Source organism: Micromonospora sp. NPDC048868, assembly GCF_043198195.1.
GTDB classification, from domain to species: domain Bacteria; phylum Actinomycetota; class Actinomycetes; order Mycobacteriales; family Micromonosporaceae; genus Micromonospora; species Micromonospora reichwaldensis.
Genome location: NZ_JBICUN010000030.1, coordinates 1 through 47,397 on the forward strand (window position 1 = coordinate 1; position 47,397 = coordinate 47,397).

General features: G+C 73.0%; 43 protein-coding genes. 36 read left to right on the forward strand and 7 right to left on the reverse strand.

The genetic code is table 11. The features are described 5' to 3' along the window. A partial coding sequence (gene folP, locus ACGFNF_RS29230) for a dihydropteroate synthase (protein WP_393172087.1) occupies nucleotides 1-595 on the forward strand: 595 nt, incomplete at its 5' end. A gap of 9 nt (nucleotides 596-604) precedes the next feature. Here the strand turns inward: folP and ndhC are convergent. Next, nucleotides 605-982: an NADH-quinone oxidoreductase subunit A gene (gene ndhC / locus ACGFNF_RS29235; RefSeq protein WP_121396759.1), complete on the reverse strand. Its 378-nt coding sequence runs from the start codon at nucleotides 980-982 to the stop codon at nucleotides 605-607. 182 nt (nucleotides 983-1,164) lie between these two features. Between ndhC and ACGFNF_RS29240 the strand changes: the two genes are divergently transcribed. The 3 genes from ACGFNF_RS29240 (at nucleotide 1,165) to ACGFNF_RS29250 (ending at nucleotide 5,711) form a co-directional block, all read left to right on the forward strand. After that, the gene (locus tag ACGFNF_RS29240) at nucleotides 1,165-2,523 is read left to right on the forward strand and encodes a hypothetical protein (RefSeq protein WP_393172089.1); all 1,359 of its coding nucleotides are present in this window, start codon (nucleotides 1,165-1,167) and stop codon (nucleotides 2,521-2,523) included. Between the two features lie 313 nt (nucleotides 2,524-2,836). Beyond that, the gene (locus ACGFNF_RS29245; protein ID WP_357576619.1) at nucleotides 2,837-4,684 is read left to right on the forward strand and encodes a 2-oxoacid:acceptor oxidoreductase subunit alpha; all 1,848 of its coding nucleotides are present in this window, start codon (nucleotides 2,837-2,839) and stop codon (nucleotides 4,682-4,684) included. After that, the gene (locus tag ACGFNF_RS29250; RefSeq protein WP_089002176.1) at nucleotides 4,677-5,711 is read left to right on the forward strand and encodes a 2-oxoacid:ferredoxin oxidoreductase subunit beta; all 1,035 of its coding nucleotides are present in this window, start codon (nucleotides 4,677-4,679) and stop codon (nucleotides 5,709-5,711) included. The genes ACGFNF_RS29245 and ACGFNF_RS29250 overlap by 8 nt, the downstream gene beginning before the upstream one ends. 631 nt (nucleotides 5,712-6,342) lie before the next feature. On the opposite strand, the gene ACGFNF_RS29255 is transcribed toward ACGFNF_RS29250, so the two are convergent. Next, nucleotides 6,343-7,356 carry a TrkA family potassium uptake protein gene (locus tag ACGFNF_RS29255; RefSeq protein WP_121396762.1) on the reverse strand — a complete coding sequence of 338 codons (1,014 nt, stop codon included), beginning with the start codon at nucleotides 7,354-7,356 and terminating at the stop codon, nucleotides 6,343-6,345. A gap of 206 nt (nucleotides 7,357-7,562) precedes the next feature. Here ACGFNF_RS29255 and ACGFNF_RS29260 point away from each other — a divergent pair, with 206 nt between their 5' ends. The 3 genes from ACGFNF_RS29260 (at nucleotide 7,563) to ACGFNF_RS29270 (ending at nucleotide 9,707) form a co-directional block, all read left to right on the forward strand. Next, nucleotides 7,563-8,060 (forward strand): helix-turn-helix transcriptional regulator, encoded by a 498-nt coding sequence (locus tag ACGFNF_RS29260; protein ID WP_311410627.1) that lies wholly within the window; start codon nucleotides 7,563-7,565, stop codon nucleotides 8,058-8,060. A 138-nt stretch (nucleotides 8,061-8,198) separates the two neighbouring features. Further along, entirely contained in the window at nucleotides 8,199-8,798 is a 600-nt protein-coding gene (locus tag ACGFNF_RS29265; protein WP_132231676.1) for a ClpP family protease, read from the forward strand. 246 nt (nucleotides 8,799-9,044) lie between these two features. Further along, the gene (locus ACGFNF_RS29270; RefSeq protein WP_393172094.1) at nucleotides 9,045-9,707 is read left to right on the forward strand and encodes a class I SAM-dependent DNA methyltransferase; all 663 of its coding nucleotides are present in this window, start codon (nucleotides 9,045-9,047) and stop codon (nucleotides 9,705-9,707) included. Between the two features lie 9 nt (nucleotides 9,708-9,716). On the opposite strand, the gene ACGFNF_RS29275 is transcribed toward ACGFNF_RS29270, so the two are convergent. Then, entirely contained in the window at nucleotides 9,717-10,694 is a 978-nt protein-coding gene (locus tag ACGFNF_RS29275; RefSeq protein ID WP_393172096.1) for a zinc-binding dehydrogenase, read from the reverse strand. A 236-nt stretch (nucleotides 10,695-10,930) separates the two neighbouring features. On the opposite strand from ACGFNF_RS29275, the gene ACGFNF_RS29280 reads away from it, so the two are divergent. Beyond that, the gene (locus ACGFNF_RS29280; RefSeq protein ID WP_151455537.1) at nucleotides 10,931-11,326 is read left to right on the forward strand and encodes a RidA family protein; all 396 of its coding nucleotides are present in this window, start codon (nucleotides 10,931-10,933) and stop codon (nucleotides 11,324-11,326) included. Nucleotides 11,327-11,406: 80 nt separating this feature from the next. Here ACGFNF_RS29280 and ACGFNF_RS29285 read toward each other — a convergent pair whose 3' ends face one another. Genes ACGFNF_RS29285 through ACGFNF_RS29295 form a run of 3 tightly spaced genes read right to left on the reverse strand, consistent with a single transcriptional unit; the run spans nucleotide 11,407 to nucleotide 16,228 of the window. Continuing rightward, nucleotides 11,407-13,281 (reverse strand): BTAD domain-containing putative transcriptional regulator, encoded by a 1,875-nt coding sequence (locus tag ACGFNF_RS29285; protein ID WP_393172098.1) that lies wholly within the window; start codon nucleotides 13,279-13,281, stop codon nucleotides 11,407-11,409. A gap of 41 nt (nucleotides 13,282-13,322) precedes the next feature. Next, nucleotides 13,323-14,873: an amino acid adenylation domain-containing protein gene (locus tag ACGFNF_RS29290; RefSeq protein ID WP_393172100.1), complete on the reverse strand. Its 1,551-nt coding sequence runs from the start codon at nucleotides 14,871-14,873 to the stop codon at nucleotides 13,323-13,325. Next, entirely contained in the window at nucleotides 14,870-16,228 is a 1,359-nt protein-coding gene (locus ACGFNF_RS29295; RefSeq protein ID WP_357576626.1) for an MFS transporter, read from the reverse strand. The genes ACGFNF_RS29290 and ACGFNF_RS29295 overlap by 4 nt, the downstream gene beginning before the upstream one ends. A gap of 769 nt (nucleotides 16,229-16,997) precedes the next feature. Here ACGFNF_RS29295 and ACGFNF_RS29300 point away from each other — a divergent pair. The 27 genes from ACGFNF_RS29300 to ACGFNF_RS29430 all read left to right on the forward strand — a co-directional run bounded on the left by ACGFNF_RS29300 (nucleotide 16,998) and on the right by ACGFNF_RS29430 (nucleotide 45,556). After that, complete coding sequence (locus ACGFNF_RS29300) at nucleotides 16,998-17,246, forward strand: phosphopantetheine-binding protein (protein WP_151453764.1); 249 nt, start codon at nucleotides 16,998-17,000, stop codon at nucleotides 17,244-17,246. Continuing rightward, the gene (locus tag ACGFNF_RS29305) at nucleotides 17,243-20,437 is read left to right on the forward strand and encodes an amino acid adenylation domain-containing protein (RefSeq protein WP_393172103.1); all 3,195 of its coding nucleotides are present in this window, start codon (nucleotides 17,243-17,245) and stop codon (nucleotides 20,435-20,437) included. Before ACGFNF_RS29300 ends, ACGFNF_RS29305 begins: the two co-directional genes overlap by 4 nt. Next, entirely contained in the window at nucleotides 20,434-21,159 is a 726-nt protein-coding gene (locus ACGFNF_RS29310; RefSeq protein WP_393172105.1) for an alpha/beta fold hydrolase, read from the forward strand. The genes ACGFNF_RS29305 and ACGFNF_RS29310 overlap by 4 nt, the downstream gene beginning before the upstream one ends. After that, nucleotides 21,156-21,896: an SDR family NAD(P)-dependent oxidoreductase gene (locus ACGFNF_RS29315; protein WP_393172107.1), complete on the forward strand. Its 741-nt coding sequence runs from the start codon at nucleotides 21,156-21,158 to the stop codon at nucleotides 21,894-21,896. Before ACGFNF_RS29310 ends, ACGFNF_RS29315 begins: the two co-directional genes overlap by 4 nt. Continuing rightward, the gene (locus ACGFNF_RS29320) at nucleotides 21,893-23,173 is read left to right on the forward strand and encodes a glutamate-5-semialdehyde dehydrogenase (protein WP_393172109.1); all 1,281 of its coding nucleotides are present in this window, start codon (nucleotides 21,893-21,895) and stop codon (nucleotides 23,171-23,173) included. The genes ACGFNF_RS29315 and ACGFNF_RS29320 overlap by 4 nt, the downstream gene beginning before the upstream one ends. After that, the gene (locus ACGFNF_RS29325) at nucleotides 23,170-23,439 is read left to right on the forward strand and encodes a phosphopantetheine-binding protein (protein WP_357576631.1); all 270 of its coding nucleotides are present in this window, start codon (nucleotides 23,170-23,172) and stop codon (nucleotides 23,437-23,439) included. Before ACGFNF_RS29320 ends, ACGFNF_RS29325 begins: the two co-directional genes overlap by 4 nt. After that, complete coding sequence (locus ACGFNF_RS29330; protein WP_393172111.1) at nucleotides 23,436-24,767, forward strand: TrpB-like pyridoxal phosphate-dependent enzyme; 1,332 nt, start codon at nucleotides 23,436-23,438, stop codon at nucleotides 24,765-24,767. The genes ACGFNF_RS29325 and ACGFNF_RS29330 overlap by 4 nt, the downstream gene beginning before the upstream one ends. 10 nt (nucleotides 24,768-24,777) lie before the next feature. Beyond that, nucleotides 24,778-26,016, forward strand: coding sequence for a phosphopantetheine-binding protein (locus ACGFNF_RS29335; RefSeq protein ID WP_393172113.1), 1,239 nt, complete (start codon nucleotides 24,778-24,780; stop codon nucleotides 26,014-26,016). Beyond that, the gene (locus ACGFNF_RS29340; protein ID WP_393172115.1) at nucleotides 26,013-27,512 is read left to right on the forward strand and encodes a class I adenylate-forming enzyme family protein; all 1,500 of its coding nucleotides are present in this window, start codon (nucleotides 26,013-26,015) and stop codon (nucleotides 27,510-27,512) included. The genes ACGFNF_RS29335 and ACGFNF_RS29340 overlap by 4 nt, the downstream gene beginning before the upstream one ends. Next, nucleotides 27,505-28,755: a type III PLP-dependent enzyme gene (locus tag ACGFNF_RS29345; protein WP_393172117.1), complete on the forward strand. Its 1,251-nt coding sequence runs from the start codon at nucleotides 27,505-27,507 to the stop codon at nucleotides 28,753-28,755. Before ACGFNF_RS29340 ends, ACGFNF_RS29345 begins: the two co-directional genes overlap by 8 nt. A 7-nt stretch (nucleotides 28,756-28,762) precedes the next feature. Continuing rightward, on the forward strand, nucleotides 28,763-29,005 hold the full coding sequence (locus tag ACGFNF_RS29350) for a phosphopantetheine-binding protein (protein WP_089002193.1): 243 nt from the start codon (nucleotides 28,763-28,765) through the stop codon (nucleotides 29,003-29,005). After that, on the forward strand, nucleotides 29,002-30,159 hold the full coding sequence (locus ACGFNF_RS29355; protein ID WP_393172119.1) for an acyl-CoA dehydrogenase family protein: 1,158 nt from the start codon (nucleotides 29,002-29,004) through the stop codon (nucleotides 30,157-30,159). Before ACGFNF_RS29350 ends, ACGFNF_RS29355 begins: the two co-directional genes overlap by 4 nt. 1 nt (nucleotide 30,160) lies before the next feature. After that, nucleotides 30,161-31,297: an acyl-CoA dehydrogenase family protein gene (locus tag ACGFNF_RS29360; RefSeq protein ID WP_393172145.1), complete on the forward strand. Its 1,137-nt coding sequence runs from the start codon at nucleotides 30,161-30,163 to the stop codon at nucleotides 31,295-31,297. Further along, nucleotides 31,291-31,986, forward strand: coding sequence for a 4'-phosphopantetheinyl transferase family protein (locus ACGFNF_RS29365; RefSeq protein ID WP_393172121.1), 696 nt, complete (start codon nucleotides 31,291-31,293; stop codon nucleotides 31,984-31,986). The genes ACGFNF_RS29360 and ACGFNF_RS29365 overlap by 7 nt, the downstream gene beginning before the upstream one ends. Continuing rightward, on the forward strand, nucleotides 31,983-32,924 hold the full coding sequence (locus ACGFNF_RS29370) for a hypothetical protein (RefSeq protein WP_393172123.1): 942 nt from the start codon (nucleotides 31,983-31,985) through the stop codon (nucleotides 32,922-32,924). The genes ACGFNF_RS29365 and ACGFNF_RS29370 overlap by 4 nt, the downstream gene beginning before the upstream one ends. Nucleotides 32,925-32,934: 10 nt before the next feature. After that, nucleotides 32,935-34,500, forward strand: a complete 1,566-nt coding sequence (locus ACGFNF_RS29375) for an amino acid adenylation domain-containing protein (protein ID WP_393172125.1) — start codon at nucleotides 32,935-32,937, stop codon at nucleotides 34,498-34,500. Continuing rightward, a complete protein-coding gene (locus ACGFNF_RS29380) occupies nucleotides 34,493-36,922 on the forward strand; it encodes a condensation domain-containing protein (RefSeq protein ID WP_393172127.1) in 2,430 nt (809 codons plus the stop codon). The genes ACGFNF_RS29375 and ACGFNF_RS29380 overlap by 8 nt, the downstream gene beginning before the upstream one ends. A 13-nt stretch (nucleotides 36,923-36,935) precedes the next feature. Beyond that, nucleotides 36,936-37,694 carry a hypothetical protein gene (locus tag ACGFNF_RS29385; protein ID WP_393172128.1) on the forward strand — a complete coding sequence of 253 codons (759 nt, stop codon included), beginning with the start codon at nucleotides 36,936-36,938 and terminating at the stop codon, nucleotides 37,692-37,694. Nucleotides 37,695-37,699: 5 nt separating this feature from the next. Beyond that, nucleotides 37,700-38,926 (forward strand): argininosuccinate synthase, encoded by a 1,227-nt coding sequence (locus ACGFNF_RS29390; RefSeq protein WP_151453748.1) that lies wholly within the window; start codon nucleotides 37,700-37,702, stop codon nucleotides 38,924-38,926. Next, on the forward strand, nucleotides 38,923-39,843 hold the full coding sequence (locus tag ACGFNF_RS29395) for a methionyl-tRNA formyltransferase (protein ID WP_393172130.1): 921 nt from the start codon (nucleotides 38,923-38,925) through the stop codon (nucleotides 39,841-39,843). Before ACGFNF_RS29390 ends, ACGFNF_RS29395 begins: the two co-directional genes overlap by 4 nt. Before the next feature lie 55 nt (nucleotides 39,844-39,898). Further along, complete coding sequence (locus tag ACGFNF_RS29400) at nucleotides 39,899-40,270, forward strand: VOC family protein (protein ID WP_132231726.1); 372 nt, start codon at nucleotides 39,899-39,901, stop codon at nucleotides 40,268-40,270. A gap of 4 nt (nucleotides 40,271-40,274) precedes the next feature. After that, nucleotides 40,275-40,799: a flavin reductase family protein gene (locus tag ACGFNF_RS29405; RefSeq protein WP_132231728.1), complete on the forward strand. Its 525-nt coding sequence runs from the start codon at nucleotides 40,275-40,277 to the stop codon at nucleotides 40,797-40,799. Between the two features lie 983 nt (nucleotides 40,800-41,782). Then, entirely contained in the window at nucleotides 41,783-42,091 is a 309-nt protein-coding gene (locus ACGFNF_RS29410) for a hypothetical protein (protein WP_393172133.1), read from the forward strand. Between the two features lie 249 nt (nucleotides 42,092-42,340). Continuing rightward, nucleotides 42,341-42,889 carry a contact-dependent growth inhibition system immunity protein gene (locus ACGFNF_RS29415; protein WP_393172147.1) on the forward strand — a complete coding sequence of 183 codons (549 nt, stop codon included), beginning with the start codon at nucleotides 42,341-42,343 and terminating at the stop codon, nucleotides 42,887-42,889. A 2-nt stretch (nucleotides 42,890-42,891) separates the two neighbouring features. Next, entirely contained in the window at nucleotides 42,892-43,329 is a 438-nt protein-coding gene (locus ACGFNF_RS29420) for a DUF4259 domain-containing protein (protein ID WP_393172135.1), read from the forward strand. A gap of 317 nt (nucleotides 43,330-43,646) precedes the next feature. Next, complete coding sequence (locus ACGFNF_RS29425; protein WP_393172137.1) at nucleotides 43,647-44,147, forward strand: SigE family RNA polymerase sigma factor; 501 nt, start codon at nucleotides 43,647-43,649, stop codon at nucleotides 44,145-44,147. Continuing rightward, the gene (locus tag ACGFNF_RS29430; protein ID WP_393172139.1) at nucleotides 44,144-45,556 is read left to right on the forward strand and encodes a TolB family protein; all 1,413 of its coding nucleotides are present in this window, start codon (nucleotides 44,144-44,146) and stop codon (nucleotides 45,554-45,556) included. Before ACGFNF_RS29425 ends, ACGFNF_RS29430 begins: the two co-directional genes overlap by 4 nt. A gap of 312 nt (nucleotides 45,557-45,868) precedes the next feature. Here the strand turns inward: ACGFNF_RS29430 and ACGFNF_RS29435 are convergent, their stop codons facing one another. Further along, complete coding sequence (locus tag ACGFNF_RS29435) at nucleotides 45,869-46,279, reverse strand: hypothetical protein (protein ID WP_393172141.1); 411 nt, start codon at nucleotides 46,277-46,279, stop codon at nucleotides 45,869-45,871. Between the two features lie 439 nt (nucleotides 46,280-46,718). Between ACGFNF_RS29435 and ACGFNF_RS29440 the strand changes: the two genes are divergently transcribed. Then, the gene (locus tag ACGFNF_RS29440) at nucleotides 46,719-47,045 is read left to right on the forward strand and encodes a hypothetical protein (protein ID WP_393172143.1); all 327 of its coding nucleotides are present in this window, start codon (nucleotides 46,719-46,721) and stop codon (nucleotides 47,043-47,045) included. The last annotated feature ends 352 nt before the right edge of the window (nucleotides 47,046-47,397 follow it).

The window sequence follows — 47,397 nt, forward strand, 5'->3', positions numbered from 1 at the left end:
CGTGGTGATCTCGATCGACACCTGGCGGGCCGAGGTGGCGGTGGAGGCGGTGGCGGCGGGCGCCGACCTGCTCAACGACACCTGGTCCGGCGCCGACCCGGCCCTGGCCCAGGTGGCGGCGCAGACGGGCGCCGGCCTGGTCTGCTCGCACGCCGGCGGCCTGGCGCCCCGGACCCGCCCGCACCGCGCGGCCTTCGCCGACGTGGTCGCCGACGTGCTCACGACGGTGACCGGGCTCGCCGACCGCGCGGTCGCGCTGGGCGTACGCGCCGACGGGATCCTGATCGACCCGGCGCACGACTTCGGCAAGAACACCCGACACTCCCTGGAGATCACCCGCCGGCTCGGCGAGCTCTCCGGCACCGGCTGGCCACTGCTGGTGGCCCTGTCGAACAAGGACTTCATCGGCGAGACGCTGGACCTGCCGGTGGCCGAACGGCTGGAGGGAACGCTCGCGGCCACGGCGGTCTCGGCCTGGCTGGGCGCCCGGGTGTTCCGCGCGCACCAGGTCCGCCCCACCCGGCGGGTGCTCGACATGGTCGCCTCGATCCGGGGCGACCGTCCGCCGACGCTGACCCGGCGCGGCCTCGCCTGACCGTCGAGGTCAGGACCAGCGCAGGATGTTCTTGCGCCAGGCGTAGAGGATGCCGAGCGCCAGCACCGCGACGAAGACCGCCATCTCCACGACCGTGACCATGCCGAACCCCGGCCGGTCGAAGACGACCGCCCAGGGGAAGAGGAACACCGACTCCACGGCGAACAACACGTAGAGGTACGCGTACACGTAGTAACGGATCTGCATCTGCGCCCAGTCGGCGCCGACGGGGTCGAGGCCGCACTCGTAGCTGGTGCGCTTGCCGAAGGGATCCGCCGGACGGGCAGGGCGTAACACCCGGTTGGCCGAGAACGCCGTAACGAAGAAGAGGACGCTGGCGAGCAGCAGCAGCCCGAGCGTCGCGTACGAGCCCAGGTAACCGGTCACGGTCGCTGAGCCTACCGCTCCTCGTCGCGGCTCGGGTCGAACCCGTTACGGATTCGTTTCCCGGCGGGACTAGTGCCCTCTGGCAACAATTGTCGAATATTGGGATCTCACTCATCGTCACCGGAGGACAGATGGCTCGCGTGGACGTACGGCCTAGCCGGCGGGCGCGTGACCGACGCGTCGTGCCCCTGTTGGCGATCGGCCTCGCGGTCGGACTGACCGTCGCCGCGGTGCCCGGCTGGGCGACCGCCGCACCGACCGCCGCCCGGGCCGCCTCCATCGCGACCGAGCCGGCCGGCGAGCCGGGCGGGGACACGCCCACTGCGGATCCGACGGACACGGGGCCGGTGCCCACCGAGGCGCCCTCGACCACCGCGCCGCCGCCGGAGACCACGCCACCGGCCCCGACGACCGAGCCGGCCCCGACGACGACGGCCCCGGAGCAGCCGGCGCCGACCACCGCCGCGCCGACCACCGCCGCACCGCCCCCGGCGCCGTCGGTGCCGCCGGTCCGGCCCTCCGCGCCCGCCGCCACCCCGCCGGCGCCCCTGGCCGGGGTCAGCGTCACGACCGACGACATCACCCTGACCGCCGCGTACTGGAACGCGGCGAGCACGGTGACCACGCTCCGGGTGACCATCACGAACACGGGCGCCACGCCCGCCCGGATCGGGCTGTCCTACACGCTGCCGGCCGGGCTGTCCGACGCCGGCACCGCGGGCTGCGCTCTGGTCGGCGGCGGGGAGCACCGCTGCGGGGAGTGGGCCAGCGCGCCCGGCGCCCGGTTCAGCACCCTGCTCCGGGTACGCGTCGACGGCGACGCCTGGAAGCGGATGCCGCTCAGCGGCGCCGTCCGGGTCACCGCGACCGCCCCCGGCGTGCCCGGCCCGGTGGGCGACGACGAGGGGTTCGCCGTGCTCTTCCCGCCCGGCCCGCCGGTGCCGGGGATCAGGCTGGACGCCGACCCGGTCTCCTTCGACATCAGTGGCGGGTCGAGCGGGCTCGACGTGCGCCTGGGCAACACCGGCAGGGTGGACGCCGAGGGCCGGATCGAGGTGGTCCTGCCGGCCGGGGTGACCGTGCCGACGCCCCCGTCCGGCTGCACCACGGTCGACCCCTCCCGTACGCGCTGCGAGCTGGGCACCCTCGCCGCCGGCCGGACCGCGCAGCTGCGGTTGCCGGTCTCCGCGACCCCCGAGGCGCAGCGGCAGGCCCCGCTGGCCGGCGCGGTGCTCGGCCAACTCGACCCGCGCAGCGGCCTGGCCCGGCAGGTGCAGATGAGCTTCCGGATCACCGCCGCCGCCGCGCTGGCGACCCCGGTGGCCTCGCCGCCCGCGCCGACCGGGTCGCAGGGCGTGCTCGCCGCCGACGCCGCGGCCGTCAGCGGCGACGGCGGAGGTGGCTCGGTACGGCGGACGGCGATCCTGCTGATCGTGGTCTCCACGCTGCTGGTGGTGTTCGCCCTCACGCTGGCGACCACCTCCCTGCGGCGGCGGATGACCGCCCCGGCGGGTGGACCGTCCACGGCACCGACCGAGTGACCCGGGCGGCCCTGGTCCGACCGGGTCTGCGTCCCGCCCACCCCGCGACCGGTGATCTGGATTACGGCGGGCGGACGGAAACACCTCAAATCGGGGTGGAATCTCGCTGGATCGCATCCCACAGGGCGGCCTCCGAGAAGGTTGGGGCCGCGATTCGACGTAGGCTCTCAGGTGAGGTAACTACAGCGGACCGGGCCCGCCTCGGCGGGTCTGGTGCAGCGGTGCGTCAAGGAGGTCACGTGGCCGGGCAAGGCGAGGTCACCATCACGTTCAGCCGCCCGCGCGACCGCGCCCAGCGAAGCGAGGTGCAGGCGTGACCAAGCAGATCCGTCAACTGGACCGGGTGGTCATCCGGTTCGCCGGTGACTCCGGCGACGGCATGCAGCTCACCGGCGACCGGTTCACCTCGGAGACCGCGCAGCTGGGCAACGACATCTCCACGTTGCCGAACTTCCCGGCGGAGATCCGGGCTCCCGCCGGCACCCTGCCGGGCGTGTCGAGCTTCCAGGTGCACTTCGCCGACTACGACATCCTGACCCCCGGCGACTCGCCGAACGTGCTGGTGGCGATGAACCCGGCGGCGCTCAAGGCCAACCTCGCCGACCTGCCGCGGGGCGCGGACATCATCGTCAACACCGACGAGTTCACCAAGCGCAACCTGGCCAAGGTCGGCTACCAGTCGAACCCGCTCGAGGACGACTCCCTCGCCGGCTACGTGGTGCACCCGGTGGCGCTGACCTCGATGACGGTGGGCGCGCTCGCCGAGCTCGCGGTGTCCAAGAAGGACGCCGAGCGGGCCAAGAACATGTTCGCCCTCGGTCTGCTCTCCTGGATGTACAACCGGCCGTACGAGTCGACGCTGCGCTTCCTGGAGCGCAAGTTCGCCGCCCGCCCCGAGCTGGTCGCGGCGAACGTCGCGGCGTTCCGGGCCGGCTGGAACTTCGGCGAGACCACCGAGGACTTCGCGGTCCGCTACGAGGTCAAGCCGGCGAAGATGCGGCCGGGCACCTACCGCAACATCACCGGCAACGCGGCCCTGTCGCTCGGCCTGGTGGCCGCCGGCGTCCGCTCCGGGCTGCCGGTCTTCCTGGGCGCCTACCCGATCACCCCGGCCTCGGACATCCTGCACGAGCTGAGCAAGCACAAGCGCTTCGGCGTGCTCACCATGCAGGCCGAGGACGAGATCGCCGCGGTCGGCGCGGCGTTGGGCGCGTCGTACGGCGGCTCGCTCGGCGTCACCACCACCAGCGGCCCGGGCGTCGCGCTCAAGAGCGAGACGATCTCCCTCGCGGTGGCGCTGGAGCTGCCGCTGGTCATCGTCGACGTGCAGCGGGCCGGTCCCTCCACGGGCATGCCCACCAAGACCGAGCAGGCCGACCTCAACATGGCGCTCTACGGCCGCCACGGCGAGGCCCCGATCGCGGTGATCGCGCCGAAGTCGCCGTCGGACTGCTTCCACGCGGCCATCGAGGCGGCCCGGATCGCGCTGACCTACCGCACGCCGGTCATCCTGCTGTCCGACAACTACGTCGCCAACGGCTCCGAGCCGTGGCTGCTGCCCGACGTCGAGTCGCTGCCCGACCTGCGGGTCGAGTTCGCCACGAAGCCCAACGGCGACGACGGCACCACGTTCCTGCCCTACCTGCGCGACCCGGAGACCCTGGCCCGGCCGTGGGCCGTCCCGGGCACCGCCGGGCTGGAGCACCGCATCGGCGGCCTGGAGAAGGCCGACAAGACCGGCGACATCTCGTACGACCCGGCGAACCACGACTTCATGGTGCGCACCCGGGCGGCCCGGATCGAGACGATCCCGGTGCCGGACATCGAGGTCGAGGACCCGGACGGCGACGCCCGGGTGCTGGTGCTCGGCTGGGGCTCCACGTACGGGCCGATCGGCGCGGCGTGCCGGGGCCTGCGCCAGCGCGGCCACGCCATCGCGCAGGCGCACCTGCGGCACCTCGCCCCGATGCCGGCCAACCTCGGCACGGTGCTGCGCTCCTACGACCGCGTGGTGATCCCCGAGATGAACCTCGGCCAGCTCGCCCACGTGATCCGGGCGAAGTACCTGGTCGACGCGATCGGCTACAACCAGGTCCGCGGCCTGCCGTTCACCGCCGCCGAGCTGGAGACGATGCTGGAAGAGGTCCTGAAGAATGTCTGAGCCCGTCGCCCTCAAGCTCACCGCCAAGGACTTCAAGTCCGACCAGGAGGTGCGCTGGTGCCCCGGCTGCGGCGACTACGCGATCCTCGCCGCGATCCAGCAGTTCATGCCGGAGCTGAACATCCCGCGCGAGCGGATCGTCTTCGTCTCGGGCATCGGCTGCTCGTCGCGCTTCCCGTACTACATGAACACCTACGGGATGCACTCGATCCACGGCCGCGCCCCGGCGATCGCCACCGGTCTGTCGGCCAGCCGCCCCGACCTGTCGGTCTGGGTGGTCACCGGTGACGGCGACGCGCTCTCCATCGGCGGCAACCACCTGATCCACGCGCTGCGCCGCAACGTCAACCTGAAGATCCTGCTGTTCAACAACCGGATCTACGGCCTGACGAAGGGGCAGTACTCGCCGACCTCCGAGGTCGGGAAGGTCACGAAGTCGACCCCGGCCGGCTCGGCCGACGCGCCGTTCAACCCGCTGTCGCTCGCCCTCGGGGCCGAGGCCACCTTCGTGGGCCGCACCATCGACTCGGACCGCAAGCACCTCCAGTCGGTGCTGCGGGCGGCGGCGGAGCACCAGGGCTCGGCGTTCGTGGAGATCTACCAGAACTGCAACATCTTCAACGACGGCGCGTTCGACCAGCTCAAGGAGCCGGCCACCCGCGACGACTTCCTGATCCGGCTGGAGCACGGGCAGCCGATCACGTTCGGCAAGGACGGGCAGTTCTGCGTCGTGCACCCGCCCGGCGGGTTCGGCCTGGAGGTCCGGGAGACCGCGTCGGTCAGCCCCGGTGAGATCGTCGTGCACGACGCGACGGTCACCGACCCGGCGTACGCCTTCGCGCTCTCCCGGCTGCCCGGCCTGGACCTGCGGAACACCCCGATCGGCGTGTTCCGCTCGGTGGACCGGCCGTCGTACGACAGCGTGGTGCAGGAGCAGCTCGCCGAGGCGAAGGCGAAGGTCACCGAGACCCCGGAGCAGCAGCTCGCCGGGCTCCTCGCCAGCGGGGACACCTGGACGATCCTCTGACCGGCGCGACCGGCCGCCCCTGAGCGAGGAGTCGGGGAGGCTGGCCGCCCAAGGGGCCAGAACCGCGAGAAGGGTCCGCCACCGACTGGTGGCGGGCCCTTCTACGGTTGCTGGAGCTCAGGAGCCGGGGTCGCAGCGTGACGTCACGTTGAGTGACAGGGCCCATCTCCTCGCGATTCGCTACGTTCAGTAACGGCGCTTTCGACACTGAAGCGAATCCTGACCGCCGCCAATCAGGCTGGCAGGCCTGTGACCAGCGGATTCAGCGAATCTCGCGGCGCCGAGTCGCCCCGGCCTTGTGCGCCCTTTGCTCTGCAGCCGCATACGCACCAGGCACTCAGGGTCGCTGGCGCATATACGGATGCAGAGCAAAGGGCGCGGACTGCAGTGGCGCCCGGAGGGTGAGTTGTTACCGAGCGTGACCACAGATGGTGCGTTGTCCACGCAAAGAGCGGGTGACGGCTCGGACCTCCCGGATCGGACGTTTGCGACCGGCCGCCAACGCCCGACCGATCAGGACGACCGCAGGCCAAGGGACCGGAGGCCAGAACGACCGGAGGCCAGAACGACCGCAGGCCAGGGTGACTACAGATCAGGGCGACTACAGGTCAGGGGGCAGGGCGACCACGGATCAGGGGGCAGTGGTCGCCTGCGGGCGGTCGTCGCGTACGTGCACCAGCATGTCGCCGGTCTCGATGACCGCGCCGGCCTTGTCGGCCAGGGTGACCACCTTGCCCCGCCGAACCAGGGCGATGACCAGCGATTCCAGCTCGCGGGGGGAGCGGCCCACCTCGGAGCGCTCGGCGGAGCGCATCGCCAGCGCCATGCCCTGGCCGGGGGTGAGCAGGTCCTCCACCACGTCGATCAGCGGCGGGGCCGAGGTGGACAGGCCCAGCAGTCGGCCGGCGGTGGCCGAGGAGACGATCACGTGGTGGGCGCCGCTCTGCTTGAGCAGCGGGGCGTTCTCCGCCTCCCGGGCGGCGGCGATGATCCGCACCTGCCCGGCGGTGAGCTGCCGTACGGTCAGCGCCACCAGGACCGAGGCGTCGTCGCTGTCGGTCGCGATGATCACCGCCTTGGCGTTGCGTACGTGTGCCTCGTTGAGCACCGACGAGCGGGTCGCCGAGCCCTCGATCGCCACCAGGCCGGCCGAGGTGGCCTGCCGCAGCGCCGGACCGCTCCGTTCCACCACCACGATCCGGGACTTGTCGAGCCCGTTCTCCAGCAGGGCGGAGACCGCGCTGCGGCCCTTCGTGCCGTAGCCGCAGATGATGACGTGGTCCTTCACGGCTCTCCTCCACCGCGACAGGCGACGCCCGGTGCGGTACTGCTCGGTCAGCACTTCCAGGGTGGTGCCGACCAGGATGATCAGGAAGATCACCCGGGCCGGCGTGATGTAGACGACGTTGATCAGCCGGGCCGTCTGGCTGACCGGGGTGATGTCCCCGTAGCCGGTGGTCGAGAGGGTGACCACCGCGTAGTAGAAGCAGTCGAGGAGGGTCAGCGCGTCCTCGTTGACGTCGCGGTAGCCGTCCCGGTCGAGGTAGACCACGGCGACGGTGGCGAAGACCAGGCCGATGGCGGCGGCCAGCCGGAGACTCAGCGCGCTCAGGGGGCCCCGTCGCTGGGCGGGAAAGTGGATCACGTGAGGACCTGTCCCGGCCCTGTCGTCGCCTGCACGACCACAACATAGCGGCCTTCGCGGATCTCGCACGGCGGGGTCGTCGACCCGGGGCGCCACGGCTCACCCCCGGCTCACCCGCCGACGCGCGGCACGACGGGACGACCCGCGCGCCCGACAGGGGGCATGATGGGGGTGTCCCGGACGACGAGCCCGAGAGTGAGGCCCGCATGTCGTTGCTGCGACGAGTGATCGGCGGGGTGCTGCGCCGGCTCCGGCTGCGGCAGGGCCGCACGCTGCGCGAGGTGGCCGAGGCCGCCGGAGTGTCGGTGCCCTACCTGTCCGAGGTCGAACGCGGTCGCAAGGAGGCCTCCTCGGAGGTGCTCGCGGCGATCTGCCGGGCGCTCGGCATCCACCTGTCCGACCTGCTGGAGGAGGCGCGCGACGACCTGCGTCGGGTCGAGCCGCGCATCCCGGCCGCGCCCCGGGCCGGCCTGGCCCGGCTGGAGCGGGCGGAGGTCGGCCGGCCCGACGCCGTCACCCCGGCCGTGCGGGTCGCTCCCCGGGCCGGTGGCCCCCTGCTCCACCTGGCTCCGCGCCCGGGCGGCACGACCCTGCGGGTCGGGCGGCCCGCCTCCGCCGTGGGCGGGCGCTCCGGCCCGCGTACCCGCGTCGCGCTGGGCTGCGGGCGGACGCGGGCGGGCGCGCGGACGTTGACCGTCGTCTAGGCCGGCCGGTTCTGCCGTCGGCTGATCTGCCGCCGGCAGAATGGCTGGCCTCGCGCGTCCCGTTCCGCGCAGGCTGGACGTGCCGGTCCCCCGGGCGCCCTCCGGTCGCCCGCCGGCAGTGCCGGAAGGGCGGACGCGATGATCGGTCTCGACGTGCGGATGTTGGACGGTGGGCAGCCGTCCTTCGGCGACCAGGTGTTCGACCGGCTGCTGAAGGAGCGGATCATCTTCCTCGGCACCGAGGTCACCGACGCCTCGGCGAACCAGATCTGCGCCCAGATGCTGCTGCTCGCCGCCGAGGACCCGGAGCGGGACATCGTGCTCTACATCAACTCGCCGGGTGGCTCGGTCAGCGCGGGTATGGCCGTCTACGACACGATGCGGTTCGTCCGCAACGACGTGGCGACGGTGGCGCTCGGCTTCGCCGGCTCGATGGGGCAGTTCCTGCTCTGTGCGGGCACGGCCGGCAAGCGTTACGCGCTGCCCCACTCACGGATCATGATGCACCAGCCGTCCGGCGGGATGGGCGGCACCGCCGCGGACATCACGATCCAGGCGGAGAACATGCTGCACGTGAAGCGGACCATGCAGGAGCTGATCGCCCGGCACAGCGGGCGCAGCCTGGAGGAGATCCAGCGGGACTGGGACCGCGACCGGTGGTTCACCGCCGAGCAGGCCCGCGAGTACGGCCTGATCGACCGGGTGGTCACGAGGGCCGAGCAGCTCCCGGGGAGCTGACGGAGCCGGGCCGCGACGGGAGGCGGCGACACCGGCGCCGGACGCGCCCCCTCGATCCGCGTCCGACCTCCGGTACGCGATGGCCATCGCCGTGCTGGCCGCCGATAGACGGAGCCTATTCCCGCCAGTGGGAATCCGCGCGGACTGCCGGCGCAGCGTCTTGTGCACAATTCTCGTTACGTCCGCCTACGCCGCGTAGCGCAGGTGTTCGCCGTCCGGCGCGCAGGACCGGTAGCGTGCCTGGGCGTGATCGAATCCGAGCACCCGCATGACACCCGATCGTCCTACGACGCCCTGGCCGTCGACTACGCCGAGCGGTTCCAGGACGAGCTGGTCGCCAACCCGTGGGAGCGGGCGGTTCTCACCGCCTTCGCCGACCTCGTGCGCGCCGCCGGGAACGGGCCCGTCGCCGACGTCGGCTGCGGACCCGGCCGGCTCACCGGGTACCTGCACGGGCTCGGGCTCGACGCGTTCGGCATCGACCTCTCCCCACGGATGGTCGAGGTCGCCCGCCGGGCCCACCCCGACCTGCGCTTCGACGTGGGCGCGATGCCCGATCTGGGGCTGCCCGACGCCTCCCTCGGCGGCATCGTGGCCTGGTACTCGACCATCCACGTCCCGGACGACCTGCTCCCGGCCACCTTCGCGGACTTCCACCGGACGTTGACGCCCGGCGGTCACCTGGTGCTGGCGTTCCAGGTCGGCGACGAGCCGCTGCACCTGACCGAGGCGCTCGGCCACCCGGTCTCGCTGGAATTCCGGCGCCGCCGACCCGACCGGGTCGCCGAGCTGCTGACCGACGCGGGGCTGGACGTCCGCGTCCGGCTGGTGCGCGAGCCCGAGGCCTTCGGGAGCCAGCCGGAACGCACGCCGCAGGCGTACCTGGTGGCCCGCCGGCCGGCCGGCTGAGGCGCCGGGTCAGCGTGCGACGGTGAGCACCACCTTGCCGAGCGCCCGGCGTCCCTCCAGGTCGGCGTGCGCGGTGGCGGCGTCGGCCAGCGGATAGGTCGAGACCAGCGGTCGCCACCAGCCCTGCCCGGCCAGCTCCAGCGACCGGGCGGCCAGCGCCGGGATGCCGCCGGGCAGGGCGCGAAGCCGCTGACCCAGCCAGCCCACGGTCAGGCCCCGGCCGATGACGTCGCCGGTGTCGATCCGGGTCGCCTCGCCCGCCGACCAGCCGAACATCATGAACCGGCCGCCCGGCCGCGTCAGCTCCAGGGCGGCCCGGCCCACCGCGCCGCCCACCCCGTCGTACACCAGGCTCAGGCCGCCGACCCGGTCCCGCACCGTTTCGATCCAGTCCGGGTGGCCGTAGTCCACCACGAGGTCCGCGCCCAGCTCGCGCAGCTTCGCCGTCCGGTCGGCACCGCGCGCCGCCGCCACCACGGTGGCGCCGGTCGTCCGCGCGGCCTGCGCCAGCAACCAGCCGACCCCGCCGGCCGCCGACGGCACGAAGACGACGTCGTCCGCCGTCGGCGGCTCCAGATCGAAGACCCCGAGGGCGGTACGGCCCGTGCCGACCGCGGCCACCGCCTCGGCGTCGCTCAGCCCCGGCGGTACGGCGTACAGGGAGCCCACGTCGGTGACCGCCTGCTCGGCGTACCCGCCCGGCACCATGCCCAGGTGCGCGACGACCCGCCGCCCGCGCCACGCCCCGTCCACGCCCTCGCCCAGCTCGTCGACGACGCCGGCGACCTCGCGGCCGGGGACGGTGGGCAGGTCGGGCAGCGGGAGCGGGCCGCCGGCCTCGCCCCGGCGCAGGGTCGTGTCGAGCAGGTGCACGCCGCTGGCCGACACCGCGATCCGGACCTGGCCGGGGCCGGGTCTCAGGTCGGGCAGGTCGTCGAGCACCAGGTTTCCGGGAGGACCGAACTCGTGAAGCCGAATGGCACGCATGCCCCCATCCGACAACCTCAATCCCGCTTCAGGTCAACCCCGGAGTCAGACGGTCGGCACCACCATCGTGGTTCCCGTCGCCGGGGAAGGTTGGGCGAGAGCCCGAGCCGGGTATCAGAAGGCACCCGGACGAGACGCGGTTCCGGTCCGTCCGGGATTCGGTCCCCCGGGACGACCTTTAGACTAAGGTCACAGTCCGTAATCCGGATTCCCCCGGACAATCGGAAGGACTACACGTGATCGAGACCATGCAGATGAGGCCGATCAACCCCGAGTCGGTGCCGGAGGCCACGGGCGGTTACCACAACGCGCTGGAGGTCCAGACCGCCGGGCGGATGCTGTTCATCAGCGGGCAGATCCCCCAGTCCCGGGACGGCCACGTCCCGGCCACCCCCGAGGCGCAGTGCCGGCTGGTCTGGGACAACATCCGGGCCGTCCTCGCCGACGCCGGCATGGACGTCGACAACCTGGTCAAGGTGACCACGTTCCTGGCCGACCGCCGGCACGCCGACGTCAACACCAAGGTCCGCAACGAGGTGCTCGGCGCACACCGCCCCGCGCTGACGGTGATCGTCACCGGGATCTTCGACCCGGAGTGGATCATCGAGATCGAGGCGATCGCCGTCGCCTGAACGGCCCGTCCGACGGCCGGCCCGGCGACGATCAGCCGCCGGCAGCCAGGCCGCCGCGCCGCGGGCCCGTTCGGGCCGGCTCACCGGCACGGCCGGGCAGTCGTGGGGGAATGCTGACCGCGCAGGGCCACCACCTGGTCGCACTCCGGGCTGCGGCCCAGTTCGCGCACGTGGGCGCGGACGAGCTCGGGGATCCGGTAGCGGCCCTCCGGCAGCGCCTCGGCGAGCCCCGCGTCGACCAGGCGTTCGGCGGCGACCTCGGCGGCGGCCATCGGCTGGCCCGACAGCGCGGCGAGGTTCGACACGCTGACCATGCCCCGGTCCAGCCGGCTCAGCAGCCGCAGCGCCCGCAGCGCCACGCCGTCTCCGTCGCCGTACCGGGTCAGCACCCGCACCGCGCCGGCGAGGCAGTCCCGGATCGACATCGACTCGCAGACCAGGGCGTCGAGCCGGGCGGCGGGATCGGCCAGCCGCCCGGCGAAGGCGGCGAGCGACCAGTTCTGCCGCGTCGCCAGCCGGGCGGCCGCGATCCGCAGGGCCAGGGGCAGCGCGTCACAGCGCTCCACGAGCGTGCGCGCCGCCTCGGGCTCGGCGTCCACCCGCTCGGCGCCGAGGTGGTACCGGAGCATGTCGAGCGCGTCGTCCGCGTCCAGGGAGCCGACGGAGACCCGGGTGGCCCCGTCGAGGGTGGTCATCCCGGAGCGTGAGGTGACGATCAGGGCGCAGCCGACAGGCATCGGCCCGAGGACGCGTACCTGGGCGGCGGTCGCCACGTCGTCGAGGACGACCACGACCCGACGGCCGGTCAACAGGGCGGACCAGCCCGACGCGGGGTGGTCGCCCGTCGGCGACGACAACCCGAGCGCCTCGGCCAGGACCCGCACCGCCCGGGCGGCCTCCGCCGGCCCGTCGGGTGTCCCCCCGCCCATGGGTACGAACACCGACCCGCCCGGATGCTCCGCGGCCAGCTCGTGTGCGGCGCGCACCGCCAGGGCGGTCTTGCCGGCGCCGGCCAGCCCCTGGACCACGCCCGGCCGCCCGGACCGCACACCCTTGACGAGCCGGCCCAGCTCGGCCCCCCGCCCGTGCAGGGCCACCGGGTCGGCGGGGAACCGGGAGGCCGGCGGGCTCGATGTGACCACCCGTACGGGTGGGCGGGCCCCGGGATGGTGCAGCCGCAGCGCCGGATCGTTGCGCAGGATCCGCTGTTCCAGGTCGCGCAGGGACTCGCTGGGCTCGATGCCCAGCTCGTCGACCAGCAACCGCCGCAGGTCGCGGTACGCACCCAGGGCGACCGCCTGCTGGCCGTCGCGGTACAGGGCGGTCATCAGGTGGGCGTGCAGGCGCTCCCGCAGGGGATGCTGGCTGACCAGCACCTTGAGTTCCGGCAGCAGCATGCCGTGCCGGCCCAGCTCCAGCTCGGCACCGATGCGGGCCTCGACCGTGGCGATCCGGGTCTCCTCCAGGCGGGCCACCTCGGCCATCACCAGCGGGGTCGGCCGGACGTCGGCCAGCGGGGCACCACGCCACAGCGCCAGCGCCGCGTCGAACCCCTCGACGGCGGCGTCCGGCAGGCCGGCCGCGAGGTCGGCGTGGGCCTGCCTGATCAGCCGCTCACACTCGCCGATGTCGATCGTCTCCGCGGCGACCACCAGGCGGTAGCCGGGACTGCGGGTGGTCAGGACGCGGCCGTCGCGGTCGTTCAGGGCGCGGCGCAGCCGCCACGCGTACCCGGCGACGAGGCCGCTGGCCGAGGCCGGCGGGTTGTCGTCCCAGAGTTCGGCCACCAGTTGTTCGAGCGACACCACCTGGTCGGCCTTGAGCAGCAGCATCGCCAGCAACGCGCGCTGTTTCGCCGACCCGATGCCCCGCCACTGGACGCCGTCGTGGAACTCCACCGGCCCCATCAACCGGAAACGCAGGCGGGCGGGTGGTGCTTGCCGCGGGATGGGCATCTCTGCTCTCGATTCGTGAGCGTGGTGGGAGTCGGCGCCGTTCAGACCAGTCCGACGTCCGCTGCCAGCCGCCGGCGGTCGACCTTGCCGTTGGCGTTGACCGGAAAGAACTCGACCCGGTGGTACCGCGCCGGCGCCATGTAGGGCGGCAGGTGGTCGGCCACCAGGTCCGCCAGGGCCGCCTCCGCCACGGTGTCGCAGGTGTAGAGCGCGTGCAGCTCGACCGCTCCGGCACCGGGCAGCGCCAGGACGACGACGTCGTGCACCCCCGGGTGCCGGCGCAGGACGGACTCGATCTCGCCCAGCTCGATCCGGTAGCCATGGATCTTGACCTGGTCGTCGAGCCGGCCCAGGTGGACCAGTTCACCGTCCTCCCGGCGGACCCGGTCCCCCGTCCGGTACCAGCTCGCCGGGCCGGGCGGGCCGTCGACCGGCGTCGTCCGGCGGCCGTCGTGGTCGACGAACCGGCCGGGGTTCTGCGCGGGGTCGAGGTAGCCGTCGAACCGCTGGCCGCCCCGCACGCAGAGCTCGCCGTCGTCCCCGGCGGTCCCGTCGGCCGCCAGCAGGACCCCCTCCAGGTGCGGATGGATGCGCCCGATCGGCACGGTGTCGTTGCTGGTGCGGGGCCACCGCGCCGGATCGGCGGGAAGCTGGTAGCGGGTGCAGGTGACGGTGAGTTCGGTGGGCCCGTACAGGTTCTCCAGGGTGCTGCCCGGCGCGGCGTCCGCCCACACCCGCGCCTGGGCCAGGGTGAGCTGCTCACCGGCGAAGAGGCTCCACCGCAGGCCCGGCATGCTGCCGGGACGCAGGGTGCGCAGGCGGCGGGCCAGGGAGATCACCGACGGTACGGAAAACCAGTGGGTGATCCCGTTGTCGTTGACGTAGCGGACGGGGGCCAGGGTGTCGCCGGGCGCGGCGACCACCAGCAGCGCGCCGGACGACCAGGCGACGAACATGTCGAACACCGACGGGTCGAAGGTCAGCTCGAAGGTCTGCGACAGCCGTGACCCCGGCCCCACCTGGTAGGCCCGCACACAGTGCGCGAGGTAGGGGGCGAGGTTGCGGTGCCGGATCGGCACCCCCTTGGGCGTGCCGGTGGATCCGGAGGTGAACAGGGTGTACGCGACGTCGTCGGGGCCGCCGGCGTACGCGTTGGTCCACCGCTCGGCCGGCACGTCGTACCAGCGCTGCTCCGGCGTGTCGGGCAGGTGCAGGACGCCGACCGGCCCGGCCGCCTCGTCGGCCACCCGGCCGCCCGCGTCGTCGGCGAGCAGCGCGTCCACCCCGGCGTGGGCGCAGGTCCGCCGGATCCGTTCCGCCGGCGCGTCGGGGCCGAGCGGCACGACGGTCGCGGCCAGCCGCAGCGTGGCGAGATAGCCGACGTACGCCGCGAGGCTGCGCGACGCGCAGAGCCCGACGACCCGGGGCGGGCGGCCGTGCAGGGCGACCAGCCGGGTGGCCAGCCGCTCGACCCGGTCCAGGAGTTCGGCGTACGTCAGCTCGTGCCCGGCGACGCGCAGCGCCGGGGCGTCGGGATGCCGGCGGACCGCGTCGGTGAACCCCTGGAAGAGCGTCGGGCCGTCCGCGCTCACCGGGAGCCGCCGGTGGTCGCCGCCTCCGGCAGGTCCCCGCCGTCGTCGGCGGTGCCGGCGTCCCCGCTGTCGTCCGGGTCGCCGGGAGCCGGGGCGGCGGCCGGGCCGTCGACCTCCGCCATGCGTTCCCGGGTGACCACCTTGAAGAACGGGTAGATCAGCAGTACGCAGAGCACCGCGAAGAAGCCGAACGCCACCTGGTAGGAGAAGAACTCGGCGAGGACGCCGGCGAGGATCGCGGCGACCGGGGTCATGCCCCAGGCCACGAGGCGGCTCGCGGCGCTGAACCGGCCGAGCATGTCGGCCGGCACCAGCGACTGCGTGATGAACCGGGAGTTGACCGTCCACATCGTGCCGCCGGCGCCGGCGAGGAACGCCGCAGCGCCGATGGCCCAGGCGCTGGACGGCGCGGCGGGCAGCAGCGCCGGGGCCGCGACGAGGGCGAAGGCGCCCACGATGTCGGTGAACATGGACCAGCGTCGGCCGATCCACCGGTTGACCGGCCCGACGATGACGGTGCCGATCACCCCGCCCGCGCCGAGGCCGGTGAGCAGGAAGCCGTACTGCCGCTCGTCGAGGCCGAGCGGGCCGCCGACGGCGTAGACCGGGATGAGGGCGAGCCACGCCGCCCAGCAACCGGCCATGATCGCGATGAGCAGCGCCATCGTCCGGAGCAGCCGGTGCTGCCAGAGGAACCGGAGGCCCTCGCGGATGTCCTCGTTGACCGAGCGCTTGCGCGCGGGGGCCGCGACCTTGAAGTTGCCGACCAGCAGGAGCAGCAGGACCGCGCCGGCCACGTAGGCGAACCCGGTGACGCTGAGCGCGAGCCCGAACCCGACCGCCACCAGGAAGCCGCCGATCGGCTGGCCGGCGAAGCCGTTGAACAGGTATTCCAGGGCCGTGATCCGCGCGTTGGCGGTCTCCCAGCGGTGTTTCGGCACGGCCGACGGGACGATGGAGACTCCGGCGATCCCGGCCACCACGTCGGCCAGGCCGATGACGAGGGCGGCGGCGTAGATCAGCGCCAGGGTCGGGCTCGCGGCGAGCACGGCGACGAGAAGCGCGCCGACGGAGACCATCCGGGCGATTTCGGCGCCCATCAGCAGGGCCCGCCGGTCCATCCGGTCGACGAAGACGCCGACGTGCAGCGCGGCCACCAACCACGGCAGGCTCATGATGGCCGCGACGGCGGTGACCACGACGGGTGATCGACTGATCTGGGCGGCGAGCAGCGGGAGGGCGATCCGGGCCACCGCGTCGGCGATGTTCGTGGTGCCCGTGAAGATGACCAGAATCCATTCGTTCCGCCTGGCTCCGGGCGGATCCGCCTGCGCTGTGGTTTGAGCTGTGGCCACGACAATCCCTCGCACGGTCTTGAATTGGGAGAAGTGAATCGGAACTCCGCCGCGAAGTTCGCACAGCACCCGGACAAACGATAAGGGACCATTTACCCGGCCGTGCTTGTCAATTAGCTGACACGCAATGCCGAGCGGGTCGGGGACCGATCCGGCACTTCCGCCCCGGCCATCGCCGGCAATTCCGATCGAACCGGTCGCCGGGGCTGAACGGAGTCGCAGGTCATCGGGGTCCGCGCGTTGACAGGGTGGTCGTACGGGTATCGACAGGCGGCTCCAACAATCGCGGAAAGTCCCTTTCGCGCCTTATGGGAATACTCTGCGTTGCGCTGGTTGCACCATAGGTCATCCGGGGGAACGTGTCCATCCTCACGTCAGCGGGTCGGCCGGCTCCTCCGGCGGCGGCCACGACAGTCCACCGGGACCCGAATAATACGTACGGCGTTTCTGTCGCCCGGTGCCGCATCTGAGGCGATTACGGCGGCATTGCCGCCCCGCCGGGCACCGCCGCCCCGCCTCCGCCACTGGCCAGCGCCCCTTTTTACGCCGTACCCGCCCGGAGCCGGACGGGCTCCCGGGTGCCGCCCGAATCAGCGACCAACGACATTCCATCCCGGGAACATCGAGAGAACATCGGCGCCGGGATGCTCGGACCCGTAGAACTTCCAAGCGCAAATTCAGTCGACCCCCACCTCGATCGGCGGCCCGGCTCCTCGCCCGGTTTCCGATCATTGCGGCGCGGCCGACCTCAGGTGAACGGGAAGCAGGGATGACGACTCCAGCTGACCTCGACACGACGATCGCGAAGTACGCGTCGGTGGCCTTCGACGACTCGACCCCCCTGCTGGAGGCCGGCCTCGAATCGCTGTCCCTGCTTCGGCTCGCCGTCGAGCTGGCCGACGACGACGACGCGGAGATCGACGCCACCCGCCTCGTGGACCTCCGCACCGTCGGCGACCTCAAGCAGTGGCTACGCGAGCTGAGCGCCGTGGGCGCCGAGACCGGGGGCGCACGGTGACCACGACGGCCGGGACGGAACCCGCGACGGACACCGGGCCGGTGCGACTGCCGATCACCGAGTCGCAGAAGGGGCTGCTGGTCGTCAACGAACGCTCGCCCGGCCGCGCCGTCTACAACCAGCTCGTCCGCTTCGACATCGACCCGTCGATCCCCGACGAGACGATCGAGCGCGCGCTGGCCACTGTGGTCGCCGTCCAGCCGGCGATGCGCCAGGTCTTCGGGCTGCTTCCGGAGATGCACGCGCGGCTCACCCCGCCGCCGGGTCCGGAGGACTTCCCGCTCGAACGGGTCACGGCCCGGCTGCGCGACTTCGAGGAGGCCGTCGCAGCGGCGCAGCGGCGGATCGGCCGACCCGAGTTCGACCTGGCCAACGGCCCCGCGTACCGCTTCGCCGTCGTCCGCTGCGTCGACGAGCCCCGGGTGGCCGTCCTCCTCTGCGACCACCACATCATTCTCGACGGCGTGTCGATGGGGCCCCTGGTGCGGGACCTCCAGGAGGCACTGGCCGGCCGCCTCGCCGGGGCGGAGGCCGAGCAGCGGCGCGCCGCCCGCGAGAAGGCCTTCGTCAAGGAGCTGGCGGCGCAGAACCGCACCGCCACCTCCGACCGCGTCGTCGACCGGTCCCGGGAGTGGGCGGCCCGACTGCGGGAGGTCCCGCCCCTGGTGCTGGCCCCTCTGCCAGGCCGCGCCGCGCAGACGGAGTTCACCGGCGACCGGGTCAGCTGGTACCTGAGCGCGGCCGAGACGGCCGCGCTGTCGGAGACCTGCCGGCGGCTGGAGATCTCCCCCTTCGTTTTCTTCTCGGGCATCTACGGGACCGTGCTGGCCCGGCACGGCAACGTGTCCAGCGTCCTGGTCGGCAGCCCGTTCATGGCCCGCCGCACGATCGGCGCCTTCGACCTCGGCGGCTTCTTCGTCAACACGCTGCCGGTCACCGTCGACGTGGAGTGGAGCCGCACCGTCGACGAGCATCTCGGCAAGGTGGTCCGGGAGTCCATCGACTTCTGCCGCGCGAACGTCGACGTCACCTTCAACCGGCTCGTCGCCGACGTACGGCCCGACCGGTCCAGCAACCGCAACCCGCTGTTCTCGGCGATGCTCGCCATGCAGGACACCTTCACGCCGGAACCGGGCGGGGCCGTGCTGCGGGTCCTGGAGCCCGGCAACGGCACCGCCAAGTTCGACCTCTGGCTGGGCGCCACCCCCGTCGACGGCCGCTGGCTGCTCGAACTCGAGTACGACCGGCAGCTCGTCGCACCTGTCGTCGCCGACGGGCTGCTCACCTCGCTGCGCGACGCCGTACGCGGGGCGGTCCGGGACGGCTCGCAACGGCTCGGCGACCTCTTCGCCGACGCCTCCGCCGCGGCCAGCGTCCGCTCCGACGGCTGGACCAGCCCGCTGACCGGCGACACGCCCTGGGACTGGGTGACGGCGGCGGCCCGGCAGCGGCCCGACGCCCCCGCGATCGAGGACCCGACCCGCCGGCTCGACTACCGCCAGTTGCTGGCCGAGGCCGAGCGGATCAGCGCCGGGCTCGCCGCGCACGGCGTCGGCCCCCGGGCGGTGGTGGGCCTCGCCGCGACGACCCTCTGCGACACGGTGACCGCCATCCTGGCCATCCTCCGCCGTGGCGCGGCGTACCTCCCCCTGGATCCGGGCCTGCCCGCCGAGCGGCTGGAGTACATGGTCCGGCGGGCCGGCTGCGAGTTCGTCGTCGGCGAGGCCCTGGTGCCCGACGTGCCCACGGTCGCGGTGGCGGACCTGGCCGCCACGACGGAGCCGGTGCCCGACTCGCTGGCCGACCCCGACGCCCCGATCTACGTGATGTACACGTCGGGCTCCACCGGGCAGCCCAAGGGCGTCCAGATGGGACACCGCCCCCTGGCCAACCTCACGAGCTGGCAGATCGCGGCCCTCGGCATGGACGCCGAGACCCGCTTCCTCCAGTACGCCCCGCTCGGCTTCGACGTCTCCTTCCAGGAGATCCTGCCGACCCTGGCGGCGGGCGGGACGGTGGTCTCCCGCGAGCCGGCCGACCGGCGGATGTTCACCGCCGTCCTCAGCCGGATCGCCAGGACCGAGGTGACCCACGTCTACCTGCCGGTCGCGGCGCTGCGCCCCCTGGTGCAGACCGCCGCGAGCCGGGGCACCCGGTTGCCCGCGCTGCGCTACCTGTGCGTCTCCGGCGAGCAGCTCATCGTCGACGACGAGATCCGCGACTTCTTCCTCGCCCACCCGCACTGCACCCTGGTCAACCTGTACGGCCCCACCGAGACCCACGCGGTCACCTCGCACCGGCTGTCGTACCGGGACGCGGTGTGGCCGACCCACGTGCCGATCGGCCAGCCGTACCCGCGGGTGAGCGCGTACGTGGTCGACGCCACCGGCCACCTCGCCCCGCCCGGCGTCGCCGGCGAGCTGCTCCTGGGCGGGGACTGCCCCGCCGACGGCTACATCAACGACCCGGAGATCACGGCCGAGCGGTTCGTGCCCGACCGGTTCTCCGACGCGCCCGACGCGACCATGTACCGCACCGGGGACCTCGTGGTCCGCGACGACCGGGGCGACCTGGTCTTCCTGGGCCGGATGGACACCCAGGTAAAGATCCGGGGATACCGGATCGAGCTCGGCGAGATCGAGGCGGTCGCGAACCAGGTCGACGGCGTCCGACAGTCGGTGGCCGTGGTCCGGGGCTCCGGGTCCGACCGGGAGCTCGGGCTGTTCGTCCGTCCCGACGCGGACTCGACCGTCGATCCGGAACAGGTCCGCCAACGGCTGACCACGGCGCTGCCGGTCTACATGCGTCCCCTGTGGATCTTCCCGGTCGACCGGGTCCCGACCACACCGACCGGCAAGACCGACCGCGACGCCCTGCTGCGGCTCGCCGACGAGCTGCTGGTCGAGCAGCAGAGCGCCGACACCGCCGAGGTCGCATACGCCGACGACCTGGAGCGGGAGCTGGCCGGGCTGTGGGGCGGGGTGCTCGACGTCGAGGGCATCCGGCCGGACCGCCCGCTCATCGAGTACGGCGCCCACTCGCTGAACATCTTCACCACCCTCGCCGAGGTGCAGGAACGCTACGGAGTGGCGGTGCCGCTTGTCGACTTCTTCGCCGCGCCCACCGTGGCCACGCTGGCGGGGCTCGTCCGCACGGGGCGGGGCGGCGACGAAGCGGCGGTGACGCCGTGACGACCAGGCTGCCCGGCCGGCTGGTCCCCCTGCTGCGGCGGGGCGCCCGACCGGCGTGCGTACTGCTGCCGGGCGCCGGCGGCGGGCTACAGCCCTACCTGCGGCTCGCCGCGGCCATCGGCAGGACCCACAACGTCGCGGCCGTACGCGCGGCCGGCCTGCTGCCCGACGAGGAGCCGGAGCTCAGCATCGCCGAGATGGCCGACGCGGCGGCGCAGGCGCTGGACGCGGACGGCACCGTCCCGGCGGCCGTCTTCGGCTGGTCCCTCGGCGGCTCGGTCGCCTGGGAGCTGTGCGTCCGGCTGGCCGAGCGGGGGCACCTGCCCGACCTGGTGCTGGTGGACGCGACGCCGCTGCCGCGCCGCGCCACGGCCGAGGAGGACGCCCGGGTCCGCGAGACCGTCGTCGGGATGCTCGGGCCGCGCCCCGCCCCGGCGACCGTCGAGCGGGTCCGGCGGGTCTTCGACACCCAGGTCGCCGCCCTCGCCGACTACCGGGCCGAACGGTCGTACGCCGGCCGGGTGCTGATGCTCATGTGCACCGACGAGGAGTTCGGGTTCCGCGCCGAGGCCGAGGCCCGGTGGCGGGAACTGGCGCCGGAGCTCAGCGCCGGGCGGCTCGACGCGGGGCACTTCGACGTCTTCGACCCCGAGCGCCTGCCGCAGCTCGTCGACGAGGTGACGCCGTTCCTCGGCCGGGCCTCCGGCGCGGTGCTGCGATGAGCCCGCTCGCGGTCGTCAGCGGCGGCACCCGGGGCATCGGGCTCACCTTCAGCCGCCGGCTGGTGAAGCTGGGGCACCGGGTGGTCGCGCCGTACCGGGGTGACGCCGTCGCGGCGGCGTCGGCGGCGGCGGAGCTCGGCGCCGCGTTCCACCCCGTCCGGCTCGACGTCGGCGACGCCGAGGCGGTCGACGCCGCCGTGTCGGCGGTCCTCGCGGAGCACGGCCCGCCGACCGTGCTGGTCAACAACGCGGGCATCAACATCGACAGGCCGTTCCTGGAGATGTCGACCGAGGACTGGCGACGGGTGCTCGACACCAACCTCTCCGGCGTCTTCCACCTGACCCGGGCGTTCGCGCCCGCGATGCTGGCGGCCGGGCACGACGGCGTGATCGTCAACGTGGGGGCCACCACCGGCATCCGCCCCCGCCGCAACGGCGTGAACTACTGCGCCAGCAAGGCCGGCCTGCTCCAGCTCACCAAGTGCCTGGCGCTGGAGCTGGCGCCCCGGATCAGGGTCAACTGCCTGATCCCGGGCATGACCGAGACCGACGAGCTGGTGACCCGGTTCCGGCTGGACGACCCGGCCGCCCGGGCGGCGGTGGTCGCGGAGATCCCCCGGGGCCGCATCGGCACCACCGAGGAGATCGCCGACGCCCTGGAGTTCCTCGTCGGGCCGGCGAGTGGATACCTGACCGGGCAGAAGCTGATCGTGGACGGTGGGCAGTTCATGTGGTGACCGATGTGGACGAGATCCTGGACGGCGCGACGCGGGCCCGGGCCGAGCTGCCCCCGCCCGGCGACGGGCGCTACGACCGGTACTGCGAAGCGCTCGCCGACCGGCTCGCCTCCGGCTGGGCCGACGTCCTGGCGGCGAACGCCACCGACGTGGCCCGGGGCACCGAGGCGGGCCTCGGCCCCGAGCTGGTGGACCGCCTGGCGCTCGGCAAGCGCCACCTCGACGCGCTGGTCGACCTGATCGCGCGGACCCGGGCGGCGCTGCCGGCGGTGACCGCGCCGACCGAGGGACACCGGGCCGGCAACGGCGCCACCGTACGCCGGCAACCCAAGCCGCTCGGCGTGGTTCTGATGATCTTCGAGGCGCGGCCGACGGTGACGGTGGAGGGCGCCCTGCTCCCGGTGGCGGTCGGCAACGTGGCCGTCCTGCGCGGCGGGTCGGAGATCGCGGCCACCAACCGGGCCCTCGCCGTCGTCGTCGGGCAGGCGCTGGCGGACGCGGGGCTGCCCGCCGGCACCGTACGGATCGTCACCGACCCCGACCGCCGGCTGGTGCGGGCCCTGCTGAAGCGACACGACGCGGTCGACGTGCTGATCCCCCGGGGCAGCCCGACGCTTATCGACTACTGCCAGACCAGCTCCACCATCCCGGTCATCGCCAGCGGCGGCGGGGTCAACCACCTCTACGTCGACCGCAGCGCCGACCTGGAACTGGCCGCCCGGATCGCGCTCGACAGCAAGCTGGGCGAGCCCACCGCGTGTAACACCCTGGAACTGGTGCTGGCCCACGCCGACGTGGCCGAGGAGCTGACCCGGGCCCTGCTGCGGGCCGGCGCCGGGCTGGCCGAGCCGTGGCTGCTGCGGGTCGACCCCCGGCTGACCGCCGCCGTGCCCGCCGGGGCGCCGGTGGCCGAGCTGACCGCCGCCGACGACGGCCGCGAGTTCCTGGAACGCGCGGTCGGCATCCGGCCCGTCGCCGGCCTCGACGAGGCGGCGGCCCACATCCGCCGCTTCGGTTCCCGGCACACCGAGGGCGTGGTGGCCACCGACCCGACGGTCGTGGACGGGTTCCTGGCCAGGGTGGACGCCGCCGCGCTGGTGGTCAACGGCTCCCTGCGCCTGCACGACGGTCCGACGATGGCGCTGGGACCGGAGCTGTCCATCAGCACGGGTCGGCTGCACGTACGCGGGCCCGTCGACCTGTCCGCACTGCTGACCTGGAGCTGGGTCGTCGACGCCGGGGGCAGGCTGCGCGGCGACGGGACGGAGGCGGCATGACGGACCGGTCCCTGATCAACGAGGCGGTGAAACGGCTGGTCGTACGCGAGTCCCGGCTCGCGGTCGACCCCGCCACGGTCGACGACCTCGAACCGCTCAACGGCGACCTGCTGCGGGTCAACTCGCTCGGTTTCCTCGGCATGCTCGTCCGGCTGGAGGACGAGCTGGACGTGACGCTGCCGGACGACATCTTCGCCGGGCGGGTCTTCACGACCGTCGCGGACCTGGTCGACGTCGTCGCCGACGTGGTGAAGGAGGAGTCGTGACCGAGACACCCCGGGCCTGGCGCAGCGTCCTGCCGCACCTCGGCTACGAACTGCCCGCGGACGTGACACCGGAGGACACCGACGGCCCGGTGACCGCCACCCTGCCCCTGGAGCTCATCCGGCAGAGCGTGTCGGCCCGGGAGTTCTGGCCGATCCCGGAGCCGGTGGCCGAGCGCTACCGGGCCTACCGGCCGGCGCCGCTGTGGCGGGCCCGCCGCTTCGAGGCCGAGATCGGGGCCACCGTTCCGATCTACGTCAAGTACGAGGGCGGGAACATCTCCGGCAGCCACAAGTTCAACACCGCGCTGGCGCAGGCCCACTACTACCACCGGGCGGGCTTCCGGGAGCTGGTCACCGGCACCGGCGCCGGGCAGTGGGGCAGCGCCCTCGCCGCCGCCTGCGCCGCGTTCGGCATGGCCTGCACCGTCTTCATGGTCGGCGGGAGCCTGCGCGACAAGCCGTACCGGGGCAGCCTGATGCGACTCTACGGCGCGGAGCTGCACGCCAGTCCCAGCCCGCTGACCGGGGTGGGACGTGCCGCCGCCGAGCGGCCGGGGCAGGGCAACAGCCTCGCGCTGGCCATCGGCGAGGCCGTCGAGTACGCCCGGGCGGACCCCAAGCGGGCGTTCTGCATCGGCAGCGGCGAGACGTACAGCATCCTGCACCAGTCGGTGATCGGCCTGGAGGCGATCGACCAGCTCGCCGCCGTCGACGCCACCGTGGACGCGGTGATCGGCTGCGTGGGCGCCGGCAGCAACTTCGGCGGGCTGGCCCTGCCGTTCTTCGCCGCTTGGCGGGCCGGCGAGCTGGACGTGCCCGCCGACCTGATCGCGGTCGAGTCCAGCGCCACCCCGAAGCTGACCCGTGGGGTGTACGCCTACGACCACACCGACTCCACCGGCACCGGCCCGATGGAGCCGATGTACACGATCGGCAGCGGGTACGCGATCCCCGCGTCGCACTCGGCCGGGCTGCGCTTCCACGGCGCGGCGAAGCTGATCTCCGCCATGCGGCACCGGGACAAGATCTCGGCGCTGGCGGTGGGCCAGCGGGAGGCGCTGACCGCCGGCCGGACGTTCGCCCTGACCGAGCTGGTGCTGCCCGCGCCGGAGTCGGGTCACGCGCTGGCCGCCGCCGCCCGCGTGGCGACCGGGCGCGAGTCCGGGCACCCGGCGCGGCACGGGGTGCTGGTCTGCGTCAGCGGGCACGGCCTGCTCGACCTGGCCGCGTACGACAAGCTCCTCGCCGGTCTGCCCGAGGACCGGCCGGCCGACGCGGACGCGTTGCGGGCGGCGACGGCGTCGCTCCGCGCGGTCCACGAGATCTGAAGGGCGTGACATGGTCGCTGTGCCTGCGGTGCCGACGCGCAGCCGGGAGTGGACGCCGGTGCTGACCGGTCTCCGCGCCGACCTGCTGGACTGCGTCCAGGTGAACCTGGCCGCGCTGGCCGACCGGGCCTACGGGCCCGGCGCGCATCTGGCGCTCGGGGCCACCCTGCGCTTCCACACCGCCGAGGGGCCGGCCGGGACGCCGGCGGTGACCGCGTCGGTGGACCAGCGGCTGGCCGAGGCGGCCGACCTGCTCGGCCTGCGGGTCGCCCGACGCTGGGACGACGTGCCGGGCGCGCGGCTGCGCGAGCTGGTGGCGGCGCACTCGCCGCTCTACGTGGTCGCCGACACGTTCACCATGAGCTGGCTGCCGTACGCCGGGAACCAGCACATGGAGCACAGCTTCCTGCTGGTCGACGCCGGTGAGCACTGCGTCGTGGTCGACGGCTACCACAACTCCACCCAGTGGGGTGACGCGCGACCGGGGACGTGGCGGATGTCGGCCGCCGACTTCGACGCGGCGGTGCCCCGAGCGACCGCGATGACCGTCGTCGCCGACGGCGCCCCGGTGCTCGACCGGGCGGCGGTGCTGCGGGAGAACGCCGCCGCGTTGCGCGCCGAGGCCGACCGGATCGAGGACTACCTGGCGGCGGTCCGACGGCGGGCGGGCGAGGCGGAGGCGGCGGCCCAACTGGTCCTCGACGTGTGGCTGCTCGGCCGGTCCCGGGCCCTGCACGCCGCCTGGCTGGCCGGCGACCCGGACGCCGCCGACGCGGCACGGGAGACCGCCGCCCGCGCCGACGCCTGGCTCGCGCTCGCCAGTCAGAGCTACGTGGCGATGCGCCGGGTCCGCCGGGGTGGCGTCTTCCCCGCCCCCTTCCTCGACCAGCTCGCGGGCCTGCTGCGCGACGACGTGGCGCTCGCCGGACGGCTCGCCGACGCCGGGCCGGTGCCGCCGCCGCGGGACGGATCCGCCGCCGACCCGGGCCGGATCCGCGAGGTGCTGGCCGACGAGGTGCGTGGCGTCCTCGGCGTCGGCCCGGAGGTGCCGGTCGACGGGCGTCCACTGCGGACGATGTCGGGCTTCAACTCGTTCCGGCTGGTCGAGGTGATCGAGCGGGCGGAGGCACGGCTGGGGGTGGAGCTGGACCCGGACGACCTCACCGGCCCGGCCCTGCACGACCTCGACTCGCTGGGCGCCGTGTTCGAGCGTGCCCGGCCGGCGACGCAGGGGGTGTCGGGCCGGTGAGCGGGCTGCTGCACGAGCTGTTGGACCGCACCGCGGCCGCCCGGCCGGACGCGCTGGCGATCGCGCACGGCGACCTGGTCCAGAGCTACGGCGAGCTGGACGCCGCCAGCCGGCGGCTCGCCGGCTGGCTGGCCGGGCGGGGTGTCCGCCGGGGCGAACGGGTGGTGGTCTGCCTGCCCACCGACCCGCTGCTGCCCGCCCTGCTGTACGCCTGCTCCCGGGCGGGCGCCGTGTTCAGCGTCGTCAACGACCAGTCCCCCGCCATCGCCCTGGCGCACGTGCTGACCGACGCCGAGCCGGCGCTGCTGGTCACCGACAACCCCCGGGCGCTCGCCGTGGCCGCCGAGCACGGGGTGCCAACCGTCGGCTCGGCGGAGCTGCGCCGGATCGTGCGCGACGGCCCGGACGCCGAGCCGGCGGCGGCCCCGCTGGCCGTCGACCCGGTCTGCCTCATCTACACCTCCGGCAGCACCGGCATGCCGAAGGCGGTGGTGTCCACCCACGCGCAGGTGGTCTTCGCCGCCGGGGCCATCGCCGCCCAGCTCGGCTACCGGGCCGACGACGTCGTGTGGTGCGCCCTGCCGCTCTCCTTCGACTACGGCATGTACCAGATCTTCCTCAGCACGCTGGCCGGCGCCCGGCTGCACCTGGCCTCCCCCGCCGACACCGGCCCGACGCTGCCCCGGCACCTGGTGAACAGCGGCGCGACCGTGCTGCCCGCGGTGCCCGCCCTCGCCCGGGGCCTGGCCCGGATGCTGTCCCGCCCGGGCACGGCCGTGCCGGCGCTGCGCCTGCTCACCAACACCGGCGCGGCGATGCCGCCCGAGGTGCTGCGCGACCTGCGCGCCCGGATCCCCACGCTGCGCGTACAGCTGATGTTCGGGCTCACCGAGTGCAAGCGTGCCGCGATCATGCCGGTGGACGAGGACCTGCGCCGGCCTGGCGCCTCCGGGCGGGCCCTGCCGGGCACCGAGATCCTGATCGTGGACGCGGACGGCGCGGCGGTGCCGCCCGGCACCGTCGGCGAGATCGTGGTCCGGGGCCCGCACGTGATGGCGGGCTACTGGCGTCGCCCGGAACTCACCGCGCAGCGCTTCCCCCGCGTCGAGGGGCTCTTCCCCCAGCTGCGCACGGGCGACCACGGCTGGCTCGACGCCGACGGCTACCTCTACTTCGTCGGCCGGCGCGACGACATCTACAAGGAACGCGGCATCCGCGTCAGCGTCACCGAGGTCGAGGCGGCGGCGTACCGGATACCGCAGGTGCAGGCCGCCGCCGTGCTGCCGCCCCGCGCCGAGGACGGCGGCGACTCGGCCACCCTGTTCGCGGTGACCGAGCTGGCCGCGCCGGAGGTGCTCGCCGCGCTGCGGACCGAACTCGACGAGATCAAGACGCCCCGGACCTGCCTGGTCGTGCCGGAGATCCCGCTGACCCGCAACGGCAAGGTCGACCGGGCGGAGCTGTACCGGATGTGGTCGGAGCGCGCCCGTGTCTGAGCTCGCGGAGATCTTCGACCGGCCGGACGCGCCGCAGACCCCGGCGTACCTCTACGACACCGACGAGCTGGCCCGCTCGTACGCCGCGCTGCGGGCCGCCCTGCCCGGGCCCGCCGAGCTGTTCTACTCGCTCAAGGCCAACCCGCATCCGGCGGTGGTCGCCGACCTCACCGCCTCGGGGTGCCGGGCGGAGGTCTGCTCCCCCGGCGAGCTGCGCGTCGCGCTGGCGGCCGGCTGCGACCCGGCCGAGGTCCTCTACACCGGCCCCGGCAAGCGGGACGTCGACCTGGCCGAGGCCGTACGGGCCGGCGTCGGGCTCTTCTCCGTCGACTCGCCGTACGGGCTGGACCAGCTCGACCGGGTGGCCCGCGAGCACGGCGTCGAGGTACGCGCGCTGGTACGGATCAACGACGACACCCCGGCCCCCGGGCAGGGGCTCACCATGACCGGCGTCGCCTCGCAGTTCGGCGCGGACGTGCGCTGGGTGCTGGACCGGCCCGAGCTGTTCGGGCCGCGCCGGAACGTGTCCCCGGTCGGGTTCCACCTCTACATGGGCAGCAACGTCGACGGGGAGGACGCCCTGCTCGCCCAGTTCACCCAGTCCGTCGACACCGTACGGCGGCTGGCGGCGGCGACCGGGACGCAGCCGGAGCTGATCGACCTGGGCGGCGGCTTCGGGGCGCCCTTCGCGCGGGCCGGCACCCGGCCGGAGCTGCCGAAGCTGGCGGACCGGCTGACGGCGTTGCTGGGCGACGCCTTCCCGGGCTGGCCGGAGCGCGGGCCGGGGGTGGCCTTCGAGTCCGGCCGGTACCTGGTCGGCACCTGCGGCACCCTGGTCACCCGGGTCCTGGACGTGAAGCGGTCGCAGGGCGCCACCGTGGTGGTGCTGGAGTCCGGCATCCACCACCTCGGCGGGATGTCCGGCCTGCGCCGGCTGCCGCCGATCGTGCCGGACCTGGTCACCGTGGACGCGGCGGCCGGTGCGCCGGTGCCCGGGACCATCGTCACCGGTCCGCTGTGCACGCCACTGGACACGTGGGCCCGCGCCGCGGCCCTCCCGCCACTGGTCCCGGGCCAGCTGGTCGCCGTGCCCAACGTGGGCGCGTACGGCCTCTACGCCAGCCTGGTGGCCTTCCTCGCGCATCCCATGCCGGTCGAGGTCACCGTCGCCGGGGGCCGGATCACCGGCGTGACCCGGCTGGAGCTCACCCGGCACACCGTCATCGGCAGCGACAGGGGTTGATCTGACAATGGACGCCGCTTTTCCGGACCTGCTCAAGCCGTTCCTCAAGTACGCGGGAACGCAGCCCATCACCGCCGAGGCCTCGCTCAACGAGCTGGGCCTGGACTCGATGCGCGCGATCGAGCTGCTCTTCACCATCGAGGACACCTACGGCGTGTCCATGCCCGACGAGCTGCTGACCGACAGCACCTTCGCCACCGCGGGCAGCCTGTGGAACACCATCGAGTCGCTGCGGGGGCGGGCGGCGTGAGCACCGCGACCCGCCACGAGGCCGCGCTGGAGGAGGTGCTGGCCGCCACCGCCGCGCACGCGGAGCAGGCCGACGAGTCGGCGGAGTTCCCCGTCGCGGCGCTGGACGCGATGCGGGCCACCGGGCTGCTCGGCCTGCTCGTGCCGGCGGAGCACGGCGGCGGGGGCGGCGGGCTCGGCGACCTCGTCGACGTGACGCTGCGGCTGGCCCGGGTGGACATGTCCGTCGCGTTGATCTTCGCGATGCACTGCCAGCAGGTGGTGGCGGTGGTCCGGCACGCCGACGGCCCGTTCGCCGCGCGGCTCCTGCCGGAGCTCGGCAAGGGCGACGTCTACCTCGCCTCGGTCACCACCGAACGCGGCAAGGGCGGGCACCTGCTCAGCTCGGAGTCGACGGTCCGGCAGGACGCCGGGACGTTGACGATCGACCGGGACGCCCCGATCGTGACGGGCGGCCAGCACGCGGACGCGTACCTCATCACGACGCTGGCGCCGGACGCCACCTCGCCGAGCCAGGTCTCCCTGGTGTACGCCCGCCGCGACCAGCTCACGCTTGAGGTGCGCGGCGGTTGGCAGCCGCTCGGGATGCGGGCCACCCAGAGCGTGCCGATGCGCCTGACCGGGCGGGTGCCGGCCGACCAGGTGATCGGCGCTCCCGGGAAGTTCCGCGAGATCGTCGCCCCCACCTTCGGCCCGCTGGCGCACATCGGCTGGTCGGCGGCGTGGCTCGGCGCGGCGACCGGCGCGCTGTCGCGGATCCTGCACCACATCCGCGACGCCGGCCGGGGCCAGTTCGATCCTTCCTCGGAGCTGCTGCTGACCCGGCTGGCCCGGGTCCGGGGCCGGCTCGACCTGATCAACGCCCTGCTGCGGTACACCGTCGCCGCCGTGGAGGGCACCCCGGACGTGGCCGACCCGTCGACCCAGCTGCTGGTCAACTCCCTGAAGGTGCACGCCGCCGAGCAGTGCTTCGCCGCCGCCGACGAGATGGTGGAGCTGGTCGGCCTGCGGCACGGCTACCTCAGATCGTCGCCGCTGTACCTGGAGCGCGTCTTCCGGGACCTCCGCTCGGCCTCGCTGAACTACGCCAACGACCGGCTGCTGCTCGTCAACGGGGCGCTGACGCTGCGCGACCGGCAGGTGCACCTTGCCTGAGCTGCGGACGGCACCGGCGGCGGCCCCCACCGGGCCCGTCCCGGCGGCACCCGATCCCGGTGCCGACGTGGCCGCGCGTACCGGGGCGGCGCTGCGCGGGCTGGTGTCCCCGGGGGACGCCCGCGCCGTGTGGCGGGCGCTCGGCGAGCACGGCCTGCTGCGCGACCTCGGGCCGGCCGAGCTGCCGGGGCTGCTCGGCACCCTCGACGCGTACTGCCCGGTGGGGGTGGTGCTGTCGGTCTGCGTCCAGGTCGCCAGCGCGCTGCCCGTCCTGCGCGAACAGGTCGACGCGGAGCCGGCGGACGGGCCGGTGCGGGCCGCGTACCTCGACGCGGTCGCCGGTCGCGCGACGCTCGCGCTGGCCGCGACGGACCGCGACGGCGCCGGCTCCGACCTGATGGAGCTGGGCACGACGGTACGCCTCGACGACCGGTCGCTGGTGCTCGACGGCGGGAAGCGGTGGATCACCAACGCCCGCACCGCCGGCCACGCGCTCGTGCTGGCCCGGCACCGCCCGCAGCGGCACTTCACCAGCTTCGTGTGGGTGCTGGTGCCCACCGACGCCCCGGGCGTGCGGGTGTCCGCGACCCGGGGCACCCCGCTGACCGGCGCCGGCCTGGGCGACCTGCACTTCGACCAGGTGCGCCTGGACCGGTCGTACCTGGTCGGCCGGCCCGGCCGGGGCATGGTCAGCTTCGCCCGACACATCGCCACGGAACGCTTCGCGGGCGGCGTGTGGGCCGCCGCGATGTGCCGGCGGGTGCTCGCCGACACCCACCGCCGGCTCGTCGAGCGTCCCCTCGGCGACGGCCGGGCCTGGGACAACGCGGCGATCCGGGAGCGGTTCGCCCGGTGCGTGGTGGAGGCGTGGCGGATCGAGGCGGCCTGCGACGCCCACCGGCGAAGCACCGAGCCCCTGGTGACCAGCATGCTGCTGAAGACCTCGGTGGCGCAGGGCCTGGACGTGGTGCTCGGCGAGTGCGCCGCCCTGCTCGGCGCCGAGGCGTACGCCGAGGGCGGGCTGGCGCAGCTGCGGGCCGCCGCCGGCATGTTCGCTACGGCCGGCGGCGCCACCGGCGCGATGCTCGCCGGCATCGCCGAGCACGTGCCTGACCTGCTGCGGGACCGGCCGTGGTGACGGCCCGGCAGCGGACGGCGCTGGCCTGCCGGGCACGGCCGCGCCGGGACCCGACGGGCCGCCACCGGGGCATCGTCCGGCTGCGGCTGGGCGCCCGGGTGCGGGTGGCCCTGGCCGAGCAGCGGCTGCTCGCCCACCTTCCGCCGGCCCCGGCGGACCTGGCGACCGTCGGTGACCTCCCCGCCGGCCCGCGCGCCGAACGGTTGGCCGCGCGGGCGCTGCTGCGCCTGCTGCTCGCCGCCGAGCTGGGCCGGGCGGCCGGCGCCACGCCGATCGCCGCCCGCGACGGCGGCCAGCCCCACCTGCCCGAGTGGCCGGGGATCAGCGTCAGCCTGTCCCACGACGCCGGGACGGTGGCCGCCGCGCTCGGCCGGGGCGTCCCGGTCGGCGTCGACGTCCAGGTGCCCGTGCCCGCGCCGCCGGCCCTGCTGCGCCGCTGCTGCGCCCCGGCGGTCCGCGCCGCCCTGGACCGGCTGCCCGCACCGGCCCGGGACCGCGAGTTCGCCTGGATCTGGACGGTGCAGGAGGCGTGCGTGAAGGCGACCGGCGCGGGCCTCGCCGGCCGCCCCTGGGCCATTGGAGTGCCGGCGGGACGGCGGACGGGCCGCTGGGCCGACCTGCGGTGGGTGAGCCTGCGCGGGCACAGCCGGGTGCCGGCGAGCGTGGCGCACGTGGTGGGTACGCGATGACCGCCCCGGACCCCCGCTTCGCCGGGCTGAGCTGCTACACCGCCAACCTGGCCGGCTACCGGGCCGGCGAGTTCGCCGACACCCCCGACCGGTTCGCCGACTCGGTACGCGTCGCGGTGCGCACGGACCTGCCGGAGGGGCAGCTCGCCTTCTCCCACCACCGGGTGCCGCTCGACCGGCTGCCGGACGGCACCCGGCTGGCGTGGGCCACCGCCCCGGTCGACGGCGTCGTCGAGTCCGTCGACGCGGAGCTGCGGCGCCACGGCCGGGTGCTGGTGGTCACCGACAACGCGGCGCTGCCCTGGTCCCCCTCGGCCGACGGCACCGCCCACGCGCCGCACTGGCTGCTGGTCGACGACCGGCGCGGCGACGACTGGCACGTGGTCGACGGGTTCAGCGGGCTGCTGCCCGCCGGCGAACAGGAGCCGTACGCCGGCTGGCTCGGCACCGCCGGGCTGCTCGCCGCGATGACCCCGCCGCCGGCGTGGCGCCCGGAACAGGACCGGCGCAACGCGCTGGCCTTCGGCTTCTGGACGCCCCCGCCGGCCGGCGCGCAGCCGCAGTGGCTGGTCCGTACGGGCAGCGCCGGGGACGAGCCGGAGCTGCCCGGCGACTGGCTGCTGGACGAGGACGCGGCCCTGGAGTTCCTCCGCGACCACGTCGTCGCGCACCCGGAGGCCGCCGGGGCGCACCTGGACGACCTGTGGGCCGTCGCGCAGCACCGGACGTTCCGGTACCGCCACCTCGGCGACGACGAGGCGGTGCGGGCCTGGGCGGACCTGCCCCGGGCCCTGCGCTTCGCGGTGGAGTCGGCCCGCCGGGGACGCCCCCGGTCCGCGCTGGTGCGGACCACCTTCGACCACCTGCGGCACCTGGAACGAGACAGGTCGACCACCCCAGCGCCGGCGGCGGACCGCCCGCACCGGCAGACCTTGTGAAGGATGTGCGATGCAGACCCGTACCCTCTACGACTGGTTCCGTACGTCGGCCCGGCAGTACCCGGACAACGTGGCGATCGAGGTCGCCTCGGACGCACTGACCTACGCCGAGTTGCGGGCCGCGGCCGAGCGGTTGTCGGCCGCCATGCAGCGCGCGCCGGGACGGCCACCCCGACGGGTCGGGCTGCTCACCTCCCGCAGCCTCGTCGGCTACATCGCCTACCTGGCCGCCCTGCGGCTGGGTGCGACGGTGGTGCCGCTCAACCCCGCCAACCCGGCGGCCCGGAACCTCGCCATCTCCGACGAGGCGGGGCTCGACCTCGTCATGGTCGACGACACCTCCGGCGACGGGCTGGCCGAGTTCCGCGCGCAGACCACCGTCACGGTCCTCGACCTGACCGGTGAGGGCTGGCGCCGGTTCCTCGCCCCGGGCGACGCGGCGGAGATCCCGCCGGAGGTGGAGCGGGGCCGCGACGACTTCGCGTACATCATCTTCACCAGCGGCACCACCGGGAAGCCCAAGGGCGTGCCGGCGACCCACGCCAACGTCGACTCGTTCCTGACCGAGGTGACCAAGCGGTACCGCTTCCGGCCCGAGTCGCGGGTCTCGCAGACCTTCGAAATGTGCTTCGACGGCTCGATCCTGGCGATGTTCGGCGCGTGGGGCACCGGCGCCACCCTGTGCGTGGCGCAGCGCGGCGACGTGCTGACGCCGGTGCGCTTCATCAACACGAAGCGGCTCACGCACTGGCTGTCCGTGCCGTCGCTGATCTCGTTCGCCAAGCGGTTGCGGGCGCTGGCGCCGGAGAGCATGCCGACGCTGCGGCTGAGCTCCTTCGGCGGGGAGCCGCTCACCATCGAGCAGGTCAACGACTGGACGGCCGCCGCGCCGAACACCGCCGTGATCAACTGCTACGGCCCCACCGAGACCACGTGCATCGTCACCGCCTACGAGGTGCCCGCCGACCCGGCCGCCCGGATCGAGTCGTCGAACCGGTCGGTGCCGATCGGGGACATCTACCCGCACCTCGACTACGTGCTGCTCGACGAGGACCTGCGCCCGGGCGACGACGGCGAGCTGTGCGTCCGCGGTGAGCAGCGCTTCCCCGGCTACCTGGAGCCGGCGGAGAACGCCGGCCGGTTCGTCTCCTTCGACGGCGAGCGGGGCCGGCTCTACGACGGCACCGGGCCGCTGACCGCCGAGCACTGGTACCGCACCGGCGACCGGGTCCGTCGCGAGTTCGGCGAGCTGGTGCACCAGGGCCGCATCGACCACCAGGTGAAGGTGCGCGGCAACCGGGTCGAGCTGGCCGAGATCGAGGCCGCGCTGCGCGCCCACGCCGACGTGGTGGAGGCCGTGGTGCTCACCGTGGCCGGCGCCGACGGGGAGCTGGACCTGCACGCCGTCTACACCGGCGCGGCGCTGGCCGACGACGACCTCACCCGGCTGGTGGGACACCTGCCCCCGTACATGCGGCCACGGGCGTTCCACCACCGGGCGGACATCCCGCTGACCGAGGTGGACAAGGTCGACCGCAAGCGGTTGACCTCCGAGCTGCTCGCGACCCGTGGTTGAGCAGCACGCCGGGGCGGCCCCGGGCCCGGTCCCGGCCACCGGCATGCAGGAGGCCCTGTGGTGGGTGCACCAGCGGGCCCGCGACCGGTCCGTCTACCACCTCACCTGGCGGCTCGCGGTCGACGAGCCGCTCGACGAGGCGGCGCTGGCCGTCGCCTGGCAGGCGATGGTCGACCGGCACGAGGCGTTGCGGACCTCGGTCGTCCGGCAGGCGGACGCCGTCACGCTGGTGGTGGCGCCCCGGATCGTCGTGGGCCTGCACCGGGTGGAGGTGGACGACCCGGGACCGGCCGACCCGGGCACCCTGCTGCGGCTCGTCGCCGAGGAGGTGCACGCCGGGCCGATGGATCCGGAGGCGGCACCGCTGGCCCGGATCACCCTGGTCCGGGTCGGTGACCGGCACGAGGTGCTGCTGACCGTGCACCACGTGGTGCTCGACGGCTGGGCGGTCCAACTGCTCGTCGGCGAGCTGTCCGAGGCGTACGCGGCCACGCGGGAGGGACGTGCCGTCAGCTTCCCGGCCGACCCGGTGCCGTTCAGCACGTACGCGCGGGAGCAGGCCGCGGCCCGCGCGGACGGCCGGTGGGACAAGAGCCTGGCGTACTGGCGCGACGCGCTCGCCGGCGCCACCTCCGCCGTGCTTGAACCCGACCTGCCGGGCGAGGTGGCCAGCGGCGCGCCCGGCGCAATCCTGCGCTACGGCTTCAGCGCCGAGGCGGGCGCCGGGATCGCCGCCCTGGCGAAGGCCACCTTCGCCACCCCGTTCGCGGTCATCCTCGGCGCGGCGCAGATCGTGCTCGCCCGGGCCGGCGCCGGGCCGGACGTGGCGGTGGGCGTGGTGACCGCGAACCGGATGACCGCCCGCGACCAGGCGCTGCTCGGGTACACCGCCAACCTCTGCGTGGCCCGGGCCACGGTCGACGGGGCGGACACCGTCGCGGGGGTGGTGGGTGCCGCCCGGGACGGGATGTGGCAGATGCTGACCCACCAGGCGGTGCCGTACCCGGTGGTGTTCGGGGCGCTGCCCGAGGCGACCCGGAGCGCGCTGGGCGATCCCGCGCCACTGCTGCTGAGCTACCTCGGCCCGATCGGCACCGACCTGCGGCTCGGCCCGGTCCCGGCGACGCTGCTGCCCAGCCCGAACCGGGCCGCCCGGGCCGACCTGGCGATGTCCGTCTGGGAGGCCGACGGCGGCTACCTCGCCGAGATCGAGTACCACACCGGGCGCTACCGGGAGAGCAGCGTGCTGGCCCTCCTGCACGACCTGGACGAGGTGCTGGCCGACGGCGGCGCCGAGCCGCAGCGTACGGTCGGCTCGTTCGACGTCGCCACCCGCGCCCGGGCCGGCCGCGCGGCCCCGGCCACCGTGGACCGCGACCGGGCGACCGGCCCGCTGCCCGAGTCGGCGGACTGGCAGCACGTCGTCGCCGCCTGGACCGACGTGCTCGGCGGCCCGCCGGCCGACGCGGACGTCGACTTCTTCGCCGCCGGCGGCAACTCGCTGAGCGCCCTGCGCCTGGTGGACGCGCTGGCGGCCGACGGGCGACCGGCGGTGGACGTCGTGCGGTGGCTGGGCGAGCCGACCCCCCGCCGGTTGGCCGACCTGCTGGGCAACGGGTCGCAGCCGGTGGCGGCGGAGTCGACGCTTGTGGAGTTGCGGGCGGGCCCGGGGCCGCACCTGCACCTCGTGCACGGCGCCGGGGGCAGCCCGCAGGACTACCAGGACCTGCTGGCGGAGCTGCCGGAGCACTGGCGGGTGACCGCCTCCCGCGACAGCGCGGAGCTGCCGACGGTGGCGGCGCTGGCCCAGCGGTACCGGGCCGACCTGGACGCGGCGGGGCTGGTCCCGGACCTGCTCGGCGGTTGGTCCTTCGGCGGCCAGGTCGCCTACCAGATGGCCGCCGACCAGGTCGGACGGCGCTCGGCGCTGGTCGTGCTGGACTCCGCTCCGCCCGTCGGGTACGAGCTGCCGGCCGACGAGGTCCGGGACCGCTTCGACACCTTCACCGAGAACATCCACCGGGCCCTCGACCTGGAACCGGACGCCCCGAGGCCCCGGGTGACGGGTGGCCCGGAGCCGGCCGGCTTCGACGAGCGGCTGGCCCTCGGCGCGCTCGCGGCCAGCCTGGCCGCCGTCCAGCAGCCCGTGCCCACGGCACTGCTGGCGCACCGGTGGCGCAGCTACGAGCGCCACGTCCGGGCCAGCGCCGAGTACGTCCACGACGGCCCGGTCGACACTCCCGCGCTGGTGATCGGTGCGGATCTGCTCGACGCGCAGCTCGCCCAGTGGACGGCGCGGGTCGGGGCGGCCCGGTCCCAGCGGATCGGCACCGACCACTTCGGAGTGTTGCATTCCGCCGCCGTGACGCAGGTGGCGGCGGCCGTCATCGATTTCGCGCGCGTCGCGGCGGCGCGAGGTTAACCAAGGAGGATCCGTGTTCGACTCGAGAGTCTTGTACCAGGAACTGCGGGAGCACGTGGAGCGCGACGTGGCGCCGGACGACGTCGCCACGGCCCGCCGCGACTTCTCCTACCTGGGGCACGCGAAGGTCTCCTTCGTCGCCCCCGACAGCGTCAAGAAGGCCGTCGCCGACGAGGTCAACGAGCTGATCGACAAGGCCGGTACGCGCCGGGACCTGCGGTTCGCCGAGACCGACTACACGCCGCGCCGGATGCGCAACGTGACCCGGGCCGAGATCGCCGAACTGGGCACCGTCATCAACGGGATCTACACCGCGGAGCCGATCCTGCGGGTGCTGTCGGAGGTGGCCGGCGAGCCGGTGCACCCCTGCCCGTACGAGCCGGAGCAGTTCGTCATCACCTGCCTGGAGAAGGACGGCGACACCCACGGCTGGCACTGGGACGACTTCACCTTCGCGCTGGTCTGGGTGGTCGAGTGCCCGCCGGTGGAGCACGGCGGCTTCGTCCAGTGCGTGCCCAACACCGTCTGGAACAAGGAGCGTCCGGAGATCAACCGGGCGCTGGTCAGCCGGCCGATCTACTCGATGGAGCTGTTCCCCGGCGACCTGTACCTGATGCGGACCAACACCACGCTGCACCGGGTCGCCCCGGTCCGTCAGGGCCGCCGCAAGATCATCAACATGGGGTACGCCTCGACGTCCGACCTGACCCGCGACTTCACCCACGAAACCATGGACCAGCTGTGGGCGACCGTGCCCGCCGGAGAGGTGTGACCATCATGTCGACTCGGAACAACATCGCCCCCCAGCACATCGTGCTCGCCTTCTCCGGCGGGCTCGACACGTCGGTCGCCCTGGTCTGGCTCAAGGAGCGGTACCGCTGCCGGCTGACCGCGTTCATCGCGGACCTCGGGCAGGGCGAGGAGCTGGACACCGCCGCCCGCAAGGCCGAGAAGCTCGGCGCCGACGAGGTGCGGGTGGTCGACCTGCGCGAGGAGTTCGCCCGGGACTACGCCTTCCCCATGTACCGGGCCAACGCCCTCTACGAGGGGCAGTACCTGATGGGGTCCTCCATCGGCCGGCCGCTGATCGCCGCCGCCCAGGTGCGGGTGGCCGAGGAGGTAGGCGCCGACGCCGTGGCGCACGGGGCCACCGGCAAGGGCAACGACCAGATCCGCTTCGAGATGACCTTCGCCGCGCTGCGCCCCGACCTCACGGTGATCAGCCCGTGGCGGGAGTGGGACCTGGCCTCCCGCAGCGACCTGCTCGCGTACGCCGGCAGGCACGGCATCGAGCTGGACCTCAGCAGCGGCGAACGGCCGTACTCCATCGACAGCAACCTGCTGCACACCTCGTACGAGGGCGAGGCGCTGGAGGACCCGGCGCAGCCCGCGCCCGAGGGGCTGCTGTTCCGGGTACGCGACATCGCCGACACCCCCGACGAGCCCGAGACCGTCGAGATCCACTTCCAGGGCGGCAACCCGGTCGGCGTCAACGGGACGCCCCTGTCCGCCAGCGCCGTACTGGAGGCGCTCGACGAGATCGGCCGCCGGCACGGCATCGGCCGGCTCGACATCGTGGAGAACCGGATCTTCGGCATGAAGACCCGCAACATCTACGAGGCCCCGTCGGGCAGCCTGCTCTGGCACGCCCACCGAGCGGTGGAGTCGCTGGTGCTCGACCCGGAGGTGGCGCAGCTCAAGGAGGAGCTGATGCCGAAGTACACCGCCCTGGTCTACCGGGGCCTGTGGTTCGCCCCCGAGCGGCTGATGTTGCAGACCGCCATCGACTTCAGCCAGCAGGACGTCACCGGCGACGCGATCCTGCGGGTGCACCGGGGCACCGTCCAGGTGATCGGCCGCCGCTCCCCGCACAGCCGCTACGACACCGCGTTCGCCACCTTCGAGGCGGACGACGTGTTCGACCAGCGCGACTCCTCCGGCTGGCTGCGGGTCAACACCGTCCGCTTCCGCGCCGGGCGGGCCACCCGGGCGGCGAAGCCGTGAGGATCGTCTTCTTCGGGTACGGCGAGCTCGGCGCGACCGTGCTGCGGGGCATCGCGCCGCACCACGAGGTGCTGCTGGTGCTCACCCACCGGGCCGAGTTCAGCGGGCTCGGCGAGCCGGACGTGGAGCTGGCCGCGGCGGACCTGGGACTGCCGGTGCGCTACTCGGCCACCGCCCGCGAGCCCGACCTGCACGAGCAACTGCGCGACCTCGTACCGGAGCTCATCGTCTCCACCAACTGGCGGACCCGGGTGCCGGCGGAGGTGCTGCGCATCCCGGAACGCGGCGCGGTCAACACGCACGACGCGCTGCTGCCCGCGTACGCCGGGTTCGGCGCCGTCAACTGGGCCATCCGCAACGGCGAGGAGGAGACCGGCCTCACCGTGCACTACATGGCGGAGGAGCTGGACACCGGCCCGATCATCACCCAGGCCCGCGTGAAGATCGGCCCGCACGACACCGCCGGCCAGATCCTGGAGCGCCTCCTCGCGGAGTACGTGCCGGTCACGCTGGAGGCGTTGGAGCGGGTCGCCGAGGGCCACCGGGGCGAGCCGCAGCCGCCCGAGGGGGCGTCGTTCTACCACCGGATCGGCGTCGAGGACACCCGCATCGACTGGCGGGACAGCGCCACCACCATCTGCGACCTGGTACGCGGCCAGTCGGACCCGTTCGTCAACGCGTGGACGACGCACCGGGGGTTCCGGCTGTGGGTCAAGGCCGCCACCCGGCCGACCCGGGCGCACGGCGGCACACCCGGCCGGATCGTCAAGGCCGACTACGGCGGTGTGGTCGTCGCCAGCGGCGGACCGGGCGACGGCGACGACCGCGGGGTGGTGCTGCTCCAGGTCTCCACCGAGACCGGGCCACCCGTGCGCGCCATCGACTACTTCACCACCTTCGGCGAGTACCTTCACTGACACGGTGACCGGGGGCGCCGGTCATCGCGCGTACGACGATGACGGGAGAGGTCGGATGATCGGTCGACTGCACTCGGTGGTGCTGGACTGTCCGGACGCCGAGAAGTTGGCGGAGTTCTACGTCGAGCTGACCGGCCTGGAGTGGGCCGACAGCGACGGGTACTGGGTGACGTTGAAGGGCGCGGACGGGCATCCCCGCCTCTGCCTCCAGAGCGTCGCCGACTACCAGCCGCCGCAGTGGCCGGATCCGGCCTTCCCGCAGCAGGCCCACCTCGACGTGGAGGTGGACGACATCCAGGAGGCCGAGGAAGCGGTGCTGCGGCTGGGCGCCACCCGGCTGCGCGGCGGCGGCAGCCGCAACCACGGCTTCCGGGTCTACGCCGACCCGGTGGGACACCCGTTCTGCCTGGTCTGGGGTCAGGACTGACGCCATGACCAACCAGGACCGGGCAGTGGAGTTCCGCCGTACCGCCGGGGCGTTCGCCACCGGCGTCGGCATCGTCAGCAGCGTGTACGACGATATCCCGCTGGCGATGACGGTCAACTCGTTCACCACCGTCTCGCTGCACCCCACCCTGGTCCTGACCTGTCTGAAGCACCGGAGTCGGCTGCTCACCCAGATCCGGGACTCCGGAATCTTCGCGGTCACCGTGCTGGCGGCGGACCAACGGGACGTCGCCCGTTGGTTCGCCGACGCCCGGCGGCCCTCCGGCGCGGCCGCGTTCGCCGGCGTCCGGGTGCACCGGGCGCCGGCCACCGGCTGCCTCGTGTTCAGCGAGGGACTTGCCTACTTCGACTGCCGCGTACGCGACCTCTCCGACCAGGGCGACCACTCGGTGGTCATCGGGGAGGCGGTGTCGTACGGCCCACTGAATCCGGCGAAGGCGCCGCTGCTCTATCTCCACGGGTCGTACCGGTCGATCGCACCGGTGCCCCCGGCGGTGTCGGCCGCGTAGGGGCCCCACCCCACCCGGCGGCGTCCGCCCCGCGCCGCCCTGGCCGCGATTCGGGTACGACGACGGAGTGCAGGGGGATGGCAACCAGACAAACGAGCCCCTCCCTTTCGGGACGAGCAGTATCGCGTCATGGCCTATTCCCTTCGCCCGGCCAGGATCCGAACCTGCGACAACCAGCCCGGTCAGGAATACCGCCCGACGCACGCCTCGTGCGGGCCGATCACCTGCTGCCACGGAAGGCGCTCCACGCCATTAGGGCAAGAGCGAGCTGCAAATGGTCCAACGCCCATGGGCGGCTCGACCGCGACTCGGCAACTCGCCCCGCACCGGTCGCCATAACCACCTCGACCGCGGCCAACAACAGCATGGTGCCCCAGGTCGAGCGAACAATTACGAACCGGCCCGCGCCGCCCCGTGGTCGCGCCCTCTGGGATTGGCCCAATTTGACGGACGGTGACCATCGACTACGTCCGCCACGGCACCACCGACCTGTTTGCCGCGGTGGACGTGGCACCATCGGCCAGACCCAGCGCACATGTCACCACCAGGAGCTATGTGCTTACTCCGCACCATCGACCGGGCGGGCCAGGACCGAACTGGAACCACACATCATGCTGGGCAGCTACGCCAGCCCGCCATCCAGCAGGGACTCATTGAGCACGCCAGTTCCACCTGCACTGCACCCCGAACTACTAGTCGTGACTGAACCCTGGGCGATCTGTTCCGCGAACCAACCTACCGCAGCCACGTCGGCTTGCCCGGCGCAGTCTCACCGACCTTAAATCAGATGTGACCGCCTGGATCGCGGCACAGAACGCCGCCTCAAGCCGTCTACCTGCGCGGGGGCAGAAGACGACATCCTCGAAACAGCTCTCGCGCCCCTCGAACGATTTAACAGATGTCAACACCAGGCACGATTGAATTGACAGTGGTTGATTATCGTGGCAGGCTCAGAGCATCCCTTCGAACAGAACGGAGCTTCAATGCGCGCGATTCGAAAGATCCTCGCTGCCACCGCCGTCACCGGCGCGACCGCGGTGTCCATGCTGGCGGGTGCGGCCCCCGCGTCCGCCGACGCTGGAGCCAACGCAGTCGGCTGGTACACGGGTTACGGCTCGGGATCCTCCGCCTCGCTCGCCATCTGGTCGGCGGAGAACGACGCCAAGTGGAAGGCCCAGATGGGCGGCTTCAACACCTACCTCGACTGCCGCACGACCTACAGCAGCAGCACGAAGATCAGCGACTACTACTACACCGCCAACGTGCAGCTGTACTGCTACACCTTCAACTGAGCCACCGCTCGCCGATCGCCGGAAGGAGTTCGTCGGGCACCACCAGGCGCACTCCTTCCGGTCGTCGGCGATCTGCCCGGGGCGCGGAGGACGTACCAGCTCGTCCGCAAGACGCACAACGTCGCCGCGGTGCGTTCGCTGGTCGACCGACACTCCGCTCCCCGGGCCGCTCTCCTCGCCGCCGCCCCAACAAGATCGTTCATTGGTTCGACGAGCCGTGCCGTCGAGCAGCGCGAAACAGCCGCCCGCGTGGGCACAAGGCTGACTACCCTGGCCGCCGTAACGACCATCGAGCAGCTTGAGCGGGAGATATGGCCGGACCCCGACCCGGGCAGCACCTTCCTCGTCCGACGCTGCACCGAGCTGCGGCGCAAGCCGGTAGCAGAGTTCACGGTCGAAGACCTGCGCATCATGCTCGGTCAGCAAATCGGGGTGTCGGCCCTGCTGCCTCTCGCGGTGCAAGTCTTGCTCCGCGATCCCTTGGCCGAGGGTGACTACCATCCGGGCGACCTGCTCTTCACCGTGCTGCGGCTATCAAACTCAGCGTGGTCGGATTTCCGAGCCGAACGGAAGCGCCTGGCGTCGACTGTGGCTCGACTCGTTGCCGGCCCCCCGTTCTCCGAACCTGACCTCAGACCGCGTGACCCGAACCGGCAGCTACGCGACGCCATGGCGCGCTTCCTTGCTGATCTTCGAAGTGCCCCGGCCGGATTCCAACCTGCGACACACGGTTCAGAAGTGGAGTACGGGCCGAGTCGCCTTCGGGCCTCTGACCCGCCCCGACTGGCTCGGCCGTAGCCATGATCGCCAAGATCGATCCGTATGACAACGACACTGCCGCCGACTGGTGCGGTGACCTCCACGATGCCGATCCGTCTGCGCGATCGGCAATGGTTCGCGCTGCCCTGACAACGGCCGCACTCAACACCGGATACCTCGAGCATGACGAGGCCGTCTCGGCCATCGCTGCGGCAGCGATCGTGGCATCTCACATGCCCGGCGGAGACCCGATAACCTCGCCGTGCGCACCGGACTTCCTGCTTGCTGGCGAATCCCTTGACCTGGACGACGACCTGCCACAGCTGGCAATCGACGCACTCGACCGGGTCCTCGGCGACGACTCGGAGTGGCGGGACCAATGGGGCAAGGCCGAGTCCCCTGACTTCCCGCAGATCCACAAGCTCCGTGCGGTGCTGTACGGTCCGCCTGAACTGCCAGGTAAATCCGCGCCGTTCTAACTGGCCTACAGCGATACACCTACGCATGACGCCGGAGTGCACCCCACTTCGGGAGATCGTTCTCGACTGACCTGATCCGCCTGGAACGCCTGCTCAGCGGCGCCGTCGTGGTGCCCGATCATGGCTGCTGCTGACCGTCCAGACACGCTTCTCGCACGTGTGCCCCCGCAACGGGTGCGCGGCCACGCAATCGTTACGGCCGTTACGGCTCTGGCCCGTCCGGTCCCGGCTGTTCGCGCGGCGGTGCGCCGCTATCGCGGTGCCCGGCCTCAACCATTGGGGCGACGGGAGGCGTCTTACCTGGCGAGGGGGTGGGCATGACCAAGACGTTCCACGAGTTCGTGGCGCACCGCTCACCAGCGTTGTCCCGGACGGCCTATCTGCTCACCGGCGATCACCATCTCGCCGAGGATCTGCTGCAGAGCGCGCTGGCGAAGACGTACCAGCACTGGCGGCGCATCCGCAGCGGCGACCCGGATGCCTACGTGCGGCGGGTGATGTACCACCATCAGGTCTCCTGGTGGCGCCGCCGCCTCGCCGAACGGCTGGACCCGGAGCCCACCGACCGACCCGGCGACGACCACTCCGACGCGACCGCCCTGCGGCTCACCCTGGCGGCTGCGCTGCGCCAACTCACCCCGCGCCAACGCGCCGTGGTCGTGCTGCGGTTCTACGAGGACCTGACCGAGACGCAGGTCGCCGAGGTGCTGGGCTGCTCCGTCGGCACGGTGAAACGGCACGGCCACGACGCGCTACGCCGACTGCGCGCCATCGCCCCCCAACTGGTCGACCCAGCGGCGGAGAGGATCCCGCGATGACCAACCGACTACGCGAGTCGCTGCACACAGCGGCGGCCGACGTTCCCGCGTACCCGGTCTACGAACGGGCGCTCGCCACCGCCCGCCGTTCCCGCCGCCGTACCGCCCTCGCGGTCGCGGCGGCGCTGGTGCTGGTCGCGCTGGCCGGGGCGGTGCTGCCGCTGGCGGGTACCCGCGCCGTCGACCCGGCGGCCGGCGCCAAGGCCGCGCTGCCCGACCGGGTCGGCGTGCCGCCCCTCGGCAGCCTGCACGCCACCGATCGACCGCGCCCCGGTCCCGCCTCGGTGATCTTCACCGGTCAGGCCCCGCGCCTGACATACGGCGACGAGGGCAGCATCATCGCGGTCGTCGGTGCGGACGTCGACCGCTACCGGATCATCAAAGGCGAGATCGAGGCGCAAGCCGGCGAGGACACGGTACTGTCTCCCGACGGTCGCCGCGTCGCCTTCAGTTCAGTCGGCTTCACGCATCCCCGAGTGGAGATCGTCGACCTGGTGACTGGGCGCAGCCGTACCGTGGCCAGCGGGGTCTCCGGCACCGTCATGGTCGAACCGGCGGGCTGGTCGCCGGACGGGCGGGCGCTGGTCGTCCGAGACACAGTGCCGGCCAACCCGGAGGGCAGCGCCTACCGGCAGGTGTTGAGCATCGTCTGGCTGGACGGCGACCGCCGGACCCGGCTGGTCGACGATCACGAGGGAAATGGGTCCCCGGTCGCATTCGCCCCGGACGGTGCACGGCTCGCCTTTCAAACCGGGCGGACGGTCACCGTCACCGACCTCGACGGCCGGCGGCGCTCCTCGTTCACCCTCGCGTCCGACACGGAGTTGGCCGGCAAGGGTGCCTGGAGCACCGACGGTAGGACGTTGACGGTCACCCGGCGGGACGGCGACAGCTGGAGCCTGCGGCGGATCGACCCGACCGCGGGCAGGGACCTCGGCGCGATCGGCACGCCGGCCGTCTCCGGTGTGACCGCCATCCGGCTGCTGGGGTGGGCGGTGGATGGGACTGCGTGGGTCGTCGCCTACCAGCCCGCACCCCACGCTCCGGCCGCGTTCGACCGGCCCCTCGAGATGGAGCAACGACTGGCGTACGGCAACGTCGGCACGGTGCGGGTGCTGGCCCTCGCTCGTGGCGCGGACGCTCCCGCCACCCTGCTCACCGCCCCAAGGGACGTCGTCGCGATCGACGTTTCCGACGACGTGATCCGCAGCGGTCGCACCCGTGAGGCAAGCCCACCCCGCGTGGGCCCCCGATTCTGGTTCTGGACCATCCTCATCCCCGTCCTGGTGACCGGCATCGCCGCGTACCGCTTTCGCGAACGGATAGCACTCTGGCTCGACGACCGGCGTGTCAGGCGTGCGCGCGGACGGGCGGGTGTCCTCGATCGAAAAGGTTGGAGGATTGAGTAGAGCTTGGCGGATCTTCACCCGAACCGGAAGACCGCTCACGGATCGACGGCGCCTCCGGGGGCAAGTGACCTGACGTGGTGGCGAGTGTGGTCAAGTGCCGTACCGCGTGGTCAGACGTACCGGTCGTGCCGCCGAGCATGATCGAGAGTCGCCACGCGGTACGGCTTTCGCTGACTTCCGGATGACGGGCTGCGGGCGTCTGAGGACGGCCGGAGGCGTCCACAGAACGGTCCGCAGCGCGTCTTGATCACGGTTCAGGAAGGCGACTGAGACAGGCTGGCGCGTGTGCCCTTGACCTGGACGTCCGCGTCGTCACGTGCCCGACGGGTCAAGATCATTGCACGCACTCTGCACGGCCCCCGAATCAGCGTCTACGACTGCTGCGTCCGCCCGACCTGCCGTACTCGGATCCGTGAGCCAGCGATGGTCGTAGCCGAGGTGATCCCAGCGAGAACGCATCCAGCCCTGCTGCCGGGCAGAGGAGGTACGCCACAGGTACCTCAAGTTGTCGCCCAGCAGATGCCGTCGCTCCGACGCGACACAGCCGGGTAGCCCATGGCAGAGGTCGGCAAGTTCGTTGATCTGCTCACGCCGCTTCAGCAAGGTCTCCAGCGACTCGTCGTCCACGGGAGCCGTGTACAACCGAATCTCCAGGAAGGCCAAGTGCAGGAGCTGCAAGACGGCCTTCTCTGTCACTACGTCCGGTGGCTCGACGGTCGTCACCGGACAAGTCTCTCCGGCGGCCGACCGGACGGCGTGCGTGCGGTCGTCTTTCGGCAACCCCCAGTTTGGAAGAGCGCGCTCAACCAAGCCCTGATTCCGGCGACGTCTGCGGCCGGGCATCTGCCCCCGTGCCCGCACATGACCGCTGCCCGCCACAGTCACTGGCCCGTGGATGGACCATGACGGCCTCGCGATGATGGCTCATGCCATGCCTGCCCTCTGCTGCCAGACTTGATCAACGGAATGAGGAAGGGAGACACTAGCCGTGGCCAGGCGCAGGTACCGCAAGTCCCAGCCGGTGGAGCCACCAATCCCACCCCAGATGCCCCGCACGCTCATGGGCCGGTTCCTACGGGAGAGCATGCTGCGCCACTCGTCGGAGCGTGAACCACTCACAGCAAGGTTCCCAGAGTTCAACTCGCTTGGCTCCGCCCATGTCATGATCGTCGCCTTCCAAATCGCGGTGGCCCGACTCTTCGATCCCAACCACGGGCTCAAAGACGTTGAGCTCCTCGTATCTGCCATGCGGCGCGCGTTCGGCCCGGAACTGCCCTGGCTGGAGACCGAGGCCCTCATCCGCTTCGAGCTGGGTGAGGACGTTGCGATCGGAGACCTGTCGGTTCGGACCAGGACTTACGCCATGATCTTGACCCTTGGTGCCTATGCCGACTTCGTGGAGCGGAACGAAGCAGAGGTACACGCACTCCTCATCGATGCCGAGCGAAGAGCCTTCAACCGCGGGCACCATCCGGAGCTTGCGGAGTAGCAGCGGCTGCCGACCAACGTCGTCATGGGCCACCCGCACCAAGGCACGGCTGCGCTGTGGGCGCGCGGCTGCCCGGTTGTGTACGGGTTACCGCCCCGGCCCGAAGGCCGGGGCGGCTGGCCATGTCGGCGGCTCTCCGCGCGCCTGGTCCCAGGTACTCGGTGGCAAGCCGCGAAGCGGCGCGGCAGCCGATCGCCCCGGCCACGACGGTGGCCGACAACCCCGCGATCGTCACGGCAAGAAGGACCGCCACGCTGAGAGGGTGGTTCGGTAGCCTTTGCCCATTGTGGGCTTGGCTCAGTGTGTGAATGCGAGCGATGGTCGTAACCGGTGAGGTCTCCATCGCGTTGGG

Bases quoted from the DNA above. Each gene is read 5' to 3' on its own strand.
- ACGFNF_RS29375 (WP_393172125.1), top strand. From the start codon at position 32,935: ATGCAGACCCGTACCCTCTACGACTGGTTCCGTACGTCGGCCCGGCAG.
- ACGFNF_RS29405 (WP_132231728.1), top strand. From the start codon at position 40,275: ATGACCAACCAGGACCGGGCAGTGGAGTTCCGCCGTACCGCCGGGGCG.
- ACGFNF_RS29370 (WP_393172123.1), top strand. From the start codon at position 31,983: ATGACCGCCCCGGACCCCCGCTTCGCCGGGCTGAGCTGCTACACCGCC.
- ACGFNF_RS29350 (WP_089002193.1), top strand. From the start codon at position 28,763: ATGGACGCCGCTTTTCCGGACCTGCTCAAGCCGTTCCTCAAGTACGCG.
- ACGFNF_RS29260 (WP_311410627.1), top strand. From the start codon at position 7,563: ATGTCGTTGCTGCGACGAGTGATCGGCGGGGTGCTGCGCCGGCTCCGG.
- ACGFNF_RS29300 (WP_151453764.1), top strand. From the start codon at position 16,998: ATGACGACTCCAGCTGACCTCGACACGACGATCGCGAAGTACGCGTCG.
- ACGFNF_RS29250 (WP_089002176.1), top strand. From the start codon at position 4,677: ATGTCTGAGCCCGTCGCCCTCAAGCTCACCGCCAAGGACTTCAAGTCC.
- ACGFNF_RS29425 (WP_393172137.1), top strand. From the start codon at position 43,647: ATGACCAAGACGTTCCACGAGTTCGTGGCGCACCGCTCACCAGCGTTG.
- ACGFNF_RS29440 (WP_393172143.1), top strand. From the start codon at position 46,719: ATGATCGTCGCCTTCCAAATCGCGGTGGCCCGACTCTTCGATCCCAAC.
- ACGFNF_RS29315 (WP_393172107.1), top strand. From the start codon at position 21,156: ATGAGCCCGCTCGCGGTCGTCAGCGGCGGCACCCGGGGCATCGGGCTC.
- ACGFNF_RS29335 (WP_393172113.1), top strand. From the start codon at position 24,778: ATGGTCGCTGTGCCTGCGGTGCCGACGCGCAGCCGGGAGTGGACGCCG.
- ACGFNF_RS29420 (WP_393172135.1), top strand. From the start codon at position 42,892: ATGATCGCCAAGATCGATCCGTATGACAACGACACTGCCGCCGACTGG.
- ACGFNF_RS29325 (WP_357576631.1), top strand. From the start codon at position 23,170: ATGACGGACCGGTCCCTGATCAACGAGGCGGTGAAACGGCTGGTCGTA.
- ACGFNF_RS29430 (WP_393172139.1), top strand. From the start codon at position 44,144: ATGACCAACCGACTACGCGAGTCGCTGCACACAGCGGCGGCCGACGTT.
- ACGFNF_RS29265 (WP_132231676.1), top strand. From the start codon at position 8,199: ATGATCGGTCTCGACGTGCGGATGTTGGACGGTGGGCAGCCGTCCTTC.
- ACGFNF_RS29400 (WP_132231726.1), top strand. From the start codon at position 39,899: ATGATCGGTCGACTGCACTCGGTGGTGCTGGACTGTCCGGACGCCGAG.
- ACGFNF_RS29390 (WP_151453748.1), top strand. From the start codon at position 37,700: ATGTCGACTCGGAACAACATCGCCCCCCAGCACATCGTGCTCGCCTTC.
- ACGFNF_RS29410 (WP_393172133.1), top strand. From the start codon at position 41,783: ATGCGCGCGATTCGAAAGATCCTCGCTGCCACCGCCGTCACCGGCGCG.
- ACGFNF_RS29275 (WP_393172096.1), bottom strand. From the start codon at position 10,694: ATGCGTGCCATTCGGCTTCACGAGTTCGGTCCTCCCGGAAACCTGGTG.
- ACGFNF_RS29285 (WP_393172098.1), bottom strand. From the start codon at position 13,281: ATGCCCATCCCGCGGCAAGCACCACCCGCCCGCCTGCGTTTCCGGTTG.